We start from the raw sequence: 57407 nt of genomic DNA, 5'->3' as shown, positions 1-57407 counted from the left end.
TCCGCGCGATCATCTGCCGGAACGCGACGGCCTCCTCGATCGACTCGTGCGTGAGCGCCGCGCCGCCGGGGCCGTCCATCATCGCGGCCGCGACGTCGTTCGACGCGATGATCGCGTAGTTCGGCGACGTCGACGCATGCATCATGAATGTTTCGTTAAACTGACCATGCGGAATCGGGTTGCGGCCGTCGCGCACGTGGATGTACGACGCCTGCGACAGCGCGGTCAGCAGCTTGTGCGTCGACTGCGTCGCGAACACCGTGGGGCGGTCCGCACGATGGTCGCGCGGGTCGCCGTGCATCGCATGGCGATCGCGGTAGATCGGGTTGAAACGCGCGTAGCCATACCACGCTTCGTCGAAATGCAGCCGGTCGACGCTCGCGCCGAGCAGTTCCTCGACGCGCGCGACGTTGTAGCACAGGCCGTCGTACGTCGAGTTCGTGACGATCGCGTGCTTCGGCTGGCGGTCGGCCAACCCGGCCGTCAGCGGATTCGACGTGATCGCCTCGCGGATCGCCGCCTGCGTGAGGCGCTCCGACGCGATCGGCCCGATGATTCCGTAGCGGTTGCGCGTCGGCACGAGGTAGGTCGGGATCGCACCCGACATCGTCATCGCGTGCTCGGCCGACTTGTGGCAGTTGCGGTCGCACAGCGCGATCTGGTCGCGGCTCACGCTCGCCATCAGGATGATGCGGTTCGACGTCGACGAGCCGTTCGTCACGTGATACGTGCGATGCGCGCCGAACACGCGGGCCGCGTAGCGCTCGCTTTCGCCGATCGGGCCCGAGTGGTCAAGCAGCGAGCCGAGTTCGCCGACCGAAATCGACAGGTCGGAACGGAACAGCGCTTCGCCGAAGTATTCGAAGAACGCGCGGCCGACCGGCGATTTCAGGAAACCCGTGCCGCCCGTGTGGCCGGGCGTATGCCATGAGTATTCATAGACGCGCGAGAATTTCGCGAGCGCGCCGAACATCGGCGGCAACACGGTGGCGCGATAGCGTTCGATCGCCGCGTGGATGCGCCCGCCGATGAAGTCGGCCGTGTCCTCGAGCAGCCACACGAAATCGTCGACCTGCCCCATCACCCTGGACGGCACCGACGATGCGACACTGCGGTCGGCCAGCAGGAAGATCGGCACGTTGGCGTTGCGATGCCGGATCGCGTCGACCACGGCCTCGGACGGCCCGTGGCCGTCCACGCCGAGATCCCAGTCGAGCAGCACGCACTGGATCGACGGATCGGAACGGATCAGCATGATCGCGTCGTCGGCCGAGGTGGCCGTGAGCACGTCGATGTCGCGCTGCACGAGCTCCGCGCTCAGCGTGCGGACCGCACGCCCGGTCGCGGTTTCCTGCGTGATCTCGTCGTCGACCAATAACGCGCGCAGGCCGAGACGACGAATGCCACCGACGGACGTATTCATGTTTTTGCCCTCGTTGTTCCGATGCTTCGTTGGGTTTAATTCGTCTCACGAGCACGCGGACAGCAGGCCACGGGCGGCGGCATGAGACGCTCGCAAATCCGGTTTGATTCGCCATCCAATTCGGAGCCGACTATGCCATAGATGCCTTTTGATGAAAAGCAGACGAATCGGCGAAACGGTCGAACGTTTTTCAAATCGCCTTTCACAATCGGTTCATTTTGATGTGCATTGCAGCACGCCGATTTCCGATTATTGGATTGGTTTCGCCCACCAATCGGATTGGCGATTCCGGTCGATTGAATTCGCCGGGTTTTGTTGCTACGATCGGCTGCGCCGTGCGTTGACCGATGGCGGCTGCGCCGCGCCGCGCAAGGTGTTTTCGTGCGGCGCGCCGTTCGGCATTCAGCATTCGCGGGAGCGTTTCAATCGGCTGCAGCGCGTGTCGGATGACGCGGATTGCGCGCCCGTGCGAATGCGGCTCTCGTTTTCCGCACATTTACGGGAGAGTTCGCGTGAGCCTGTTGAAAATCGCAGTCGAGCCGGCGCTGATTGGCGCCTTCCTCACCACGCACGAACAGGTCGACGTATTCCAGACCGATTTCACGAATATCGCGGCAATCGTCGTCGGAATCGATTCGGCGCAACAGGTGCTTGAAACCGTCGAAAGAACCGGATTCGCGATTCCGTTTTTCGTCGCGGTCGAGCCCGACCAGGAAGTACCGCCGTCGATCCTGCCGAGCGCGAGCGGCGTGATCCAGCTCCGCCACGGCGGACGCCACTACTACGGCCGGCAGATCTCCGCCGCCGCCGACATCTACAGCGAGCACCTGCTGCCGCCGTTCTTCAAGGTGATGCGTGAATACGTGCAGCGCGGCTATGTCGAATTCGACTGCCCCGGCCACCAGGGCGGCCAGTTCTTCTCGAACCACCCGCTCGGCCGGATGTTCTTCGACTTCTTCAGCGAGACGATCTTTCGCGCCGACCTCTGCAACGCCGATGTCCGGCTCGGCGACCTGCTGATCCACGAAGGCCCCGCACTGGAAGCGCAGCGCAATGCCGCGCGGATCTACAACGCGGACAAGACGTACTTCGTGCTGAACGGCACGTCGACGTCGAACAAGGTCGTCACCAGTGCACTGCTCGCGCCCGACGATCTCGTGCTGTTCGACCGCAACAATCACAAGTCGGTGCACCTCGGCGCGCTCGTGCTGTCGGGCGCGCGACCGGTCTACCTCGAGACCGCGCGCAACGCGTGGGGCCTCATCGGCGGCGTCGACAGCGCGGCGCTCGACGAAACCCGCATTCGCGACGCGATCCGCGACGTCGCGCCGGAGCGCGCCGGCCTGCCGCGCCCGTTCCGGCTCGCGGTGATCCAGCTCGGCACCTACGACGGCACGATCTACAACGCGCGCGAGATCGTCGACCGGATCGGGCATCTGTGCGACTACATCCTGTTCGATTCGGCGTGGGTCGGCTACGAGCAGTTCATCCCGATGATGCAGGACTGCTCGCCGCTGATGCTCACGCTCGGCCCCGACGATCCCGGCATCTTCGTCACGCAGTCGGTGCACAAGCAGCAGGCCGGTTTCTCGCAGACGTCGCAGATCCACAAGAAGGACAGCCACATCGAAGGCCAGAAGCGCTTCTGCGATCACCGGCGCTTCAACAACGCGTACATGATCCATGCGTCGACGAGCCCGTTCTACCCGATGTTCGCCGCGCTCGACGTCAACGCGCAGATGCATGCGGGCCCGGCCGGCAAGCGCCTGTGGCGCGACTGCGTCGCGCATGGCGTCGATGCGCGCAAGCTGCTGCTGAAGACCTGCCGCCAGATCCGACCGTTCGTTCCCCAGACTATCGATGGCCGCCCGTGGGCTGACTACCCGACCGAGCAGATCGTCGATGACCTGCGCTTCTTCCGCTTTCATCCGGCCGACACGTGGCACGGCTTCGAAGGCTATGCGGACGACCAGTATTTCGTCGACCCGTGCAAGCTGCTGCTGACGACGCCCGGCATCGATCGCGACACGCACGAATACGCGGCGTTCGGCGCGCCGGCGCCAATCCTGGCACGCTACCTGCGCGAGCACGGCGTCGTGCCCGAGAAGGCCGACCTGTACACGATCCTGTTCCTGCTCACGCCTTCCGAAAGTTTCGGCAAGCTGCAGCATCTGGTCGCGCATCTCGCGCAGTTCGAACGCCATCTCGACCAGGACACGCCGCTGCGCGAAGCGATTCCATCGCTGTGCGAAGCGTATCCGGCGCTGTACGGCGACATGCGCCTGCGGCAGCTGTGCCAGCGGATGCACGACTTCTATCGCAGCCACGACATGAAGCATCTGCAGAAGCTGATGTTCCGGCGTGCGCAGTTCCCGAAGCAGGCGATGCTGCCGCAGGCCGCGAACGCCGAGCTGATCCGCAACAACGTCGAACTCGTCACGCTCGATCGCATCGAAGGCCGGATCGCGACGGAAGGCGCGCTGCCCTATCCGCCCGGCATCTTCTGCGTGGTGCCCGGCGAAAGGTGGGGCGGCCCGGCGCTCGACTACTTCCGTGCGCTCGAAGCCGGGATCAACGCGCTGCCGGGTTTCGAGCCGGAAATCCAGGGCGTCTATCTGCAAACGCGGCCGGACGGCACGAAGCAGGCTTCGGCGTACGTGGTGGCGGCCGGTGCCGACGCGTCTACCGCGTAACGGCGGCCTGGCGGGTATTCCCGGCGTTTTTACCAGGCTGCAGCACGGCACCGGCGCGGGCGCAAGCATCCGCACTTGCGCACCGCCTGACCGTGCGGTACCGTCCTGCTTTCCGGGATAACCGAAGCCTCGCCTCGAAACCCATCCGTCGATTCGTTCCGATGCGGCCCGCCCCCTGCCCGGCGCTGCCGCATCGCGCGTACAGGAGGGGTTCCGTTGGACGTTCGCATCTATCTGCTGGCCGCCGCCGTGTTCCTGGCCGGCGTCGCCGAAAACATCTGCGTCGGCATCCTGCCGGCCATCGCCGCCGGCCTGCACGTGTCGATCGCCGCCGCCGGCCAGCTCACCACGATCTTCTCCGCCGTCTTCGCGCTGGCCGCGCTCGTCGCGGCGACCTGCGTCGCGCGTATCGAGCGGCGCACCGCACTGCTCGCGTCGCTCGGCGCGTTCGCGGCCGCGAACCTGTGCGCCGCGGCCAGCCCCGGCTATGCGAGCCTGTTTGCCGCACGCGTGCTGATGGCCGCGAGCTGCGCGACGCTGATCCTCGTCGCGACGCGATTCGCGGCCGAGCTCGCGCCGGCGTCGCAACGCGGCCGCGCGATCGGCATCGTGTTCATGGGCATCAGCGCATCGCTCGTGCTCGGCGTGCCGATCGGGATGCGGATCGCCGACTGGGCCGGCTGGCGCGCGGTGTTCGTGTCGATCGCCGTGCCTGCGCTGCCGCTCGCGATCTGGCTTGGCCGGCGATTGCCGCGCATGGCGCCGTCCGCTGTCATCGCTGCCGCGGATGCAGCAGGCACGCCGTCATATCGCGCGGTGCTCGCGCGCCCGCGGCTGATGGCCGCGCAACTCGTCTCCATCGCGATGATCGGCGGTCACTTCACGCTGTTCGCGTATCTCACGCCGTATCTGCAGGCCGTGCTGTCACCCGGCGCGGCCGCGCTCGAAGGGTTGTACGTCGCGTTTGGAATCGCCGGCGTGACCGGCGCATGGCTCGGCGGACTCTTCTCGGACCGCCTCGGTGCGTCGCGCGCGCTGTGGGCATGCCCGGCCGTGTTTCTCGTCGCGATGGCCGTGCTGCCGGCGGCCGGCGTATCGCCGCTCGCGTTCGTGCCCGCGATGATGCTGTGGGGCGGCATCAGCTGGTCGATCTCGCCGATCGTGCAGAACTACCTGATCCACACCGCGCCGTCACTGGCCGATGCGAGCGTCGGCATCAACGTGTCGGCCATGCATGCGGGTGTCGCACTCGGCTCGGCGCTTGGCGGCGTGCTCGTCGAACGCGACGCGCTGCGCGTCACGCCGTGGGCCGGATGCGGGCTCGTGGCCGTGGCGCTCGCATGCGCATGCATCGCGGCACGGCCCGCGCGGCAGGCCGCGAGCGTATCGTGAATGCATGACGGGCGGCACGCCCGCCCGCCGCATCACCACGCCTGCCGGTAGATCTCCAGCGCGTCAGCCTCCGTCACCTCGCGCGGATTGTTCACGAGCAGGCGCGTCTGCAGCATCGCATCCGACGCCATCCTCGGCAGGTCGCCTTCCCCGATGCCGACCTCGCGTAGCGTGCGCGGAATGCCCGTCGCGACGATCAGCCGGTCGATCTCGGCGATCAGCGCGTGCGTGCGCGCTTCGTCGCTGCCCGTCGCCGACGGCGCGACGATCGCCGCGAGTTCCGCATACAGCGGCGCGGCGGCCGGCGCGTTGAAACGCAGCACGTGCGGCAGCACGAGCGCATTCGACAGCCCGTGCGGCACATGGAAGATCCCGCCGACCGGATAGGCCAGCGCGTGCACGGCCGCGACCGGTGCATTCGCGAACGCCTGCCCCGCGAACATCGCGCCGACCAGCATCGCCTCGCGCGCGTGACGGTTCCGGCCGTCGTCGCACGCCGTGAGCAGGTTGCGCGACAGCAGCGTCAGCGCGTGCACGGCCAGCATGTCGGATATGGGGTTCTTCAGCCGCGCGGACGTGTAGGCCTCGATCGCATGCACCATCGCGTCGATGCCCGTCGCGGCCGTGGCCGCACGCGGCAGGCCGAGCGTCAGTTCGGCGTCGAGGATCGCGACGTCCGCGAACAGGTGCGGCGACACGACGCCCATCTTGCGCGCCTCGCCGACCGTGACGATAGACACGGCCGTGACTTCCGAACCGGTGCCGGCCGTCGTCGGCATCTGCACGAGCGGCAGCCGCGCGCTCGTGACCTTGTCGACGCCGTACATGTCGGCCAGCGCCTGCTGCCCCGGCGCGAGCACCGCGATCAGCTTCGCGACGTCCATCGACGATCCGCCGCCCAGGCCGAGCACGATCTCGGCATCGGCCGCGACGGCCCGTTCGGTCGCTTCCAGCACCACGTGCTCCGGCGGATCGGCGATCACGTCGTCGATCACGGTGACCTGCCAGCCGTGCGCGGCGAGGCTCTCCAGCGCGGGCGCGAGCACGCCGCTGCGATGCAGGAACGCGTCGGTGACGACACATAGCCGCACGAGCGCCGGAAAGCGTTCGCGCAACAATGCACCGAGCCGGCGCGCGGCGCCGAATTCGACGACCTGCGTCGGAACGGTACGGAATTGAAACGGGTTCATCGGGCGCCTCCCGGTGGCGTCGCCGTGCCGGTGCCCGGCTGCACCATGTAGCTGGACACTTCGCGGCGATCGAGCAACGGAATGATCGCGCCGAACCCGATCCGCTGGAAATGCGGCGTTTCCCGATGCACGTCGAGGCCGTCCGCGTCGCGGTAGCGTTCGAGGATCACGATGTGGTCGGGGTCCTCCGGCGACCGGAAATACGCGTAGTCGAGATTCTTCGGCTCGGCGCGCGTCAAGGGCGCGAGCTCCGCGAGCAATGCAACCACGCGGTCGCCGTTGCCGGGCTTGGCGTGGAAATGCGCGATGACCTGCAGGTAAGGTTCGTTCATGTTGCGCTCCGGGTTCGAGGGGGGGCCGTCACGAAGGGACTCACGCAATGCGCGGCGAACCGGAAGGATTCGAACGCGACGTGTCACTGGCGGGTCGTCGCATTGTATTGAATCGGCGCTGCCTTCGCAGCGACGCCACCGCGCCACGAACAACAGGGCCGATCGCCATTGGCCTCTACTCGTGCGACGCGCCGACTACCACGGCACCGTCCGCCCCAGATAGTCGAGATACTCGAGCCCCGGGCGCCCACGCTTTGCGATCAGCACGTCGACGAGACTCGGCACGCTTTCCTCGATCGTCAGGCGCGCATCTGGCCCACCCAGTTCCGTGCGGACCCAGCCGGGCGCCATCAGCACCATCGCACGCCGCGTATCGGCCTGGCGCACCGCGAAGCTGCGCATGAACTGGTTCAGCGCGGCCTTGCTGCCGCGATAGACCTCGCGCATCCCGCTGACGTTGTTCGCGACGCTGCCCTGCCCCGACGACATCGCACCGATCAGGCCATCGTCGGTCACGAGATCCTGCAGCGTCTCGACCACGCGCATCGGCGCCAGCGCATTCGTGATCATCACGCGCACGAACTCGTCGGTCGTTACTTCGCCGATCGTTTCGGTGGGCTCGTTCGTCGTGCCCGCGTTCACGAACAGCATGTCGAAGCGCCGGCCCGCCAGCCGCTCGCGCAGCGCGGCCAGTTGCACCGGTTCGCAGATGTCGAGCGTCTCGATGTCGAGCCGGCCGTCGAACCGGTCGGCGAGGTCGTGCAGCTTCGTGCGTCCCGATCCTGCGCGCACGGTGCCCGTTACGTGCCAGCCTTTGTCCAGGAACGACTCCGCCATCGCGAGCCCGAGGCCGCGCGAGGCCGCGACGAGCAGGAGCGCAGGGACGTTTCGGTTCGCTTCAGTGGATTGCATGGTTTCCGCCTTTGCCGGGTTTCGTCATGCAGCCACTATAGGTGCGCATCACGACAGGCGACAGACGCACCAGATTCAACTTATAGTTGCATCACACGCCATGTCTAATCGCCCGGAAGCGTATCCTGTCGCCATGGAAGACATCGACCTGAATCTCGTCACCGCGCTCGACGTGCTGCTGTCGGAAGGCAGCGTGACCGGCGCCGCACGCCGGCTTGGCCTGAGCACGTCCGCGATGAGCCGCACGCTCACACGGTTGCGGATGTCCACCGGCGATCCGTTGCTCGTGCGCGCCGGGCGCAAGCTCGTGCCGACACCGCACGCCGCCGCGTTGCGCGACCGCGTGCATGCGATCGCCAGCGATGCGCGCGCGGTGCTGCGGCCGGCGACGGCCGACGTGGACATGGCGACGCACACTTCCACGTTCACCGTCCGCGCGGCCGCCTCGTTCATGGAAATGCTGTCCGGCCCGGTGGTCGCCGCACTCGGCGAAATCGCGCCGCAGGTGCGCATCCGCTTCGTCCCGAAGCCCGACCGCGATCCGCAAGCGTTGCGCGACGGCACCGTCGACCTGGAAATCGGCAAACGCGGCGACGATGCCCCCGAGTTGCACACCCGCATGCTGTTTCACGACTGGCACGTCGCCGTGGCGCGCGCCGGGCACCCGCTGTTCGCATCGGGCAGGATCACGCCCGCGCGCTATGCGGCCTGCCGTCACGTGATCGCGTCGCAGCTGGGCGATTTCGGCGGTCCGGCTGACGACTCGACCGCCAAGGCCGGCCCGAGCCACGCCGTGCACGTCGTCGTACCGGGCTACCCCGATGCGATGCGGGTCGCGGCCAGTACCGACCTGATCGCGCTCGTGCCGCGCTCGAGCCTCGGCAACGCGTTCTCGCCGGGGCTCACGGAGGCCCTCGGGCTGCGCAGCTTCGAGATCCCGGTGCGCCTGCCCGAGATACTCGTGTCCGCGCTGTGGCATCCGCGCATGCACGGCGACCCCGTGCACCGTCGCCTGCGCGATGCGGTCATCGCCGTCTGCCAGCGCGCGTATCCGGACGGCCGCGCGCCGCGCCCGCCGGCACGTCGCACCCGCACACGCGCGGCAGGCTGAGGCACGGCTCAGACCAGCCGCCCGCCGCCGTCGATGTGCAGGATCTCGCCATTCATGAAGCCGTTGCCCAGCAGGAACGCGATCGCTTCCCCCACTTCATCGGCGCGCCCGACGCGGCCGCCCGGCAATGCCGCCGCCGCGCCCGCGAGGATCGCATCGCGCGCTTCCGGGCCGAACGCGTCGTAAAGCGGCGTCTCGACGAAGCCGGGCGCGACGACGTTCACACGAATCGGCTTCAGCTCCAGCGCGAGCGACTGCGCCAGCGCCTCGACCCCGCGCACGGCGGCGGCAATGACCGACGTGCCCTGCGCGGCCGGACGATCCGACAGTTGCCCGCCGGTCAGCACGATCGAGCCGGTCGCGGGCATCAGCGGCAACGCAGCGCGGATCGCGTAGACCGGCCCGGCGATACGCTCCTGCCACGCGGCGAGCAGGAGATCGGGATCGGTCTCGTGCAGCTTGCCGGCAATGAACCGGCCGGCCGTGACGACCAGGTGATCGACGCGCGTGATCGTGTCGAATACGGCCTGCACGGCATGGCGGTCCGCGATGTCGGCCACCGCGACGCGCGCGCCGCCGATCGCCTGTGCGGCGGATTCGAGTTTCGCGCGGGTCCGGCCGACCAGCGTGACACTGGCGCCTTTTGCCTTCGCGGCGGCCGCGGCCTCGAGGCCGATTCCGGAACTCCCGCCGAATAACACGACGTGCGCACCGTCCAGTGCCGAAGATTGCGTTGCCTTGTTCATGTCGACTCCTCATCAGGGATTGAAGGTTCGCGAACGTTAGGTCATTCTCCATTGCGCAGGAATATGGGAGACTTGAATAAGGTTCATGCCCTAAAGGAATAAGATGGATTCACTGCGATCCATGCGCGTGTTCGTCCGCGCGATCGAGCTCGGCAATTTCTCGGCGGTCGCGCGGGAGGAAGGCACCGGCCAGCCGACGATCAGCAAGATCGTCGCCGCATTCGAGAAGGAACTGGGCGTTCGCCTGCTCGAACGCTCGACCACGAGCCTCGCGCCTACCGACGAAGGCCGCCGGTTCTACGATCGCTGCAAGCGCGTGATCGACGAATACGCGAGCGCGGTGGCCGAGGTGCGCGGGCAAACGGTGCGGCCGGTCGGCAAGCTGGTCGTCAATGCGCCGCTGGGGCTGGGCGAACTGAGACTGAACGCGCTCGTGCTCGAATTCCTCGCCGCGTGGCCGGAGATCGAAGTCGAACTCCAGTTGACCGACCGCGTGATCGACCTCGTCGAAGAAGGCGTCGATGTCGCCATTCGCCTCGGCCAGCTGCTGCCGCCGGATGCCGTGGCGCGCCACATCGCGTCGTCGCCGCGCCTGCTGGTCGCCACGCCGGCGTACGTGGCGCAGGCGCCGAAGCTCCGCCGGCCGGACGACCTCGCGAAGCACGAGTATGTCGGCTACGCGCGCGCGGACATCGGCAACGAACTGGCCTTCGCGCGCGGCAACGAGCAAGTCGTCGTTCCGGTGCGCGGCCGGTATCGCGTGAACAGCTCGATGGCGCTGCGGGAATGTTTTCTTGCCGGAAACGCGGTGGGCAGCGGGCCCGCGTGGCTCGTTCAGGACCTGATCGACAGCGGTCGCCTCGTCCGGTTGCTGCCGAAGTGGGACATGGTGCCGCCGCATGCGCTGCACCTCGTCTATGCGTCGCGCCGGTATCTGCCGCTGCGAACCCGCACGTTCCTGCAGTTCATGGAGCAGCGGATTCCCGAGCTGCCCGGGTTCCATGCGACCACCGCCCCGACCCGTACCCCGACCGCGCCCGCACCGCGGCGGGCCCGCTAATCGACGCTCGCCGCGGCCACGGCCGGCCCGGGCGTCGATCCGCCACCGTTTTCCCGATCCGCCGAATCCCCGCTATTGCAGCGGCGCCGGCGGGCCGTTCGGCTAAAATGCCGCACTTTCCACCTTGTCCGGCCCGCTCGCCATGCAACCCGCCTCCCCCGCCCAACCCGCCGCCCATGGCGCCGACGCCGCAGATTCGGCCCGCGACCTCGTCTACGGCCCGAACGACCGGCCGGCGCCGATGGTCGCCTTCGTCGCCGCGCTGCAGCACCTGCTGGCGATCATCGTGCCGATCGTCACGCCCGGCCTGCTGATCTGCCAGGCGCTCGGCGTGTCCAGCCGCGATACGACCCTGATCGTGTCGATGTCGCTGGTGATTTCCGGCATCGCCACCTTCGTCCAGTGCAAGCGTTTCGGCCCGCTCGGCGCCGGCCTGCTGATCGTCCAGGGCACGAGCTTCAACTTCGTCGGCCCGCTGATCGCCGGCGGCAGCCTGATGGTCAAGCAAGGCACGCCGGTCGAGACCGTGATGGCCGCGATCTTCGGCGTCGTGATGGCCGGGTCGTTCGTCGAGATGGGCGTATCGCGCATCCTGCCGTTCGTGAAGCGCCTGATCACGCCGCTCGTCACCGGCATCGTCGTGCTGCTGATCGGCCTCACGCTGATCAAGGTCGGCCTGATCAGCATGGGCGGCGGCTTTGGCGCGATGGCCAAGGGCACCTTCGCGAGCGCGGAGAACCTGACGCTGTCCGGCCTCGTGCTCGGCACGATCATCCTGCTGAACCGCGTGCCGATCGTGTGGGTGCGCAGCACCGCGCTCGTCATCGCGCTCGTGATCGGCTATCTCGCGGCCGCGTTCCTCGGCCGCCTCGATTTCACCGGCATGCACCAGGCCGCGCTGTTCCAGGTCCCGACGCCGTTGCACTTCGGCATCGGCTTCTCGTGGGCGCTGTTCGTGCCGATGCTGATCATCTACCTCGTCACGTCGCTCGAGGCGATCGGCGACGTCACGGCCACCAGCAAGATCTCGAACGAGCCGGTCGAAGGCCCGGTGTGGATGCAACGGATCAAGGGCGGCGTGCTCGTGAACGGCGCGAACTCGCTGCTGGCCGGCGTGTTCAACACGTTCCCGAGCTCGGTGTTCGCGCAGAACAACGGCGTGATCCAGATCACCGGCGTCGCCAGCCGCTACGTCGGCATCTGGATCGCGGGGATGCTCGTGGTGCTCGGCCTGTTCCCGGTCGTCGCCGGCGTGCTGCAGGCCGTGCCGGAGCCCGTGCTCGGCGGCGCGGCGATGGTGATGTTCGGCGCGGTGGCCGCATCGGGCATCAACATCCTCGCCGGCGTCCATCTCGATCGTCGCGCACTGCTGATCATCGCGGTGTCGCTCGCGCTCGGCCTCGGCGTGTCGCAAGTGCCGGACATCCTCAACAGCCTGCCGCACGCGCTGAAGAACGTGCTGGAATCGGGCGTGGCAACGGGCGGCATCTGCGCGCTCGTGATGAACTGGTTCCTGCCGGAAAAGAAGTAACGGCGCGACGCCTGACCGGCGCCCCCGCAAGCCGCGCTCCCGGTGCATCGGGATGCGCGGCTTTTTTCATGGCGGACGAGTATGTCCCGCATCGAGGGATAACGTCGCCCGATTCGAAGCGAAGGGCGAGCCCATCGCGCACTTCATGCCATCGTCCCGCCCCCTGGGCGCGGACGCCGGGCGCCAGCCGGGCACGGATTCGAATCTGCGAAACGCAGCGGCGGCCTGACCGGAGACGCGACGGTGACGATCGATCGTCAAACCAAGTCAGACCCGCTTTGCCGATCGATCCGCGATGGTTAGAATTGCTTCATGCCTCAAACCCCCGCCCCCACCAACGCCCCAGAAGCGAGCACCGTCCCGGTCAAGGAACGTGCGACCGTCGTCTGCTACCGCGGCGAGCAAGTCTTGCTCGTTGCCCGTGCGGCGTCGCGCTGGGCCCTTCCCGGCGGCACGATCAAGCGCGGGGAAGCGCCGCTCGAAGCCGCACATCGCGAGTTATCCGAAGAAACCGGCATGACCGGCCAGCATCTCGTCTACTCGATGCAGTTCACCGGCCTCGCGAAGATCCATCACGTGTTCTTCGCGGAAGTCGGCCCGGACCAGACGCCGCAAGCGAACAACGAGATCGAGAAATGCAAGTGGTTTCCGATCGACAGCGTCGACGGGTTGCGCGCCAGCATTCCGACGAAGCGCATCGTCGAACTCGTTTATCAACACGAAATCAGCAAGACATAGCCCGCGACGGACGTGCGTATTCGCGAGCCGGCAAACCGGCCCGGATCATCCTGTGTGGATCAGCAGCGCGTGAGCGCTCAGTGCGGACGCCTTCTTCGCAACTCGTGTGTCGCATAGACGACCAGGAAGATGCCGAGCATCGCAATACCGGACGCCATGAAGTCGTTCGCGCTTCCCGAGCTTTGCAGGGACGTCGGGAAAATGCCGAGACTCAATCCTGCGGCAGCAAGAAGCAATCCTGCAGCCACGCCCCAGATCGGTCCGGCGGTCTTGTCGATTTTATTTTTCATACAGCACCCGTCTACAGTCATTACCTGAACGGTATCGGCAAGGGACGCCGCGTCTACCTTCAGTGATTCGACTATAGCCCGGAAAAAAATCGCAAACTTTTAGTGCTTTTCCCGATCAAGTTTTGGCGAATGCAATCGCCGGTGCTGTCGTGCAACTACACGTTGATTGAAGCGCGTCGGGTCGACAAGATGAAACGGGGTGGCGGAAGGCAGCAGGAGTCGAACCTACCCGGGAGTGTCTGACACCCCCAACTGGATTTGAAGTCCAGCCGTACCACCGGATACGAATGCCTTCCGTGGGGAAAAGAACCCAAAGAACAACGAGCGCCTACGCCTGAATACCCGCCCAACCGCTGTCAGGCCGCAGGAGGTGAAGATCGCGGTGGAAGCGAGTATACCCAACCCGGTCGAAGAACTCGAGAATCTGGATCGCGCGCTTGCGGCCGAGCCCCGTCGCATCGCGGAACGTCGCCGCATCGAGCCCGCCCTCGCGCGACGGCGCGAGATGCGCGACCAGTTCCGCCAGCTCGCGCACCACACCCGCGTGATAGAACAGGTCGCGCACGACCTGGTGTACGTCACCGCGCCGCGCGAGCTTGCGCAGCAACGCGCGCACCGCGTCCTCGGCCGCGCCCGTATCACGGGCCAGGTCGCGCACCCACGGCGGATCGAAGCGCCCCGCATGAATCAGCGGCAGCAGTTGCTGCGCCAGCGCCTCCTCGCGCGGCTCGAGGCTCACCGAATGCGACGGCAGATGCAGCCACGGCCCGCTTCGCGCGACTTCGCCGCCGGCCACCAGCGCATCGACGAGCGCGCGCCACAGCGCATCGCCGGCGAGCGGCGCGGCCATCCGCCGCAACCGCGCGGCGTCGAGCCCCTGCTCGTCGGGCATGCGCTCGTGATACGCGCGCAGCGTATCGATTGCCCGCGTCTGCAGCGCGCGCCAGTGCGCCTGGGCAATCACCGCGCCGTCGTTCGACGCGGCGTCGCGCTGCCCGATCGCCAGCGCGTCTTCCGGCAATGCCAGCGCATTCGGCGCGAAACCCGTCAGGTGCGTGAGCATCGCGCGCGGGATGCCGAGCGGCGCCTGCGCGAGCAGCGCATCGAGGCGGCCTGCATCGAGCCATTCGGCCAGCGCGTCGAGCCATGCGCGGCGCGCAGGCGTACGACGCTTGCGCGCCGGCCCGAACGGATCGAGCACGCGGCCGCCGCCGACCGTGCGCGTCGCCTGCGGATTGCGGACGATGAACCGGTCGCCCGGCAGCGCAAACACCGGCTCGTCGAATACGAGTTGCACGCGCATCCGCTGGCCGGCCGCGAGCGTATCGCCGTCTAACAGCGCGACATGCGCGACGCGATGCAACGTGCCGAGATGCACGTGCAGCGGCGCCCAGTGCGTCAGCGTGAGCCCCGCATCCGCGAGCAGCGTCAGCTCGACGTCGAGACGCGGCGACGTCGCGACGAGCCGCGCATCGGCGACGGTGTCGCCTCGCTCGACGTCGGCCTTGTCGACTCCGGCCAGATTCAGCGCGCAACGCTCGCCCGCCCGGCCGGCCTCGACCGGCCGGTTCTGCGCATGGATGCTGCGCACGCGCGCCGCGCCGCCCGTGCGCACGATCGCGAGCGTGTCGCCGGTCGCGACGCGACCCGCGAACGCGGTGCCCGTCACGACGGTACCCTGCCCCGCGAGCGTGAACACGCGATCGACCGCGAGCCGGAACAGCCCGTCGTCGCGGCGGGCGCGCCACGCGATCGCCGCGTCCGCCAGGTAACGCTTCAACGCGGCGACGCCCGGATCGTCCACCGCCGTCGCCCGCGTTTCGAAAATCGGCACGCCGGCCAGCGTCGAGTCGTTCAGCCACGTGGCGATCTCGTCACGCACTTCGGCCACGCGTGCGGCATCGACGCGATCGCACTTCGTCAGCGCGACGGCGCCATGCGTGACGCCGAGCAGCTGCAGGATCGCGAGATGCTCGCGCGTCTGCGGCATCACGCCGTCGTCGGCGGCAATCACGAGCAGCGCGAAGTCGATCCCGCATGCGCCGGCCGCCATCGTATGAATCAGCTTCTCGTGGCCCGGCACGTCGATCAGGCCGAGCACGTCGCCGTTGTCGAGCGGCGTATACGCGTAACCGAGTTCGATCGAGATGCCGCGCGCCTTCTCTTCCTTCAGGCGATCGGTATCGACGCCCGTCAGCGCGCGCACCAGCGTCGTCTTGCCGTGGTCGATGTGCCCCGCGGTACCGACGATCATGCAGCGGGCCCCGCGAGCGGCACGCATTGCGCGACGAACACAGCCTCGTCGGCGGCTTCGAGGCAGCGCAGGTCGAGCCGCAGTGCATTGTCGGCGACGCGGCCGATCACCGGGCGCGGCCATTCGCGCAGCCGTTTCTCGAGCTGCGCCAGTGCACGGCCGCCGCGCTTGCCGTCCGCCGTGCGCACGACGAGCCCGGCGCTCGGCAACTGGTCGACCGGCAGCGCGCCGCTGCCGATCTGGCTGAACATCGGCTCGACCGTCACGTCGAAACCGCTGCCGAGCGCGGCCTGCAGCGCTGGACGCACGCGCTCGGCGGCCTCGGCGATCTCGCGCTGCGGGCGCGTCAGCAGCCGCAGCGTGGTGAGCCGGTCACGCAGGAATTCGGGCGACTGGTAGAGGCGCAGCACCGGCTCGAGCGCCGCGAGCGTCAGCTTGCCGACGCGCAGCGCGCGCTTGAGCGGATGTTTCTTGATCTTCGTGATCAGCGCGCGATCGCCGACGATCAGGCCGGCCTGCGGCCCGCCGAGCAGCTTGTCGCCGCTGAACGTGACAACGTTTGCGCCGGCGGCGACGGTTTCCTGCACGGTCGTCTCGTGCGGCAGGCCCCATTGCGACAGGTCGGCGAGCGTGCCGCTGCCGAGATCGACGGCCACCGGCAGCCCGTGCTCGCGCGCGAGCGGCGCGAGTTCGGCGAGCGTCGCCTCCTTCGTGAAGCCGCTGATCGCGTAGTTGCTGCAATGCACCTTCATCAGCAGCGCGGTGCGCGGGCCGATGGCTTCCGCGTAGTCGCGCAGATGGGTGCGGTTGGTGGTGCCGACCTCGCGCAGCCTGGCGCCCGCGCGGCTCATGATGTCGGGAATGCGGAATGCGCCGCCGATCTCGACCAGCTCGCCGCGCGACACGACGACTTCCCGCTTCGTCGCCAGCGCCGACAGCGCCAGCAGCACGGCCGCCGCGTTGTTGTTGACGACGGTCGCGGCTTCCGCGCCCGTCAGTTCGCACAGCAGATCGTCGATCAGGTCGTCGCGATCGCCGCGGCGGCCCGTGGCGAGATCGAATTCGAGGTTGACCGGCCGCGTCAGCACGTCGACCACCGCGCGCACCGCGTCGTCGGGCAACAGCGCGCGCCCGAGGTTCGTGTGCAGCACGGTGCCGGTCAGGTTGAACACGGCGCGCACCGCGCCCGCGCTCTGCGCGGCCAGCGCGCGCGCGACGGCCGCGGCGATGCGCGGCTCGTCGAGCGGCTCGGCCGCCGCCGGATCATGTTGCGCGGCGGTACGCCAGCGTTCGAGCTCGGCACGCACGGCGTTCAGCACGCGCGTGCGGCCGTAGTCCGCGATGAGCGGTTGCAGCGGCGCCGACGACAGCACGCGCTCGACGGACGGCACGCGCGCCAGTACCGCATTCAGTTCATTCACACCGGGTTCGGTCACGTCGTTGTGGCTCCAGTCTCATGCTTCGCAGCGGGCCGGCGCCGGTGCGCGCGCACCGTCCCCCCGGCCCGTGCCGTCAATTCGCGTCCCGCGAGACATCCGGCCACAGCAGCGGGTTCGGTGAACTGCGCTGGTAGCCGGCTTCGTTCATCAGCAGGTCGAGCGTGAGACTCGCGAGATCGTCCGCCAGCGGCTCGAACTCGTAGTCCTTGTCCTGATAGCCGATCTTGCGATAGGTCTTGCACTCGTCGCACGATTCGGCCTTGACGGCTTCGCTGCCGCCCTCGATCCCGTGATAGGCGATGCCTTTCGTCGAATCGCAGTGCGAGCACTTCGTGCGCACCATGTGCCACTCGGTCGTGCACAGCCCGCATTGCAGGAAACGGTAGCCCTGGTACTGGCCGCCGACCCGCACGACGCTCGCGACCGGATGCGTGCCGCACACGGGGCACAGCCCCGGCTGGTCGAGATACGGGACGTCGGCCGGCGGAACGCGGCTGGCGAGATCCGTCCAGACGACCTGCAGCGCGGCCATCAGGAACGGCGCGGTAGCCGGGTCGACTTCGGCGAAACGCAGCGCGAGGATCGCGTCGGCTTGCGCGTCGAGTTCGGCGGGCGCCATCAGGCGCAGCCGGTCGAGCAGCTTCGCGAGCTGCGGGTTGACGAGCCCGGCGCCTTCGACGCGGTCGAGCAGTTCGTACAGCACCGCGCGCCAGCGCGGATCGCGCTCGCCGTCGAGGGCCGGCACGAGCGGCATCGAATGCTCCTGCGCACGCGCGATCGCTTCCTTCGACGGCAGCGGCAGTTCGAGCGTTTGCAGCGTCGCGTGCTGCGCATCGGCGACGGTGGCCATCAGCCGCAGGTAGCCGCTGATCGGGTTCAGGTCGGCCAGCTTGCGCAGCCGCGCGGCGCGCGCCGAGAACGCGGTGGCGCGCTCCGGCAGGCGAAAGCGCGGGATGGCCGAATGATCGAGGGTCGAGATCTCGGTCGGTTCGAGGATGCGTTGTGTCACAAATATATCTTCCAAATAAACAAGCGCCGACAGGTCGGCGCTTCAGGCGATTCCGACGGCTGACGGAGCAGCCCGCCGCGATCGGCGAGCCGCCCCGCTCCGGTGCGTTATTTCACGCTTTCACGGAACCACTTCGGGTGATGCTTGCGAGCCCAGCCCAGCGTGACGGTGCCGCGCACCATCGCGCCGATCGAGCCCTTCACCCACAACGCCGCGTAAATGTGCACGATGATGCTCGCGATCAGCACGAAGGCCGCCACGGCATGCACGACAGCGGCCGCGCGGATCACCCCGATCGGGAAGTAGAACGAGAAGTAGCGCCGCCAGATCACGACTCCCGACAGCAGGAGCAGCAGCAGGCACGCGACCAACGTAAAGAATAGCAGCTTCTGCCCGGCGTTATAGCGCCCGACCGGCGGCAGCTTGTCTTCCTGGTTGGTCAGCACGTCGCCGATCTGCTTGAGCCACTGGCGATCGTCCGCGTCGAGCGCGTTGTGGTGCCAGAAGCGCACCACCAGGATCGCGAACGACACGAACATCACGAGGCCGACGAACGGATGCAGGATCCGCGTCCACTGGCCGCCGCCGAACAGCGCGGTCAGCCAGAACATCGACGGATGAAACAGCGCGAGCCCGGACAGCGCGAGCAGCACGAACGTGATCGCGGTGATCCAGTGGTTCGTGCGCTCGTTCGCCGAGTAGCGGACGATCAGGTTGGGGTCGTCGTGGTTCATTTCGCGTCCTCCTTGATGCGTCGCGCCTCGTCGCGCGCGGCCTGTTCCTCTTCGTCGCTCACCTCGTTCGGACCGACCCGGACATAGTGGAAGAACCCGGCAAGCGCGGTCAGCGCGATGCCGGCCACCGCGAGCGGTTTCGCGATGCCCTTCCACAGCTTCACCATCGGGCTGATCGACGGATTGTCGGGCAGCCCGTGGTACAGCGACGGCTTGTCCGCGTGGTGCAGCACGTACATCACGTGCGTGCCGCCGACGCCCTGCGGGTCGTACAGCCCCGCATGCTCGAAGCCGCGCTCCTTCAGGTCCTCGATCCGCTCGGCCGCGTGCTGCTTCATGTCCTCCTTGGTGCCGAACACGATCGCGCCCGTCGGGCAGGTCTTCACGCAGGCCGGTTCCTGGCCGACCGCGACGCGGTCGGAACAGAGCGTGCACTTGTATGCGCGATGATCCTTCTTCGAGATCCGAGGAACGTTGAACGGGCAGCCGGTCACGCAATAGCCGCAACCGATGCAGTTCTCCTCGTGGAAATCGACGATCCCGTTGTTGTACTGCACGATCGCGCCCGGCGACGGACACGCCTTCAGGCAGCCCGGATCCTCGCAGTGCATGCAGCCGTCCTTGCGGATCAGCCACTCGAGGTCACCGGCCGGGTTCTCGTATTCGGAGAACCGCATCACCGTCCACGAGTGCTCGGTCAGGTCGGCCGGGTTGTCGTACACGCCGACGTTGGTGCCGACCTCGTCACGCAGGTCGTTCCACTCCATGCATGCCGTCTGGCATGCCTTGCAGCCGATGCACTTCGATACGTCGATCAGCTTCGCGACACTCCCGGTCACCGGTTCGCGCACCGTGGGCGGTGGCGTCGTGGTGGCCGAGACGCGCTTGATATCCAGCGATTGCAATGCCATCTCTTTCCCCTTACGCCTTTTCGACCTTCACCAGGAACGACTTGAATTCCGGTGTATAGGAGTTGCCGTCACCCACGGACGGAGTCAGGGTATTGGCGAGATAGCCGGGCTTCGTCAGACCCTTGAAGCCCCAGTGCAACGGGACGCCGACCGTCTGGACCTTCTTGCCGTCGACCGTCAGCGGCTTGATCCGCTTCGTGACGAGCGCGACCGCGATGATGTAGCCGCGCTTGGACGACACCTTCACGCGCTCGCCATGCGCGACGCCGACTTCCTTCGCGAGGTCTTCGCCGATCTCGACGAATTGCTCGGGCTGGATGATCGAGTTCAGCCGTGCATGCTTGGTCCAGTAGTGGAAGTGCTCGGTGAGCCGGTACGTCGTCGCCACGTGCGGGAACTCCGCCACCTTGCCGAACGACGCGCGGTCGTCCGGGAACACGCGGGCAGCCGGGTTGTTCAGCGCCTGCGGGTTGTTCGGGTGCAGCGGGTTCGCGTCGAGCGGCGTCTCGAACGGCTCGTAGTGCTCGGGGAACGGACCTTCGTTCATCCCCGCCCGGGCGAAGAAGCGTGCGACACCTTCCGGGTTCATGATGAACGGCCCCATCCCGTTTTCGGGCGATTCGTCCGCCTTGAAGTCGGGAATGTCGGCCCCCTTCCACGCGCTGCCGTTCCAGCCGATCAGCTTGCGGGTCGGGTCGAACGGCTTGCCGGCAACGTCGCACGACGCGCGGTTGTACAGGATCCGCCGGTTCGCCGGCCAGGCCCACGCCCAGTTCAGCGTCTGGCCGATGCCGGTCGGGTCAGAGTTGTCGCGCCGCCCCATCTGGTTGCCGGCCTGCGTCCACGCACCGCAGAAGATCCAGCAGCCGCTCGCGGTCGTGCCGTCGTCCTTCAACTGCGCGAACGCGGCCAGCTGCTCGCCCTTCTTCACGAGCGTCTTGGCCGGATCCTTCGGATCGGGCAGATCGGCGAGCGCCTTGCCGTTGAACTCCATCGCGAGCTCTTCGGGCGTCGGGCTTTCCGGGTTCGCGTACGGCCAGGTCAGGTTGACGATCGGATCCGGATACTTGCCGCCGTCCGTCTGGTACATCTTGCGCATGCGCAGGAACAGCCCCGACATGATCTCGAGATCGCTGCGCGCCTCGCCCGGCGGCTCCGCGCCCTTCCAGTGCCATTGCAGCACGCGGCTCGAACTCACGAGCGAACCGTTTTCCTCCGCGAAGCACGTGGTCGGCAGACGGAACACCTCGGTCTGGATCTTCGACGAATCGACGTCGTTGTAGTCGCCGTGATGCTTCCAGAACTCGGAGGTTTCGGTGGCGAGCGGGTCCATGATCACGAGCCACTTCAGCTTCGCGAGCCCGGCCGCCGTCTTCACCTTCGACGGCGACGCCGCAAGCGGGTTGAAGCCCTGGCAGATGTAGCCGTTCATCTTGCCGGCATTCATCAGCTCGATCACCTGCAGCAGGTCGTACTGCTTGTCCAGCTTCGGCAGGTAGTCATAACCCCAGTTGTTCTCGGCGGTCGCCGCATCGCCCCACCAGGACTTCATGAAGCTCACGTGGAAGGCCTTGTAGTTCTTCCAGTAGCTCAACTGGTTCGGCCGCAGCGGCAGCTGCACGCGCTTCTTGATGTAGCCGTCGAAATCCTGCTCGGCCTGCATCGGCAGCGTCATGTAGCCCGGCAGCAGGTTCGACATCAGCCCGAGGTCGGTCAACCCCTGGATGTTCGAGTGGCCGCGCAGCGCGTTCATCCCGCCGCCGGCGATGCCGATGTTGCCGAGCAGCAGCTGCACCATCGCACCGGTGCGGATGATCTGCGCGCCGATCGAGTGGTGCGTCCAGCCGAGCGCGTACAGCACCGTGCCGGCGCGGCCGGGAACGGCCGTGGTCGCGAGCATCTCGCACACCTTCAGGAATTTCTCCTTCGGCGTGCCGCACGTCTGCTGGACCATGTCCGGCGTATAGCGCGCGTAGTGCTGCTTCAGCAGGTTGTACACGCAACGCGGATGCTGCAGCGTCGGGTCGACCTTCACGAAGCCGTCGTCGCCGCGCTCGTAGTCCCAGCTCGATTTGTCCGGGTACGCGTGCTTCTCCGCGTCGTAGCCGGAATAGATGCCGTCGTTGAACGCGAAATCCTCGCGCACGATGAACGAGAAGTCCGTGTAGTTCTTCACGTACTCATGCTGGATCTTGTCGTTCGTCAGCAGATAGTTGATGACGCCGCCCAGGAAGACGATGTCGGTGCCGGTGCGGATCGGCGCGTAGTAGTCGGCCACCGAGGCCGTACGCGTGAAGCGCGGGTCGACGACGATCAGCCGCGCCTTGCGGTGCGCCTTCGCCTCCGTTACCCACTTGAAACCGCACGGATGGGCCTCGGCTGCATTGCCGCCCATCACGAGAATCACGTCCGCGTTCTTGATGTCGACCCAATGGTTCGTCATCGCTCCACGGCCAAACGTCGGGGCAAGACCTGCCACCGTCGGGCCATGTCAGACACGCGCCTGATTGTCGAATGCGAGCATCCCGAGACTGCGGATGGTCTTGTGCGTCAGGTAGCCGACCTCGTTGCTGCCCGCCGACGCGGCCAGCATGCCGGTGGTCAGCCATCGGTTGACCTTCGCACCGTCTTCCGCCGTCTCGACGAAGTTCGCGTCGCGGTCGGCCTTCATCAGCTTCGCGATGCGGTCGAGCGCGTCATTCCACGAAATCGGTTCCCACTTGTCCGAGCCGGGCGCACGATACTCGGGGTGCGTCAGGCGGTTCGGGCTGTGGATGAAGTCGATCAGGCTCGCGCCCTTCGGGCACAGCGTGCCGCGATTGACGGGATGGTCGGGATCGCCTTCGATGTGGATGATGCTCGGCTGGGCGTTTTTCGCGCCGTCTCCGAGGCTGTACATCAGGATGCCGCAACCCACTGAACAGTAAGGACAGGTGTTGCGCGTTTCGACGGTGCGCGCCAGCTTGTACTGTCGGACTTCGGCAAGCGCTTCGGACGGAGAGAAGCCCATCAGGGCTAGACTCGATCCGGCAAGCGACGTAGCCGTCACCTTCAGGAACTGGCGCCGGGACATTTGTAGCATGGCTGGTCTCGGCGTTATTGTGGGGGTGAGGAAACTGAAAGGAATTATAGACAGTTCGCGCAACTATGTTCGAATCCTCGGATCAATACTGAATTGTCTGATTACCAACGATGATCCGCGTTCCCCGCGCCACCGAACCGTCATGAAACGACAGATCACCTCCGAAGCCACCCGTCTCGCGCAAGAACAGGCCAACTGGGCCCTCACCGCGTTCAAGCGCTTCTCGTCCGACCGCTGCTCCGCGATGGCCGCGGGCATCGCCTTTTTCTCCGCGTTCTCGCTCGCGCCGATGCTCGTGATGGTGATCGCCGTGGCCGGCTGGTTCTACGGCGACGATGCCGCGCGCGGCCAGGTGTTCGAACAGGCGCACCAGCTGATCGGCGACGACGCGGCGGCGAGCATCCAGACGATCGTGCAGAACGCGCACCGCGCGGGCGAGCGCGGCGGCCTGGCCACCCTGATCTCGTTCGCCGCGCTCGCGATCGGCGCGTCGGCCACCTTCGCGTCGCTCAGCGCCGCGCTCAGCGTGATCTGGCCGGCCACCGAGAACCGCTGGTCGAGCATGCTCGGGCTCGTGCGCGTGCGGCTGATCTCGTTCGGGCTCGTGCTCGGCGTCGCGTTCCTGCTGATCGTGTCGCTCGTGCTCGACACGGCGATCACGTTCGTCGGCACCTGGCTGCTCGGCAATTCGCCGTACGTGATCGTCACGAACCTCGTGCAGTTCTTCGTCGGGATCGCGGTGCTCGCGGGCGCGTTCGCGTCGCTGATGAAGTTCCTGCCCGATGCGCGCGTCGCCTGGCGTGACGCCGCGATCGGCGGCATCGTGTCCGCGATCCTGTTCTCCGGCGGCAAGAAGCTGTTCGCGCTGTACCTTGCGCGTGCGGGCACCGCAAGTGCATTCGGCGCAGCCGGATCGTTCGCGGTCCTGCTGATGTGGCTGTACTTCTCCGCGATCGTGCTGCTGCTGGGTGCGGAATTCGCGGCCGCCCGCGGCAACGCGCATCGGCTCCCGGGTACCGCCGCGCCGAGCGCTTCCGCGCAATCCGATCGCCCCACCGGTCGCGCGCACGACGACTGAGGCGCCGCTTCCGCAACATCGCGGCACGCCCCCGCACACGCGTCTGCCCTTTGCAACCACGCTGCCCGCGCGCATTCGCGCGGCGTTGACACGTTCCTTGCATGCGTGCGCATTCGTTGTCGCCACCGCAAACGTTTGCACGCTTCCGTTTCGGTGTGCGGACGGGCCGAAACAGGCTTCCTGCCGCGATGCGCATCAACTAGTGAAACAATCGCATCGCAGCAATTGTCAACTTTTTCAAAAACAGAAACAGTCGTTGATGTACTTGATATATATGGACTTTTTCTCGCTGTTACCTTTTCGAGACACTTTATTTTTTAAGCTTTCTTGCGTCGATGGCACTGAGCTATTCTCCAATCCGCAACAAAAAACGATGAATCACTTGCGTGGAGATACTCAACGATGAAGAAACTCGCTCTCTCGACCCTCTCGCTCGCCCTGCTGGGCGCCGCTGGCGCTGCTCACGCTCAATCGAGCGTGACGCTGTACGGCGTGATCGATACGTCGATCACCTATGTTCACGGTAACGACGGTCAAGGTAACAATTCGTGGTCGATGGGTAGCGGCAACCTGCAAGGTAGCCGCTTCGGCCTGAAGGGTTCGGAAGACCTCGGTGGCGGCCTGAAGGCGATCTTCCAGTTGGAAAACGGCTTCAACTCGGCATCGGGTGCACTGGGCCAGGGTGGCCGCATGTTCGGTCGCCAGGCTTTCGTCGGCCTGCAAAGCGACCAGTACGGTACGCTGACGCTGGGCCGCCAGTACGACCCGCTGGTCGACCTGGTCCAGGCAGTCACGGCTGACAACTACTTCGGCAGCGTGTTCGCCACGCCGGGCGACGTCGACAACAACGACAACAGCCTGCGCGTCAGCAACGCGATCAAGTACACGTCGCCGGTCTGGGGCGGCCTCCAGTTCGAAGGCATGTACGCACTCGGCGGCGTCGCCGGCGCAACGGGCAAGGGCCAGACGTGGGCCGCAGCTGCAGCCTACAACAACGGCCCCCTCGGCCTGGCTGCCGGTTACTTCCACGCCAACAACTCGGCTCCGCTGAGCACCGCAGGCGTGCGCACCGGCTGGGCCGGCACGTCGGACGCGATCTTCGACGGTTCGGGCGCGTTCATCAACAACGCCTACACGTCGTCGTCGTCGATCGGTATCGCTCAAGTGGCTGGCCAGTATGCATTCGGCCCGGTGACGTTCGGCCTCGGCTACAGCAACGCGCAGTACAAGGCGGACGCGAACTCGGCATTCGGCACGAACCAGAAGTACAACACGGGTCGCGCATTCGTCACGTACCAGGCATCGGCACCGCTGCTGCTCGGCCTCGGCTACATCTACACGAAGGGTAGCGGCCAGACCGACGCCAAGTACCATCAGGTTTCGCTCGGCGCCGACTACTCGCTGTCGAAGCGTACCGACGTCTACCTGGTTGGCGCATATCAGCACGCAAGCGGCAAGAACGCCGACGGCAGCGATGCTCAGGCATCGGTGGGCTCGTACGGCATCGCCGGCAAGAGCTCGCAGGAAATCGTCGCGCTCGGCCTGCGTCACAAGTTCTAAGAAGTACGTTTCCGGCGTGCATGGCGTCTCCGACGCCTTGCCGCCGACCTGGAAAGCCAGCCCCGGTTTCGGCCGCGGCTGGCTTTTTTTCGTCCGTCTCCTACGTGCCGGCAGCGCCCGCACGGGCCGGCGACCGGAACCCGGGCCCGACCCATGCCCGCCGGCCAGCAGCGGCGCCTGGCGGCTGCAAAGCGCCGGGAACACCGTTTGCGAAGCGTCTCGCCGGTCGCCATCCGTCCGCCGGGCGACTACCATCCGCACTGCCGGCACCGCTCGTCCGGTGCGATCGCAATGTGCCGACGCGTGTCGATTTCGGCAATCGTCATCCGTCGTCTCGATGGCGGCACGCGGTTCGCGCATCGCCCCATTCATACAGGAGATACGCCATGACGATTCAGAAGATCACGCCTTTCCTCTGGTACGCGGCGGAAGCGGAAGAAGCCGCCGCCTTCTATGCGGGCATCTTTCCGGATTCGCGCGTCGTGCGCGTCACGACGGTGCCCGGCACCGACGGCACGCGGATGGTCGAGTTCGAGCTGTTCGGGCAACCGTTCTTCGCGATGAGCCACCCGCGCACCGATACGTTCAACCACGCGATCTCGCTGCTGGTCAGCTGCGCCGACCAGGCGGAACTCGACCGCTACTGGCATGCCCTGCTCGACAGCGGCGGCACGGCCGACGCCTGCGGCTGGCTGAGAGACCGCTACGGCGTGTCGTGGCAAATCGTTCCGGAAACGCTGATCCCGATGGTGTCCGACCGGGACACGGTCAAGGCCACGCGCGTGGCCGCCGCGATGATGCAGATGATCAAGCTCGACGACGCCGCATTGAAGGCCGCCTACGCGGGTACAGCGGGCTGACGAGACAGCACGTCGCACGGCGCATGCGCGATGACGCGCCGGGTCGCCGACAGGCATCCGGCTCGACCGCATGCGCGTGCGACTGCCGCGCCATTGCAGAGGATCTTCATCGGCGTCGCCCCCCCAAGCCGGCCACGCGCGCGGCATCCGCCGCTACGTCGACAGCATCGACTCGACCGTTCGCCGCGCGTAGCCGATGAATGCGGCAAGGGGTTCGCCCGACAGGATCGCCGCGTCTTCCTCGCCGCCGAGATAGGCGGCACGCGCCGCCGCGACGACTGGCCGGCAGGCTTGCGGCAAGCGTTCCAGAACCCATGTCGCCGCGACGTCCTTAGGCGCGATCCTGCCGGTCGCGGCGCTGTACCAGATGCGCGCGAGCGCGAGCACCACGTTGCACGCGTCGCCGCGCCAGTCCGGTTCGGCATTCCACTGCGCGACCGTCGCCAGTAGCGCGGCGACAAAATCCCGTGCGGGTACTTGCTCGAAAAGCACCGCCGCCGGCGCGCCAACCAGCACGACACTGTGCTGCCGCACCTTCGTCAACAGGATCGCCAGATCGTGATCGACACGCGCCGGTTCGACGATGCCGGCCTCGAGCTCGTGACGCAGCCACTCGCCGAACTGCAGTTCGCGACGCGCCGGATGACGCCACGGCACGACCGCATCGTGTGCGACGACGGTCACTTCCAGTGCGCGCATGCCGCCGGCGCGACCAGGCGGCGCCGACACGGCCAGCAAGTCGAGCATCAGTGCGTGCCGCGTCGATTCGTCCGGTCGGGCCGACACCGTCACCAGCAGGTCGACGTCACTGCGCGGCTTCAGTCCGCCGTCGAGCGCCGATCCGAACAGATGGATTGCCGTGAGCGTCGCGCCGAGATGCCGCTCGATCGTGCCGCACGCGGCGGTGACCTGGGCTGCGATTTCGTCGGGAATGCATTCAGTCACGATGCACGTGCCTCGCGATGCGCACGCAACCGGCACAGCGCGCGCGACGGGCAGCGGCGGATCTGCTGCAAGCGCGCGGCGGATTGCCGTTCGTCATCGCGCGTGCGCGGCGCGTCTTCGATCGTGCGTCACGCGTCGAACCGGGCCTTCCGCCATTTCGCTGCTTCGCTGCCGCATGATTTGCGCAGCGCAATAAAAATCCCCGCACGCTTTCGCGTGCGGGGATCGTCGGACATCGCAGCGGCTGCCGACATGCATTCGGCAGCCGCTGCGCAGCATTACGCTGCCGCGTCCTTCAGCTTCTTCAGCGCACGTGCCTTCACGCGCACGCTGGCCGGCTTCGCCGGGAACCAACGCTCTTCGCCCGTGAACGGATCCTTGCCGAAGCGCTTCTTCTTCGCCGGCACGACTTGCGCCGTGATCTTCAGCAGACCCGGCAGCGTGAACTCGCCCGCGCCCTTCTTGTGGACCGAGCCCAGCACGACGTTCTCGAGTGCGACGAGCACTGCCTTGACAGCCTTCACTTCGACAGCTGCGCGCTCAGCGATGTGCGTTGCGAGCGATGCCTTCGTGAACTTGTCCTTCAGCGGCGTCGGAGCGGCCGGTGCCGCCTTCGCGACAACCTTCTTGGCCACTACTTTCTTCGCGGGCGCAGCCTTTTTGGCAGCCACTTTCTTGGTGGCCGGTGCGGCAGCCTTCTTGGCCACCTTTTTTGCGGAAGTCGCCATGTTTCTCCTACCAGGTGTGGTCGTTGGATACACGAAGCGTGCAACGCGCGCGCTTCAACGCCGGATTCTACAAGCGCCTTGACGCTTCGTGCAGTACTTTTATGCGTTTTCGCGGGGTTTCCCGCAGGTTTTTTTGCATGCGACCGATTTCATCGACGCTCCAGCATCAAAAAACGCCTTCACGTAGGCACCCGAATGCGAATTACGTTCGATATTTGCGCACCTATACTGGGCTCGCTCAATGCCCGGATGCCTCCATGCGCGAAGCCAGATACGTCAAAGGACTCGACGGCCTGCGAGCCCTCGCCGTCATCCTCGTTTTCCTGTCCCACAAGGGCCACGTCCTTGCCGTCGACGTCGGCAAGCTTGGCGTGTGGACGTTTTTCCTCATCAGCGGATTCCTGATCGTCGGCGAGCTGCATCGCAACCGCCAGGCGGTCGAGCGCGACACCATGACGCGCCGCCACGCGCTCGCGCTGTTCCTCGCGAAACGCGCGCTGCGGATCTTTCCCGTCTATTACCTGCTGCTCGCCGCGCTCGCGATCGCGCACGCGCTGTTCTACCAGCGCGGCGTCAATCTCGGGCTCGCGTGGCACGCGGCGTTCCTGTCGAATTACTGGATCGGCGCCGTCAAGGACGGCTGGCCAGGCTCCACGTCGCACTTCTGGAGCCTCGCGGTTGAACAGCAGTTCTATCTGATCGCACCGCTCGCGCTGCTCGCGGTGCCCGCCGCGCGACATGTCGCGCTCGGCATCGGGGCCATCGCACTGTGCGCGCTCGCGCATCTCGCGCTCTACCTGTGCGACGCGTCGCCGGTGCTGATCTATGCGTTTTCCCCGTGGAATTTCGCGCTGATCGCGCTCGGCGGCGTCGGCGCGATGGCGCTCGCCGATCGCGGCGCGGCCGCCGTGCGCCGCGTTCCGCCCGGCTGGCTCGGCGCGGCCGGCGTCGTGTTCTTCCTCGTGCTGCCTGCCTGCATGCCCCTGCCCGACGCGCTCGCGGGGCTCGCGGATCTCGGCCTGTCCGCATCGCTCGGCGCGCTGCTGCTGTGGATCGTCAGCGAACCCGAGCATCCGGTCGTGGCGCTGCTCGACTGGGCGCCGCTCGCCTATCTCGGCACGATCAGCTACGGCTTCTACCTGTTCCACAACCTGATTCCGGCGCGTTTCGGCGTGCTGCCGGCCCACGTCGGGCACGTGGCCATCCCTGAAATCGTCCGCGACACGCTACCCGAGATGCTGCAGTTCGCGCTCGCCGTGCTGCTCGCGCACCTGTCGTGGCGCTATCTGGAAAAGCGGCTGCTCGATTTCAAGAAGCCGGTCGCCGCGATGCTGGCCCGGTATTTCGTCGCACGGCCGAGCACGTCGGCGCGTTGAACACGGCACGGACGCGGCAACGGTCGAGCGGGGAAGCGGTGCTTCACGCCACACCCCGGCGCTGACGCTCAACACTCGAGCCGTCGCGTCATCGACCAGCGCCGGCAAAACCGATGCGGTCACGAACGTCGATGCGCATCGCGCAATCGAACCGCCGATCCTGTCATCCGGGCGCCCGTCGCGGCACCGGTTTCAGCCGTGACGTCCGCGCTCGTCGGCGCGCCCCGCTCCGCACGCAGCCCCGATCCTGAAGCCGATCCGCCACGACACGCACCCCGGCGGCACGCACGGCGATCGTGCACTGGCGCACCCGCACACGCAAAAAAGCCCCGGCGCGCGAGCGGCCGGGGCCAACGGAACAACCACCACCTGAAACAACGGAGCGCGCGGCTGCTTAGGCGACAGCAGCCAGCGCGGGCAAGCAGGTACGCAGGTAGGCCTCGAATTCGCGGCTCACTTCCGGATGCTGGAGCGCGAGCTCGACGGTGGCCTTGAGATAGCCGATCTTGCTGCCGCAGTCGAAGCGCGTGCCGTAGTAGCGATACGCGAGCACCTGCTCGTTCGCGAGCAGCGACTGGACCGCATCGGTCAGCTGCAGCTCGCCGCCGGCGCCCGGCTTGAGCTTGCGCAGGTGATCGAAGATCGTCGGCATGAACACGTAGCGGCCGACCACGCCGAGATTCGACGGCGCATCTTCCGGCGCCGGCTTCTCGATGATGCCCGACAGCTTGATGATGTCCTCTTCCCATTCGCGGCCTTCGACGACGCCGTACGAGCGGCTGTCCTCGCGCGGGATCGTCTCGACCCCGATCACCGAGCTGTGATAGTGGTCGAACACGTCGACGAGCTGCTTGAGCACCGGCTGTTCGCCGTGCAGCAGGTCGTCGGCGAGAATCACCGCGAACGGCTCGCCGTGCACCAGCTTCTCCGCGCACAGCACCGCGTGGCCGAGGCCGAGCGCTTCCGGCTGGCGCACGTAGAAGCAGTTCACGTGGCTCGGCTTGATGCCGCGCACCAGTTCGAGCAGCTTTTCCTTGCCGCGCGCCTCGAGCTCGGCCTCGATCTCGTAGGACTTGTCGAAGTGATCCTCGATCGCGCGCTTGCTGCGCCCGGTGACGAAGATCATCTCGGTGATACCTGCGTTGATCGCTTCCTCGACCGCGTACTGGATCAGCGGCTTGTCGACGACGGGCAACATTTCCTTCGGGCTCGCCTTCGTTGCCGGGAGGAACCGCGTGCCGAGACCGGCGACGGGGAACACGGCCTTGGTGACTTTCAACATGTTCGCATCCTGATTGCGTTGACTGCGCCGCGTCGACCAGCGACCCGGCGCGATTGTGTTCCGAACGGCATATCGAGAATCGACGGTACTGCCAATTCGACTCCGCTCATTTTCGATATGGACTGATTGCCCAATGATTCCGGAAAAAATATAATCCTTTCAACCCGGTCGATATTGCCGAACCGAGTACCGAGGCAGAAACAAATTACCGATTTTCCAGATACAAATTCTTACGATTCAAATTCCTCGATATAGGGCACGCCGCCCCGTTCGAGACCCGGGCGAATCGGTTCGTTCTTCAGCGCCTCACGGTACGCCGACAGCACGGCCATGACCAGCAGTACTGCAGCGCTCGCGATCCAATGCATGTCCATCTTGCCGCTCCTTGCATCAATCAACTGGAGCTTCAAACTATCAGAAAAAAATCGGTAAATAATTGACCCGCCTCGCGGAACCGCTTTCTGATCGCGATAAAACCATGATGTGGAATTGCGATATTTCCCGGCGAGATTTTTTTATTCATTGATCGAATTCTTGCGCATTACGATTGGATGAAACTTCCCGTCCATCCGTCGCAAGGAATCGAATCGCATGCAAGCTTTCAGCGGATCGTCTCTGACCGCGCCGCCCGTCGCCGATCACAAGGAACACGTGATCGACGCGATGCGCGGCTTCGCGGCGCTGCTCGTCGCCTATTTCCACTGCCGCCAGGTCGTCTGGGTCGGCATGCAAAGCTTCCATCACGCTTACGGCCACGCGCTCACCCCGGGCGCGATCGCCGGCTACCTGACCTTCCCGTTCGCGTGGGGCTCCGCCGGCGTGCCGATCTTCTTCGTGATCAGCGGCTACTGCATCCATCGCAACGCGGCGCTCAAGCTCGCGGCCGATCCCGCCTACCGGCTCGACGCGCCGAACTTCTGGGTGCGCCGGTTCGCCCGCATCTACCCGGTGCTGCTCGCCGCGCTGCTGTTTACGCTCGCCCTCGACTCGGTCAGCCTGCAGATCGAGCCCGTCAGCCACAAGATCCGCGACGCCGGCCTCGTCGCGTTCCTCGTGAACCTGTTCTCGCTGCAGGGCGTCGCCGGCTACACGTACGGGTCGAACGGCGCGCTGTGGACGCTGTCGCTCGAAGTGCAGTTCTACGCGATCTACCCGCTGCTGTTCGCGATCCGCCGGCGCATCGGCATGCCGGCGGTCGTGGCCGCGGTCGCGCTCGTCAACGTCGCGTCGGCGTGGCTGCTCGAACGGCACGACCTGCAGTTCTTCACGTCGTACTGGCTGTCCTGGACGATCGGCGCGTGGATCGCCGACGTGCGCGCGCAGCCGGCCCGCGGCGCGGCCGCCGCGCCGTCGCGCGCGTGGTACGGCGCGGCCGCCGTGCTGCTGGCCGCCGGCTGCGGCGCGTTCCATTTCGGCCAGTACGGCGCGTTCCAGCTGTGGTCGGCCGGCTTCGCGTGCTTCCTGTACCGCGCGCTCGCCCGTCCTCCGCGCCCGACGCCGCCGCTGCGCGTGCTGAGCTGGTTCGGCGACTTCAGCTACTCGCTGTACCTGATCCACCTGCCGCTGTTCGTCTGCCTCGGCTCGGTGCTGTTCCATTCCGAGCTGCAGCTGTCGATCTGGCCGTCGTTCGCGTTCATGGCCGCCGCGATCCCGGTCGCGTATGTGTTCTACCGGATGTTCGAACGGCCCGCGATGACGTGGTCGGCCAGCTTCAAGCCGGCTCGCCCCGCTCGGGTCGTGACGACGGCACCCGAACGGGCTGTTTGATCCGGCCGGAACGCTTTCCCGAGCCCTCGCGCGGCGGTGCGCTGCGCGGGGGCTTTTTCATGGCCTGAGCGCGCCGGCATGCCGGGTTGGCGGGGGGTGGGTAGCCTTCGGGCGTCGGGCCGCGCTACGGCCCGCATGCGCCGCCCTCGACCGCCTTTCACCATCGGGACTGCCTGAGCGCGGCCTTCTGGCGTCACCTTCTGGCGTCACCTTCTGGCGTCACCTTCTGGCGTCGCCTTCTCGCGTCGCCAACCGCGCCGTCCCAATCAACGACCGGCCAAGCACGCGCCCCACGCGGCGCACAACAACCTGCCCACCACCCGCCCGACAAATGCCCCGGCGCTGAAAAACAAAGCCCTCACGCAGCACACCGCCGCATGAGGGCCCGTTTCCCGCCGGCTCGCGCCGCTTACCGCTTCTTCGCCTTCGCGGCCTTCGCCGTATCCGCGAGGATCTTCTCGACCCGCTCCACGTAGGTTTCGGTGCCGAACCGGCGCACCGCCGTCGCCCGCCCGCTCGCGACGAGCCGCTCGCGCAGCGCGCCGTCACGCTTCAGCGTAGCCAGCGCATCGCCCAGCGCGGCCGCATCGCCCGGCGCGCAGAGCAGCCCGTTGTCGCCGTCCTCGATGATCTCGACGACGCCGCCCGCGCGGGCCGCGACGACCGGCCGGCGCGCGAGCATCCCCTCGACGATCACGCGCCCGAACGGCTCGGGCGTGATCGACGTGTGCGCGACGACGTCGACCGCCGTCATGCAGGCGGCCACGTCGCGCTGGAATCCGAGGAAATGCACGCGCTCGTCCATCCCGTGCCGCGCGACGTATTCGTGCAGCTGCGCCGCGTATTCGTCCTCGCCGAACAGCGGCGCGCCGACCAGCACCACGTGCATGTCGGGATGCCGCGCGGCGGCTTCCAGCAGCACGTGCTGCCCCTTCCAGTGCGCGAGGCGGCTGAACGAACCGACGAGCCACGCGTTTTCGGGCAACCCGAGGCGCATGCGCAGCGCGGCCTGGCTGATGCCTTCCAGCGCGTCGAACGGCTCGGCCGAAATGCCGTTGAATACGACGTCGACGTGCTGCGGCGTGAAGCCCGTCAGCGTCCGGAACGCCTGTGCGGACGCATCGGAGTTCGCGATCACGCGTGTGATGCCGAGCCGCGCGCAGTACTTGATCGCCATCAACTGCTTGCTGCCGAAATGGTCGGTGCTGACGATGTCGCGCAGGTGCCACACCACCGGCTTGCGCGCGAGCCGCCCGGCCAGCGCGGCGACCACCATCGCGCGCTGCGTGTTCGCGTAGATCACCTCGGCACGGCGCGCGCGCCGCGCGACGTCGCGCACCAGCCGCACGAGCTGTTTCACCGCCCCGACCGACACGCCGCCCTGCTTGCGCACGCCCGCGAGCGCGCCCTGGTCGACCACGTCGACGCGCGCGCCGATCTCGTCGAGCGCCGCACGGAACGGGCCGTCGTCGAACAGCAGGACGTCGGCGTTCGCGCGCATGTGCTTCATGATCTCGAGCAGCGACAGCTCGGCGCCGCCGAGCACGCCGCTCTGGTCGAGCACGAGTGTCGCCGGGCCGCGCGCGGCCGGCATCGGCGCGATGGCCGTACCGCGCTGCGCGGTCGAGCCGGGCAGCGCCGCCTCCACATAGTCGAGGAAACGCCGCCGGAACGTATCGGCGGAAAACCGCTCCGCGTTCGTGCGGCAGGCGGTCGGCGTGAAGCGCTGCGGCGCACGCTCGAAATCGTCGACGGCCGCGACGATCGCGTGCGGCGTCTGTTCGTCGAAAAAGAGCCCGGTCGGGTTCAGGTCCGATTGCGGGTCGAGCACGGTTTCGAGCGCGCCGCCCTTGCCGTACGCGATCACCGGCGTGCCGCACGCCTGCGCCTCGACCACCGAGATCCCGAAATCCTCCTCGGCCGCGAATACGAACGCCTTCGCGCGCCGCATCCGGTCGTGCAGCACCGCGAACGGCTGGTAGCCCATGATCTCGACGTTCGGGCCGGCCTTCGCGCGGATCTTCTGCATCTCGGGGCCGTCGCCGATCACGACGAGCTTGCGCTCCGGCGTGCGCGAAAAGGCTTCGACGATCAGGTCGATCTTCTTGTACGGCACCATCCGCGACGCGGTCAGGTAGAAATCCTCCTTCTCCGCGTTCAGCGAAAACGCGTCGACGTCGACCGGCGGGAAGATCACCGCCGCGTCGCGGTGGTAGACCTTCTTGATGCGCCGCGCGATGAACGCGGAGTTCGCGACGAAACCGTCCACCGCGTTCGCGGTGCGCGTGTCCCAGTTGCGGATGTAATGCAGGATCATCCGCGCGAGCAGCGACTTCGGCCCGCGCGTGAGGTTCGACTGTTCCAGATACTGGTGCTGCAGATCCCACGCATAGCGGATCGGCGAATGCACGTAGCTGATGTGCACCTGGTCCGGACCCGTCAGCACGCCTTTCGCGACTGCATGGCTGCTCGAGATCACCAGGTCGTACTCCGACACGTCGAGCTGCTCGATCGCGAGCGGCATCAGCGGCAGGTAGCTGCGGTACTTGGTGCGCGCGAACAGCAGCTTCTGGATGAACGACGTCGTCACCGGCTTGCCGCGCACGAACGCGCGATCGTCGAGGAAGTCGACGAGGCTGAACAGGTCCGCGTCGGGAAAGCACGCGACGATCTGCTCGAGCACGCGTTCGGCACCCGCATAGGTGACGAGCCAGTCGTGGACGATCGCCACGCGCAGCGCGCGCGTCGGATGGCGCGCGCTGGCCCGTTCGGCCGGCAGCGCCCGGCGCAGCGCGGCGGCGTCGCCCGCTTCGGCCACGGCCGCATCGGCGGTGGCGAGATTCAATACGGCGTGTTCCGCCAGATCGCGATTCATACGGTTTTCCTCGCATTGAGACGGACAAACAGGTCGCGCACCAACGCACGCAGCCCCGGCGTCATCGTGAGCGACCACGCGACGTTCAACAGCAGCACGACCGCGCACATGCCGATCGACTCGACGAGCCCCGGCCACGCCTGCGCCAGGAACAGGCTCGCGAGCAGGAAGGCCAGGTGCGCGAGCATGTCGAGCACGATCGCGCGCATCCGGATCGCCGACAGGTACAGCAGCACGCCGTAGTCGACGAGCGCGCGCGCCGCGACGACCACCGCCGCGCCGATCAGCCCGAAGTGATGAATGCCGAACCACAGGCCGCCGACGAAGAACGGCATCTCGACGAGCCCGGCGAACGCCGCGCGGGCCGGGTTGACCTGCGACTGGATCAGGATCCGCGTGACGCTCGCCTGGCCGACGAGCCACACGCTGATCACCAGCACGCGGCCGACCGGCGCCGAATGCGCGGCGAGATCCGCGCCCACCCACAGCGTGAGGAACGGCGCGAGCGCGAAGATCGCGACGATGCCGACCGGCGTGAACACGCCGTTCAGGAATTCGAGCGACTGGCGCGCGAGCGTGTCCGCATGGTCGCGGCCCACCGCCGACAGGCGCGGGAACAGCGTGCGCACCAGCGCATTCGGCAGCATGTTCAGGCGCGTGACGAGGTTCTGCGGCACCGTGTAGTAGGTGACGAACTTCGCGCCCATGCCGGCGCCGAGCATCACGCGGTCGAGCGTGTCGGCGATCATGCTCGTCGTGCTCGCGATCAGCATCCAGCCGCCGAAGTTGAACAGCCCTTTCGCGGTGCCCCACTGCGGCGGATCGATGCGCCGGATCCCGAGCACCTTGATGCTGGCCTGGCCGAGCATCACCGCCGCGATCAGGCGCGCGACGACCGCTGCCGCGAGCACCGTCTGCAGGTTCGGCGCGATCCACCACGCGGCGCCGAGCGGCAGCAGCTGGAACAGGAACGTGCCGATCGTCTGGTTCGTGTTGAACACGCCGAAGCGTTCGGCGCCGTTGATCGCGCCGGCGAACACCCATGACACGTTCGCCAGCGGAATCGCGAGCGCGAGCCACGGCAGCGCGAGATACACCTCGTGCTGCATCGCCGCCGACACCTTCGTGAAGTACGCGGTGTAGACGAACGCGCCGAAATAGATCAGCAGCCCGCCCACGATGCCGGTGCCGAGGTTCAGCCAGAACGCGCTCCAGAACACGCGCGCGCTTTCGTCGGCGTTGCCGCTCGCGAGCGCCTTCGAGATGTGGTTCTGCGCGGCCATGCTCATCCCGAGATCGAGGATCCCGAAATAGCCGATCAGCGTCCACACGAGGCTGACGACGCCGTAGCGTTCGACGCCGAGCGCGTGGATATAGGCGGGCACCGTCACCAGCGACACGAAGGTCGGCAGGATCAGCCCGATGAAGTTGATCGAAACGTTCTTGAGTATGCCTTTGTCCATGCTTCTGCCTTGTGTGACGTCGCCCGTCACGGTTTCCAGCGATACATCAGCACCTTGCCGCGTGCGTCTTCCTCGACGAACACGAGGTACTCGCCGTTCTCGCGCCGGAACGCGCTGATGCCGAACGGCACGTCGACCCAGCCGGAGGCCTTGCCGACCTCGGCGCCCGGGCTCATCACGCCCACTTCCTTGCCGGTTTCCTTGTCGTACACGTGGATCTTGCCGACCGGCTCCACCCCGAACAGGTAGCGGCCCTCGGCCGTGAGCCCGATCAGGTCGAAGATCGGCTTCGCGTCGAGCTGCCACGGCAGCGCGACCTGGTAACGCACGACCGGCGAACCCGTCGACCACTTGTCGAAGCGGATCAGCACGCGCCCCACTTCCTTGTTGATGCCCGGCTGCGGCGGCGCGTCGGCCGTGTAGCCGGTCACGTACAGCGTGTCGGTCTGCGGCTCGTAGATCGCGCGGCGCAACTGTGTGAACGGCTGCGGCATCGGATAGGTCGTGACCTTGTCGTACGAGTAGATCGGGTTGCCGGCCTTGTCGACGCCGCCGTACTGGAAGCGGTGGATGCCGCGCACGTCGCTGGTGCGCCAGATGTCGCCCTTCGTGTCGACCCACCAGCCCCAGCCGCCCGCCTTCGCCTTGCCCGTCGTGTTGATCTCGGCCTCGTCGGCATCGATCCGGCCGTTGCCGTTCGCGTCGCGCCACAGCCAGTCGCCGCCCGGCGGCTTGTTCGGCACCTTGTCGACCGGTCGCGCACGCCCCGCGATCAGGCCCGACGGAATCGCGACCTCACCGTCGCGCTTCGCGTCGAAGCGGTAGATCTTCAGGTGATCGGCGTACATGTCGGTCAGGTACAGGAACGTGCGGCCATCGAGACGCCGTGCGAACGGCATGCCGGGATACTGGTCCGTGTGGAACACGGGATCGTCCGGATACTTGAAGCGGTTCGACAGGAAGCCGACGTATTTCCAGTCCTGGCCCGGCGGTTTCGACAGGTCGAGCTCGAAGCGCTTGTTGCCCGTGTACACGCTGTTCGGCCGCGCCGGGTCGAGCCACGCGCCGTCGACGAACAGCAGCCCCTGCACCTGCCAGCGCTGCTTGCCGTCCGGCGTGTAGCTTTCGAGCACCGCGCCGAGCCCTGCACCGATGGTGTCGTGGCGCGGCCCGATGCCGTTCATCGACACGTAGATGTTGCCCGCGCGGTCGACCCCGACACCCGTCAGCCCGTTGAACCGCTGCGGCCCCGGCCGGCCCGGCACCGGGCCCGCGAAGATGCCGCCGCGCTCGCCGAGCGTGCCCGACTGCGCATAGCCCTTGCCGCCTTTCGAGAAGATCAGGATCTGCTGGCGCGGCCCGTTGTCCGCGACGAGCACACGCCCTTTCGCGTCGACGGCCACGTCCACCGCGTCGGTGCCTTCCGGCAGCGCGGGCGCGTCGTCGAGCTTGCGGCCGTCCGCGCGCACGTGCACGAGGTGCGCGGGCCCGTTGATCGTGTCCGTGAGCAACCACAGCGTGCCGTCGCCCGCGAGCGCGAGGCGGCCCGGCTCGTGCGCGCTCCACGTGCCCTTCTGCTGCATCGTCTCCGCGTCGTATACGTCCACCGCGTCGCGCGACGGATTCGTCGCGAACAGCGTCTTGTCGTCGGCCGCGAGGCCGCCGACTTCCGCCTTCTGCTCGCCCACTTCCGAACGCGCAGGCGCCGCCACCTCGTTCATCATCATGAAGCTCGCGGCCATCCGCGCGCGACCGGTGTCCGCGCGGCCGCCCGGCGCGACCTGCGGCGCCGCGCGGAACGGCGCGGGCTGCTTCAGGTCGCCGATCGTGCGACGCGAGATGCCGAACCACTGCTTGCCCTTGTCCGGCCAGATGCCGGGCGACTGCAGGTGGCCGCGCTCGTTGCCGACACCGATCGCGACATACGCGTACTTGCTGTTCACCGCGATCGCGCTGCCGCCGAGATTGCCCCAGCCGTGCGTGCCGCCGGCGAAGCCGAGCATCTTCCCGTCCTGGTAGACGCTCGCCTCGGCCCCGCTCTCGTCCCACGGCGCATTCGTATACACCTTGCCTTCAGGCGTCACCGCAATCGCGCGGATGTCGATCTGCGTCCAGCTGCCGTCGCCATAGCCGAACGTATTGCCGATCCACGACGTCGTCGCGGGCAACACCGTTTCGGCCGGTGCGGCGCCCGTCAGCAGCGTCGCGCACACCGTCATGCCTACCAGAATCAGACGTCGCAATGCGCTTCTCCAGACTTGATGCAACAACGACCGGGCCGCCGGAAGAACTGCCGCCGGCGCACCCTGTCGCTAAATGGGTTTCAAACGTCGCGATGCAGGTTACAAGCAAAAATAATCACAAGAAATTTGGAAATATTTGGGGATGTTTCCGCGTGAAATATCGAACCGGAACAGCGCCGAAAAGGCGCCCGAAAGCGGCAATAACGACCGCCTTTCGATTTCCGTCCCGTAGAAAATTCCGCCTTCCACCGCCTGACGGGGCCGTCCGGGCGCCTACCTTTCACCCGGCGACAGAAATAATCGGCATTTGAATATTTGCCGTCAGATAAATGACGCGCGTTTTTTTGCCGATTTCTTTTCCCTAGAATCGATTTCGATTCGATATTTCATTTAATGGCATGCATTACGTTCACGTTTACGCATCGGATGTGCGACACGCCCCGGCTCACGCCGCGCGTCGCGAAGGAGCGGCGCGATGACGGGCATCTCGCGACCCGCGGACCTCACCCCGCCGCAACACGGCCGCATCGTTCAGCTCGACGGGCTGCGCGCGATCGCGGTGGGCGCCGTGTTCCTGCAGCACGCGCTGAAGGCGCCGCTCTGGATGGGCGTCGACCTGTTCTTCGTGCTGAGCGGGCTGCTGATCACCGGCATCCTGCTCGATCGCAAGGCGCGCGGGCAGTCGTACTTCAGCCACTTCTACGCACGCCGCGTGCGTCGCATCCTGCCGCCGTACGTGCTGCTGCTGGTGGTGTCGACGCTCCTGTTCGGCGCGGGCTGGCTGCCGCACTGGCCGTGGTTCGCGTTCTTCTCGACCAACATCGGGCTGTCGCTCGGCAGCATCGGCCATGACAGCCTGAACGTGCTGTGGTCGCTCGCGGTCGAGGAGCAGTTCTATATCTTCTGGCCGTTCGTGGTGCTGTGGTGCTCGGAGCGCGCGCTGCTGTGGGTCGCCGCCGCGCTGATCGTCGCGGCCCCCGTGCTGCGCGCGATCGCGACGCCGTGGTTCGACTCGTTCTGGCCGATCTACTACCTGACGCCGTTCCGCATGGACCTGCTCGCCGCGGGCGCGCTGCTCGCGATCGTGCTGCGCCGCGACCGGCGCGCGCTCGAGCCGTTCTATCCGCTCGCGATCGTCGGCGCGCTCGTGTCGCTCGCGATCCTCGGCTGGCTGCACCTGTCGTTCCCGCGCTTTCGCGCCGCGAACACGCCGCTGTCGAATGCCGCGCTCTACAGCATCTCGCTGCTGCTGTGCACGTCGATCGTCGTGATCGCGCTGCGCGGCCGCGGCCTCGTGCAGCGCGTGCTGACGAACCCGATGCTCGTCTACGTCGGCACCGTCAGCTACACCGTGTACCTGATCCACCTCAGCGTGCTGTACGCGCTGTGGCCGCTGCACCTGAACCGCTTCGTCACGGCCGCGCTGGCGCTCGCGATCACGCTCGCGTACGCGACCGTGAGCTGGTACGGCTTCGAACGGCGCCTGACGCGCGGCCCCGCACGTCGCGCGCTGCCGGCCGCCGCCGGCACGACCGCCTGAATTTCATCATCCATCGTTTCTACCAGGACAACGTCATGAGCCAAACTCGCAAGAAGGCCATCATCACCGGGATCTCGGGGCAAGACGGCGCCTATCTGACCAAGCTGCTGCTCGACAAGGGCTACGAGGTCACCGGCACCTACCGCCGCACCAGCTCGGTGAATTTCTGGCGCATCGCCGAGCTCGGCGTCGACACGCACCCGAATCTCACGCTCGTCGAGCACGACCTGACCGACGCCGGCTCGAGCCTGCGCCTGCTCGAACGCACGCAGCCCGACGAGCTGTACAACCTCGCCGCGCAGAGCTTCGTCGGCGTGTCGTTCGACCAGCCGGCGACGACCGCCGAAGTGACGGGCCTGGGTCCGTTGAACCTGCTCGAGGCGATCCGCGTCGTGAGCCCGAAGACGCGCTTCTACCAGGCGTCGACCTCCGAGATGTTCGGCAAGGTGCAATCGATTCCGCAGACGGAAGCGACCTCGTTCTATCCGCGCAGCCCGTACGGCGTCGCGAAGCTGTACGCGCACTGGATGACGGTGAACTACCGCGAGTCGTACGGCCTGTTCGGCAGCAGCGGCATCCTGTTCAACCACGAGTCGCCGCTGCGTGGCCGCGAGTTCGTCACGCGCAAGATCACCGACACCATCGCGAAGATCAAGCTCGGCAAGGCGACCCGCCTCGAGCTCGGCAACCTCGACGCGAAGCGCGACTGGGGCTTCGCACTCGAGTACGTCGAAGGCATGTGGCGCATGCTGCAGGCCGACGAACCCGATACCTATGTGCTGGCAACCAACCGCACCGAGACCGTACGCGACTTCGTGCGGATGGCGTTCGCGGCGGCTGGCTATCAGATCGAGTGGACCGGCAAGGGCGAGCAGGAGCGCGGCCTCGACGCGGCGACCGGCAATGTGCTCGTGGAAGTGAATCCGAAGTTCTACCGCCCTGCCGAGGTCGACCTGCTGATCGGCTGCGCGGACAAGGCTAAAGCCAAACTCGGCTGGGAACCGAAGACGACGCTCGAACAACTTTGCCAGATGATGGTCGAAGCGGATTTGACGCGGAATCAACACCATGACACGTTCTGAAGCCGGACGCCCGTCGCGCCGTGCATTCGTCACCGGCCTGACGGGCTTCACCGGCCGCTACATGGCCGAACGCCTGCAGGCGGCCGGCTATGAGGTCTGGGGCACGGTCGCGCCCGGCACGGCACGGCCCGACGATCCGGCTTTCGCGCACTGCACGCTGCTGCCCGTCGACCTGCTCGATGCGGATGCGATGCGCGCGGCGGCCGCCGACGCGCGGCCCGATGCGGTCGTGCATCTCGCCGCCCGCGCGCACGTCGCGCAGGACGAGCCGTCGCAAACTTACGCGGTCAACATCGTCGGCACGCGCAACCTGCTGGCCGCGCTCGCGGGCCTCGACCGCCGCCCGTCGGCCGTGCTGCTCGCCAGCAGCGCGAACATCTACGGCAACTCGACGGCCGGCGTGCTCGACGAAACCGTCGCCCCGGCCCCGGCGAACGACTACGCGGTCAGCAAGCTCGCGATGGAATACGCGGCAAAGCTATGGTCCGACCGGCTGCCGATCGTGATCGCGCGGCCGTTCAACTACACGGGCGTCGGCCAGAGCGATGCCTACCTGCTGCCGAAGCTCGTCGCGCACTACGCGCGCAACGCACCGCGCATCTCGCTCGGCAATCTCGACGTGAGCCGCGATTTCTCCGACGTGCGCGACGTGACGGCCGCGTACCTGAAGCTGGTCGAGGCCGCACCGGCCGGCGAGACGTTCAACGTCTGCTCGGAGCGCGCGTATTCGCTGAAGGAAGTGCTGGCGATGCTGTCGCGCATCGCCGGTTACGTGATCGACGTGACGATCGATCCGCGTTTCGTGCGGCACAACGAGGTGAAGCGCCTGAGCGGGTCGCGCGACAAGCTGCGGCGCGCGGTGGGCGAGCTGCCCGTCACGCCGCTCGACGAAACGCTGCGATGGATGGTGGAGGCGATGCGCAACGACGCGCATGCGGACGGGCATCCCGCCGGGTAAGCCGGGCGATTTGCATCGACACCAAAACGAAGGGCCGGTCACGCAAGCGACCGGCCCTTCGTCCATGTGTCACGTCAAATCACGTCACGACATGCGTGACGTGCCGCGCTCAGCCTTCCAGCCCGCGCGCGAGATCCTTGCGCAGGTCGCCCGCGTCTTCGAGGCCGACCGACAACCGGATCAGCCCTTCGCTGATCCCTGCCGCCGCGCGCGCTTCCGGCGTGATGCGGCCGTGCGTGGTCGTCGCCGGATGCGTAATGGTCGTGCGCGTATCGCCGAGGTTGCCGGTGATCGAGATCAGCTTCGTGTTGTCGATCACGCGCCACGCATTCGCGCGCTGCTGCTCGGGCGTGTCGCCCTTCAGCTCGAACGACAGGATCGACCCTCCCGCCTTCTGCTGACGCTTCGCGAGTTCGTGCTGCGGATGCGACTCGAGGCCCGGGTGAAACACGCGCGCAACCGACGGATGCGTATCGAGCCAGCGTGCGATTTCCAGCGCATTCGCCGATTGCTTCTCGACGCGCAGCGACAGCGTCTCCATCCCCTTCAGCAGCACCCACGCGTTGAACGCCGACAGCGTCGGGCCCGCGCTGCGCACGAACGGGAACACCTTGCCCATGATGAATTCCTTCGAGCCGACCAGCGCGCCGCCGAGCACGCGGCCCTGCCCGTCGAGGAATTTCGTCGCCGAGTGCATCACGACGTCCGCGCCGAGCTTCAGCGGCTGCTGCAGCACCGGGCTGCAGAAACAGTTGTCGACGACGAACAGCGCATTCGATGCCTTCGCGATCTTGCCGATCGCCTCGATGTCCGCGAGTTCGGTCAGCGGGTTCGACGGCGTCTCGAGGAAAAACATCTTCGTTTCCGGACGCACGGCTTCCTTCCATGCGTTCAGGTCGGTCGGGTCGACGAAGGTCGTCGTGATCCCGAACTTGCTGAAGATCTGCGAGAACATCCCGAGCGTCGAGCCGAACAGGCTGCGCGAGCTGACGAGGTGGTCGCCGGCCTGCAGCGCGGCCATCACGACCGACATGATCGCGGCCATCCCCGACGCCGTCGCGATGCACGCCTCGCCGCCCTCGAGCGCCGCGAGACGCTCCTGGAACATCGTGACGGTCGGGTTCGTGAAGCGCGAATAGGTGAAGTAGTCTTCCGAATTCGCGAAGCGCTCGGCCGCGTCGGCCGCGCTCTGGAAGCAGAAGCTCGACGTGAGGAACAGCGCTTCCGAGTGCTCGTTGAAGTCGCTGCGCAGCGTGCCCGCGCGCACGGCAAGCGTGTCGAAGTTGAGGGAGTCGTCCATGTTCCGTTTTCCGTATTCGATGGTCGCGCGAATGGCGCGAACCCAGTCAAAACCAGGCCAAAACAAAAAGCCCGCTATGCGTCGGCATCAGCGGGCTTCGGTGCGGTACGACAGCGATCGACTCGGGCCGGTTGCCACCGGCCTTCGCTTTAGCTGTTTTGGGAAGTCGCCCCGCGTCCGCAAGCTGATATCAAATCGACGCAAGGCCACATCCTATCACGCTTCGTCAAAAGCGTGCGCCGGTGTCACTCGACCGACAACTGCAGGTTCATCTGCGAGCGTTCGGTGTCGCCGGCCGTGTCGCGATCGGCCTGCGATGCCGGCGTGAGGCGCGCGCGCTCGATCGCATCGAGATACTCGGGCGTCACGTCGCCGGTGATGTAGTTGCCGTCGAAGCACGACGCCTCGAAGCGTTCGAGCTTCGGGTTGATGTCGCGCACCGCGCGGCGCAGATCGTCGACGTCCTGATAGATCAGGTGGTCGGCGCCGATGATCTTCGCGACTTCTTCGTCGGTGCGGCCATGGGCGACCAGTTCGCCGCGCGTCGGCATGTCGATGCCGTACACGTTCGGGAACTTCACGGGCGGCGCGGCCGACGCGAAGATCACCGACTTCGCGCCCGCATCGCGCGCCATCTGCACGATTTCATGCGAGGTCGTGCCGCGCACGATCGAATCGTCGACGATCAGCACGTTCTTGTCCTTGAACTCGATGCTCATCGCATTGAGCTTCTGGCGCACCGACTTCTTGCGCACGGCCTGGCCCGGCATGATGAAGGTACGGCCGACGTAGCGGTTCTTGAAGAAACCTTCGCGATACTCGACGCCGAGCTTCGCGGCGACCTGCATCGCAGCCGGGCGCGACGAATCGGGAATCGGCATCACGACGTCGATCGGCACGTTCGGCAGCTCGCGCTTGATCTTCTCGGCGAGATAGTCGCCCATGCGCAGGCGCACGTTGTAGACCGGCACGCCATCGAGACACGAATCCGGACGCGCGAGGTACACGTATTCGAACATGCACGGATTCAGCGTCGGCTGCTCCGCGCACTGCTGGCTGTGGAAGTTGCCGGCCGGATCGATGAAGATCGCTTCGCCCGGCTGCACGTCGCGGACGAATTCGAAACCGATGCCTTCGACGGCCACCGACTCCGATGCGACCATCCATTCGGTGCCGTTTTCGGTCTCGAGCTTGCCGATGCACAGCGGGCGGATGCCGAACGGATCGCGGAACGCGAGCAGGCCGTAGCCGGCGATCAGCGACACGATCGCATACGAGCCCTGCAGGCGGCGATGCACGCCCGAGACGGCCTTGAACACCGAGGCCGGATCGAGCTCGAGGCCCGTGGTCGACAGTTGCAGCTCGTGTGCGAACACGTTGAGCAGCACTTCGCTGTCGGAATTGGTGTTGATGTGCCGGCGGTCGATCCGGAACATCTCGTCCTTCAGTTGCTGCCAGTTCGTCAGGTTGCCGTTGTGCGCGAGGATGATCCCGAACGGCGCGTTCACGTAGAACGGTTGCGCCTCGGCTTCGCTCGACGCCGAGCCGGCGGTCGGGTAGCGCACCTGGCCGATGCCGTAGGTGCCGGGCAGGCTGCGCATGTTGCGCGTGCGGAACACGTCGCGCACCATGCCGTTCGCCTTGTACATGTGGAAATTGCTGCCGTCCGCCGTCGCGATGCCCGCCGCGTCCTGACCGCGATGCTGCAGGAGCAGCAGGCTGTCATAGATCAGCTGGTTGACCGGGGATTGGGAGATAACGCCTACGATGCCGCACATGGCATGTCCTTCAGAATGACAAAATCGGTTCCGTCCTGCCCGGCCGCGTCGTCACACGCGTACGTACTGGGCCATGCCGTCGGGCAGGAGCTGCTTCAGCTCGTGCACGCCCTGTTCGGCGAAAGGACGCAATAGCGCATTGCGCCAGAATTCCTGTTTGGGCAGCTCGGTCAGCCCCGCCGCCGCGACCAGCAGCACCACCAGCACGCAGCCGCGGACGAGCCCGAACATCATGCCCAGCGAGCGGTCGACGCCGCCCAGGCCACTCGCCTGCGCGATCCGCGACAGCAGCGCGTTCGCCACGCCGGCGACCAGCACCACGCCGATCACGACCAACGCGAAGGCGATCACCCACTGCGTCAGCGCACCACCCGGCCAGTTCGCCGGGATATACGGCACGACCAGTCCGACGTAGCGGCCCGCGATCACGATCGCCGCGATCCAGCCGATCAGCCCGAAAATCTCGGACACGAGACCACGCCACGCGCCACGCAGCGCAGACAACGCGATCACCGCCAATACAGCGTAGTCGAAAGCCGTCAGCATCGTGCGTTACTGCGTCAGACCGGCTTCGCGCACCTTCGCGATCGCGGCGGAAGCCGCCGCACGATCCGCGAACGGGCCCGCACGCAACAGTGTAGCCGTGCTGCCGTCTGCCTGCTTGCGATGCTCGACATATGCGGGCACACCCGCCGATTTCAATTTGGTGGCCCACGAACGGGCCGTCGCGTCGTCCTTGAACGAACCGAGCTGCACCGCGAAACGCGCACCGGCCGGCGACGACGGCGACGAAGCGTCGCTGCTGTCCGGGCTGGCGGCGTCGGCATGCGCGACGGCCGCGGGCGCGGGCGCAGGCTTCGGCGCGGCCGGCTTCGCCACGGGGGCGGCCGGTTTCGGCGCGGGCTTCGGCGGCGTCACGCTCGCCGTGGTCGTGGTATCGGGTTTCGCGGCCGGCTTGTCGGCATCCTTCGGCGCGGGCGCCGGTGCAGCCGCAACGGCGACATCGGATGCCGGCGGTTCGTCGTGCGCGACGCCTGCCTGCACGTCGGACGCGTCATCGTCGCGCGGTGCGACCGCCTGGTGCGCGGGCCGGTTCGGAATGTCGATGGCGATGTCGTCCGTGACCGGCTTCGGGTGCGAGTCGAGCACCATCGGCAACACGATCACGGCGGCGACGACGAGCGCGATCGCGCCGACGAGGCGACGGCGCGCGCGTTGCTTTTCTGGAAGGGTCGGATCGAGGAGCAGTGCGTCCGATTCCGGACGCTCGGTGCGGCGCGAGCGTCGCTCGACGCGTTCAGTAATGCGCTCCGTGCGCACGTTCCGGGAGGTCCCGGTGCGACCGCCGCGCCGCGGGGGCGCGTCGTCGTCTTTCTTGCCGAACGAGAAAATTCCCATGAATGGCTGAGTCCGAAACTGCCCGTCAGTCAGTGTTGCTGCGATTTACGGTAGGCCAGCACGCCGGCAACCGTATGGAAACTGCCGAAAACCACGATTCTATCATTCTCGGATGCTCTTTTTAGTGCATCGCGAAACGCTTCGGCAGGCGACGTGTAACGCGTGACGCTCGAATCGGGCCCCTCCTCCACGCCGGCCTTGCGCAGCGCGGCTTCGAGCTGCTCCGCGGAGGCCGCGCGCGGCAGCGGCAGGTCGGTCACGCACCAGTGGTCGATCTCGCCCTTCAGGTGCTGCAGCACGCCGTCGATGTCCTTGTCGTGCATCGCGCCGAACACCGCGTACGTGTACGGGAAGAAGCCCATGTTGCCGAGGTTCTGCTCGAGCACGGCCGACGCATGCGGGTTGTGCGCGACGTCGAGCACGATCGCCGGCTTGCCGGGCAGCACCTGGAAGCGCCCCGGCAGCTCGACGTTCGCGAGGCCGAGCCGGATGTCCTGCGCGGACACCGGCAGCAGCGGACGCAGCGCTTCGAGCGCGGCGAGCGCGGCCGACGCATTGATCAGCTGATTCGCCCCGCGCAGCGCCGGGTACGCAAGCGCCGGATAGCGCTTCTCGCGGCCGAGGTAGCTCCACTGCTGGCGCTCCGCGCCTGCCTGCGCCTCGTAGCGGAAATCGCGGCCGACCAGCCACAGATCGGCGCCGATCGCTTCGGCGTGGTCGATCAGCGTTTGCGGCGCGGCCGGATCGCCGCAGATCGCCGGCTTGCCGGCGCGGAAGATCCCGGCCTTCTCGAACGCGATCTTCTCGCGCGTGTCGCCGAGGTATTCGGTGTGGTCGATGTCGATGCTCGTGACGATCGCGCAATCGGTATCGATGATGTTGACCGCGTCGAGCCGGCCGCCGAGGCCGACTTCGAGGATCACCGCGTCGAGCCCGCGCGATGCGAACAGGTGCAGGATCGCGAGCGTCGTGAATTCGAAGTACGTGAGCGACACCGGCTCGGGCAGCGACGTGCGCGCGGCTTCGACGGCCTCGAAGTGCGGCAGCAGTTCGTCATCGGTGACGTTCTGCCCGTTCACGCGCGCGCGCTCGTTGAATTCGAGCAGGTGCGGCGACGTGTGGCAGCCGACCTTATAGCCGGCGCGCACGAGGATCGTCTCGAGGAACGCGCAGGTCGAGCCCTTGCCGTTCGTGCCGCCGACGGTGATGACGGGGCACGCGAATTCGAGCTGCAGCGCCGCCTTGACCTGCCCGATGCGGGTCAGGCCCATGTCGATGCCGACCGGGTGCGCGCGTTCGAGATGCGAAAGCCACGCGTCGAGAGTGGGAAAAGTGCTCATCGGTTCAAATCTGGATCGGTGCCGCCACTACGCCAAAAAACGAAGCGCGCCGCCTGACGCTGAAGCCAGGCGACGCGCAGTGTTCACGACCTCGCGCCGGTCAGGCCAGCGCGTCGGCCGGTTGCCGCTGCAGCAGGGCCAGCAGCTGGGCGATCTCATCGCGCATCTTGCGACGGTCGACGATCATGTCGATCGCGCCCGTCTTCAACAGGAATTCGGCGCGCTGGAAGCCTTCCGGCAGCTTCTCGCGAACCGTCTGCTCGATCACGCGCGGGCCGGCGAAGCCGATCAGCGCCTTCGGTTCGGCGATCACGACGTCGCCGAGGAACGCAAAGCTCGCCGACACGCCGCCCATCGTCGGGTCGGTCAGCACCGAAATGAACGGCAGCTTCGCTTCCGACAGCTTGGTCAGCATCGCGGTGGTTTTCGCCATCTGCATCAGCGACAGCAGGCTTTCCTGCATCCGCGCACCGCCCGAAGCGGTGAAGCAGATGAACGGCACTTGCTGTTCGAGCGCGTTCTGCGCGCCGCGCACGAAGCGCTCGCCGACCACCGACCCCATCGAGCCGCCCATGAACGAGAACTCGAAGCACGCCGCGACCACCGGCAGCGTGTGAATCGCACCGCCCATCACGACCATTGCGTCGGTCTCGCCCGTATCGTCCATCGCTTCCTTCAGACGATCGGGGTACTTGCGGCTGTCCTTGAACTTCAGCGTATCGACCGGCACGATTTCCTGGCCGATCTCGTAGCGGCCTTCCGGATCGAGCAGCCCGTCGAGGCGCTCACGCGCACCGATGCGCATGTGGTGATCGCACTTCGGGCACACGTGCAGGTTCGCGTCCACGTCGTTGCGGTACAGCACGGCCTCGCAGGACGGGCATTTGACCCACAGGCCTTCCGGAATGCCCTTGCGGCTTTTCGGGTCGGTCTGCTTGATCTTCGGCGGCAACAGTTTGTCGAGCCAGCTCATCGTATGGTTTCCTGTTCCGTGGCGGGGCGGGCCAACCGGCCCGTTCCCGCTTCCTGTGTTGTGTTTATCGCGCCGCCTTGCCCGCGCCGTCCAGGGCGGCACGCAGCTCGGCGATGAACGTCTTCAGCGCGGCGGCGGCACCCTCGGGCGCCGCGCTTTCGAGCAGCTGCACGAGGCGGCTGCCGATCACGACGGCGTCCGACACCTCGGCCACCGCGCGCGCCGTTTCGGCGTCGCGGATACCGAAGCCGACGCCGACCGGAACCGGCACGCGCGACTTGATGGCCGGGATTTTACCCGCAATGCTCGAAACATCCAGATTTCCTGCGCCGGTCACGCCCTTGAGCGACACGTAATACACGTAGCCGCTCGCGATCTTGCCGACGTCGGCGATGCGTTCGTCGGTCGACGTGGGCGCGAGCAGGAAGATCGGATCGATCTGCGCGGCGCGCATTTTCTCGGCGAACACGCCCGCCTCCTCCGGCGGATAGTCGACGACGAGCACGCCGTCGACCCCGGCCGCCTGTGCTTCGGCCGCGAACGTGTCGACGCCCATCCGCTCGATCGGGTTCGCATAGCCCATCAGCACGACGGGAGTTTTGGGGTCGGTTTCGCGAAAGCGCTTCACGTCGGCGAGCACGCTCGTGAGCGTGACGCCGCGCGCGAGCGCGCGTTCCGACGAGCGCTGGATCACGGGGCCGTCGGCCATCGGGTCCGAGAACGGCACGCCGAGTTCGATCACGTCCGCGCCGCCTTCGGCGAGCGCGTGCATGAATTCGACGGTTTTGGCCGGATCCGGGTCGCCGGCCGTGATGAACGGGATCAGGCCCTTACGGCCTTGTTCGGCGAGCGCGGCGAAGGTCTGCTGAATACGGGACATGGCAATTTTCCTTGATGCGATTGGCGACACGGGCGGCGCGATTCACGCGCACGCCGGCGCAGCGAGCGCGTTCACGCGCTCGTGCGCGATCGCGCAATAACTTTCGTTGATCTCGTAGCCGACGAAGTCGCGCCCCTGCCGTGCGCAGGCCACCGCGGTCGTGCCGCTGCCCATGAACGGATCGAGCACGCGGCCGCCCGGCGGGCAGCTTGCGAGCACCATCCGCTCGATGATTTCCAGCGGCTTCTGGGTCGGATGATCGACGCGCTCCGCGTGCTGCCGATGCAGGCGCGAGACCGACCAGACGTCCTTCGGGTTGTAGCCCATCTCCAGCCACTTGCTGCCTTCGAACAGCTTGCGCGAGCGGGCCTTCTTCGTGTCGGCGTCGTACGGGATGCGGACCGGATCGAGATCGAAGTAATACGCCCTGGAAACCGCGAAAAAGCCGATGTTGTCGTGCACCGACGTGAAACGGCGCGTCGTGCCGCCCATGCTCGGCACGCGCCGGTCCCAGATGATCTCGTTGACCATCGTGAGTTGCGTCTTCAGGAAGCTGAAGATTTCCGGCGCGTACTGCCACGTGCAGAAGATGTACATCGACCCGCTCGGCTTCAGCTTCGGAATCGCGAGCTCGAGCCACTCGCGCGTCCACGCGAGAAAGTCGTCGCCCGAACGCTTGTCCGAGTCGTTGCCGTAGTCCTTGCCGAGCCCGTACGGCGGATCGGCGACGATCAGGTCGATCGACGCGTCCGGCAGGTGCGCGGCATGGGTCAGGAAATCGCGGTTATGCAGTTCGATACCGGACGGCAGCGCGCGCGGCTCGGCAGCGGCGGGCTGAACCGCCCCCGCCTCGCTCGCGGCACCGCCGCCCGGTTCTTCGATCAGGTCACGCATCGGTCGGGGTCAGAGCTCGATGCCCGATCGCTCGGCGACCGTGTGCATGTCCTTGTCGCCGCGGCCCGACAGGTTGACGAGCAGGATCTTGTCCTTCGGCAACGTCGGCGCGAGCTTCACGCCATACGCGATCGCGTGGCTCGACTCGAGCGCGGGAATGATCCCCTCGATCCGGCAGCAGTCGTGGAATGCCTTCAGCGCTTCCTCGTCGGTGATGCCGACGTACTGCGCCCGGCCGCTGTCCTTCAGCCACGCGTGCTCGGGGCCGACGCCCGGATAGTCGAGGCCCGCCGACACCGAATGCGTCTCGATGATCTGGCCGTTGTCGTCCTGCAGCAGGTAGGTCCGGTTGCCGTGCAGCACGCCCGGGCTGCCGGCGATCAGCGACGCCGCGTGATGGCCCGTGTCGAGGCCGTCGCCGGCTGCTTCGACGCCGATCAGCTGCACCGAGGTGTCGTCGATGTACGGATAGAAGATGCCCATTGCATTCGAACCGCCGCCCACGCAGGCGATCACGGCGTCAGGCTGCCGGCCGGCGAGTTCGGGCATCTGCACCTTGCACTCGTCGCCGATCACGCGCTGGAAGTCGCGCACCATCATCGGGTACGGGTGCGGGCCCGCGACCGTGCCGATGATGTAGAACGTGTTCTCGATGTTCGTGACCCAGTCGCGCATCGCTTCGTTCAGCGCGTCCTTCAGCGTGCGCGAACCCGATTCGACCGGCACGACCGTCGCGCCGAGCAGCTTCATCCGGTAGACGTTCGCGGCCTGGCGACGCACGTCTTCCGAACCCATGTAGACGACGCACTCCATCCCGAAGCGCGCGCAGATCGTCGCGGTCGCGACGCCATGCTGGCCGGCGCCCGTCTCGGCGATCACGCGCTTCTTGCCCATGCGCTTCGCGAGCAGCGCCTGGCCGATCACGTTGTTGATCTTGTGCGCACCGGTGTGGTTCAGGTCTTCGCGCTTCAGGTAGATCTGCGCGCCGCCGAGCGTCTCGCTCCAGCGCTGCGCGTGATAGATCGGCGACGGGCGGCCGACGAAATGCTTCAGCTCGCGCTCGAATTCGGCGACGAAATCGGGATCGTTCTGGAATTTTTCATACGCCGCGCGCAGTTCGTCCAGCGCGTGAATCAGCGTCTCGGCGACGAACGTGCCGCCATACGGGCCGAAATGGCCGCGATCATCAGGAAGGTTGTACATGGTGTCTCTCTCGATCGGTCGGCGCGCCCCGCTTGTCGGGCCGCACCGGCTTGCATCACCCGGCGTCCGCTTCGCGCACCGCGCGTACGAACGCCGCCATCCGGGCGTGATCCTTCACGCCCTTCGCGCCCTCCACTTCGATGCCACTCGAGACATCGACAGCAAACGGGCGCAACTGGCGAATCGCATCACCGACGTTTTGCGCGCTCAAGCCACCACTCAAAACGGCCCGATGCGCGAGCTCTGCGGGAATAAGAGACCAATCGAAGACCTTGCCGCTACCACCGTAATCCGGCACCAGGGTGTCGAACAGGAGGCCGCGCGCTTTCGAATAATGAAGCCCCGATTCTACCAAATCGGCCGATTGCGTCGAGGGGCCCACGCGCACCGCGCGCAGCCACGGCAGGCGTGCCGCGCGGCCAAGTGCGTCGCACTGCTCGGGCGTCTCGTCGCCATGGAACTGCAGCAGCGTGAGCGGCACGTCGCGCACGACGGCCTCGATCTCGGCCTCGGTCGCGTTCACGAACAGCCCGACCACCGACACGAACGGCGGCGCGAGGCGCGCCAGCTCCGCCGCCTGCGCGATCGACACCGCGCGCGGGCTCTTCGGGTAGAACACGAGGCCGATCGCATCGGCGCCGAGCGCGGCCGCGTACAGCACGTCGTCGGGCTTCGACAGCCCGCACAGCTTGATGCGCGTGCGCGGCGGCAGGCCGGCCGCGGCGGGAATCGAGGAAGACACGGCGTGATCCGTCATGATTGCGGGTCCAGATCGGCCCAGACGCTGCTCCACGGCACACTGCCGAGCTGCGCGGGCGGGACGGCGAATTCCGCCGGGTAGCCGACGTGGGCGAGATACAGCCCGTCGGCCATGAACGTGGGCGCCGCAAGCTTGCGATCGCGCCCGGCCAGCACGTCGGCGAGCCAGTCGGCCGGATAGCGGCCGCGACCGACCGCGACGAGGCAGCCCATCAGGTTGCGCACCATGTGGTGCAGGAACGCGTTGGCGCGGAACCGGAAATGGATGAAATGGCCCACGCGCCGCACGTCGATCTGATACAGGTGTTTGACCGGCGTCTTCGACTGGCATTCCGACGACCGGAACGACGAGAAGTCATGCTCGCCGATCAGATGCGCGGCGGCGGCGCGCATCGCGTCGTCGTCGAGCGGCGTATGGATCCAGCCCGCGCGCCCCGCCAGCATCGGCGAGCGCACGGGATGCACGTACAGCGTGTAGTAATAGGTGCGCTCGAACGCCGAGAAACGCGCGTGGAACGTGTCCGGCATCGGCTTCGCCCATTGCACCGCCACGGTCGGCGGCAGGAACGCGTTGGTGCCGCGCACCCACGAGAAAACCTCACGATCGAGGTCGGTATCGAAGTGCACGACCTGCCCGAGCCCATGCACGCCCGTATCGGTCCGCCCGGCCACCGTCGTATGCAGCGGCACGCGCGCGAACTCGGCCAGTGCGTGCTCGAGCCGATCCTGCACGGTCTTGCCGTGCGGCTGCGCCTGCCAGCCGCAGAACGCCGCGCCGTCGTACTGGATGCCGAGCGCGATCCGCATCACGCCTCGTCCGCCAGTTTCGCGAGCAGCGCGCGCGCATCGTCGCGCGTCGCGGCGTCGTTCGCGTCGACCACTTCCTGCAGCAGCGTCCGCGCGCCGGACAGGTCGCCCAGCTCGACATACTCGGACGCGAGGTCGAGCTTGTTGCGCGCGATGCGGGCGAGTTCGTCCGGCGTCAGCGCCGGCAACGCAGCGCCCGGCGCGGACGGCAGGTCGAGATCGAAATCGAGCTTCAGCGCGCCGAACTGCGCGCCGCCGAGCGGCGGCAGCGACGACGTCGCGAACGGGCTGCCCGCCTGGCTTGCCGGCGTCGCTGCGTCCGGATCCCAATCGAACTCGTCGTCCTGGTCGGCCGGATGTTCCGGGGCCGGATCGGTCGAGCCAATCGGGAGACGCTGGAGGGCTTGACCGTTAGTTGCGATTTTATCGATGTCGGACTGCCCTGCTTGCGCAGCCGGCTCATCCGCCGCCAGCGACGGCTCGTCCGGCGTGCGCGGCGGCAGCGGCATGTCGAGGCTGCTGAGCGCGCTGATTGCGTTCTGCATCAGCGCCGCGTGCTGCGCATCGGTGGCCGCGGGTGCGGTCGGCGTTTCCACCTGCGTCGCTACCCGTGTCTCCACCGACGTCTCGATCGGCGTTTCGGCCGCGTCCTTTTCGATCGGCTCGGCATCGTGCGAAACCGGAGCCGGCTCGCTCGCGGGCGGCACTGCCGCGTGTGCGGTCGGCAATTCAGGCTGCTCGACATGCGGCTTCGCCACATCCGACGACGGCGACAGATCCGTATCCGGTGTCTCGACCGGCTCCGCCGCTGCGGCAGTCGCCGCGGCAAGGTTCAGGTCGGAAGCGGCATCACGCGCGACCGGCATCTCGGGCCGGATCGGCAGTTCCGGTTCGACGGACGGCGCGGCTTCGGCTTGTGCAGCGGCTGCCGCGACACCGCCCGCTGTCGTAGCGGTCGCCACCGTGTCCGTCCCCGCATCGTCCGTGCGTCGGCTCTTCCTGCGCTTGCGCCACGCGAAACCTGCCGCGAGGACGATCACGGCCGCACCGGCCACCGCGGCCGGACGCCAGTCCATCTGCTCGTGACTGCGCGCAGGCGCCACCACCGGCGCGGCCGGCTGCGCGGGTGCCGACACCGATGCCGGCTGCGCCGCGCTGGCAGCAACGCCGGATGCCGCTTCGCCGGTCGCTGACGCAGCCGCAGCCGCGGACGTGCCCGCATCGCTCGCGGCCGGACGCGGCGCGACAGGTGCCGGTGCCGGCGCCGGCTTGAGCTCGTTCGTCGTGGCCGGCTTGCCGATACCGTGCTTCTGCAATTCCATCAGCACGCGGTTCTTCAGCGCCAGCAGTTGCTGCAGGCTCGACGGCCGCGGCTGCGACGCGCCCGTGACCGGTGCCGCACCAGCCGGTTCGTTCATGCCCGGAACCTGGCTGCCCGACACAGGCGGGGGCACGGCCCCGCTCGCGGACGACGGCACTGACTGGATCGTCCCGCTCCACACATGCGGACCGCTTGCACCGGCCACGGGTGCCGCCGGCTGCATGCTTTCGACAGCCGATGCGCCGTGGGCAGCCGAAGCACCGACCGATGCCGACGCGCCGGCGGCCGTCGCGACGCTCGCACCGCTGACAGGCGCCGCATGCACGGCCGGCGCCACCGGCGCGGATTGCACGGTCGACCCCGGATGCGGTGCGGACGCACCATGCTGCGCGACTGCAGTGCCGCCCGATGCGGCGGCGGGTGCGGACGCTGCCGCCGCACCGGACGCCGCGGATGCAGCGGATGCAGCGGATGCAGCGGATGCAGCGGCCGGCACGACTGCCGCGCCTGTCGCATCGAGCGCCGGCACGGTCAGCGTCGCGCCGACTTTCAGGCGGCTCGCGTCGTGCTTCATGAACGCCTGCGGATTGGCGTCGAACAGCGCGCGGCCGGCGCGCGCGAGCACCCCGGGATCGCGCGACTGCGTGGCCGCCTTCGCGATGTCGTTCAGCGACTGGCCCGGCTGGACCGTCACGGTAAGCGGCGCTGCGCCGTCGGCAGCGGACGCCGGCAGTTCGCCGGTGCCGGCCGCCCAGGCCGATGCGGTTGCGCCGAGCGCCAGGATCGCCAGCGCGCCACGCACGGCGCGCGACAGACGGGACTGACGCGGAAACAAGGAAATTCGGGACATCGTTGGCTCTATCGCCGCGCGCGGGCGCGGCTCGGATTCGCGGTTGAAAGCGTCAATAAGGTTGCCGCAGAAATGCAAAAGCGTCGCGTGGAACGCGACGCTTTCGGCGGGTCTGTGCGTCGTAACCGCGTAGTTTACTTCACGTGATCAGGTTCGGGCCGAATTCATCGCCGACAGGCGCAACCGACTGCGTGCGCGCGTCGGGGCATCCCGCGATCGGGCCGCGTGGATGTCCGGTTGCGCACGCTGCGACCCGCGCCCCGATCGACCGGAAGTGCGCCGCTCTTGGATGCAAAGCCGGCCGGCCGCATCGCCCGCCGAACGCGTGCCACATGCCCTTGCTCGCTCAACGATGCAATCAGCACAACCCGAGATCCGACACAGAACCACGACCAGAGAATCAGGCACGTTTGCTCAATAATTCGCGCTACTTGCCGTTAATGGATTAACAAGCGCCAATCAAAATAAATCCAGTCGGCCACCACCCCATTCAAATGAATTTCAATTGATCGATAAGAGGCCAATTCCCCTCTCTGATCGTCGAATTGAACACCCCTGCCGCCAAATCCCCGTCCCACAAGGCTTTCCAGCCTCGCCGCAGCTTCATTTCTCATACGAAATCAATCATTTCGACATCAATTCAATTTCATTACACAAAATTACACAGATCAAATAATTGCCGTCGCTAGGATCGTCTTCAAACAAGAATCGGCGCAGCTCGACCATCGCGCCCGCACCCGCCGGAACAGCGGGAACGCGGTCGGCCTGGCTGACGCCGTGAGGTGCCAGGGGGGCATCGCGCAGTCGCACGACTGCATTTACTCACCAGCTCGTTACGGGGATCGAACATGGGCTATCAACAGGGCTTGAGCGGGTTGGCCGGCGCGGCGAACCATCTCGACGTGATCGGCAACAACATCGCGAACGCAAACACGGTTGGCTACAAGCAGGGGCGCGCGAACTTCGCCGACATGTACGCGAACTCGGTCGCGACGTCGACCAACACGCAGATCGGCATCGGCACGCGGCTCGCGTCGGTGCAGCAACAATTCGGCCAGGGGACGATCAACACGACGAAGTCGTCGCTCGACATCGCGATCAACGGCAACGGCTTCTTCCAGATGTCGAACAACGGCGTGACGACGTACTCGCGTGACGGCGTATTCCACCGCGACAAGAGCGGCGCCATCGTCGACGCGCAGAACCGCAACCTGATGGGCTATGCGGCTGGCCCGGGCGGCGCGATCAACACCGCGGCGACCGTGCCGCTGCAAGCGCCGACCACCAACATCGCGCCGCA

At 66.8% G+C, this 57407-nt stretch carries 48 protein-coding genes and 1 tRNA gene (2 of these 49 cut by a window edge); 15 read left to right on the top strand and 34 right to left on the bottom strand.

The window, feature by feature from the left end:
* Positions 1-1423: the 5' portion of an Orn/Lys/Arg decarboxylase N-terminal domain-containing protein gene (locus tag CFB39_RS22700; protein ID WP_089474512.1), read on the bottom strand. The gene continues 878 nt to the left of window position 1, outside the view; 1423 of the gene's 2301 nt are visible here — the first part of the coding sequence; its start codon is at positions 1421-1423; its stop codon lies off the left edge, out of view.
* A gap of 202 nt (positions 1424-1625) precedes the next feature.
* Positions 1626-1832: a hypothetical protein gene (locus CFB39_RS22695; RefSeq protein ID WP_241025721.1), complete on the bottom strand. Its 207-nt coding sequence runs from the start codon at positions 1830-1832 to the stop codon at positions 1626-1628.
* A 103-nt stretch (positions 1833-1935) separates the two neighbouring features.
* Between CFB39_RS22695 and CFB39_RS22690 the strand changes: the two genes are divergently transcribed.
* Both CFB39_RS22690 and CFB39_RS22685 read left to right on the top strand, forming a co-directional pair.
* Positions 1936-4116, top strand: coding sequence for an ornithine decarboxylase (locus CFB39_RS22690; RefSeq protein WP_089474510.1), 2181 nt, complete (start codon positions 1936-1938; stop codon positions 4114-4116).
* Between the two features lie 216 nt (positions 4117-4332).
* Positions 4333-5508: an MFS transporter gene (locus tag CFB39_RS22685; protein ID WP_089474509.1), complete on the top strand. Its 1176-nt coding sequence runs from the start codon at positions 4333-4335 to the stop codon at positions 5506-5508.
* A 32-nt stretch (positions 5509-5540) separates the two neighbouring features.
* Here the strand turns inward: CFB39_RS22685 and CFB39_RS22680 are convergent, their stop codons facing one another.
* The 3 genes from CFB39_RS22680 to CFB39_RS22670 form a co-directional block, all read right to left on the bottom strand.
* Complete coding sequence (locus CFB39_RS22680) at positions 5541-6698, bottom strand: iron-containing alcohol dehydrogenase (protein ID WP_089474508.1); 1158 nt, start codon at positions 6696-6698, stop codon at positions 5541-5543.
* Complete coding sequence (locus tag CFB39_RS22675; protein ID WP_089427904.1) at positions 6695-7030, bottom strand: putative quinol monooxygenase; 336 nt, start codon at positions 7028-7030, stop codon at positions 6695-6697. The genes CFB39_RS22680 and CFB39_RS22675 overlap by 4 nt, the downstream gene beginning before the upstream one ends.
* A gap of 195 nt (positions 7031-7225) precedes the next feature.
* On the bottom strand, positions 7226-7942 hold the full coding sequence (locus tag CFB39_RS22670) for an SDR family oxidoreductase (RefSeq protein WP_089474507.1): 717 nt from the start codon (positions 7940-7942) through the stop codon (positions 7226-7228).
* Between the two features lie 133 nt (positions 7943-8075).
* Here CFB39_RS22670 and CFB39_RS22665 point away from each other — a divergent pair, with 133 nt between their 5' ends.
* A complete protein-coding gene (locus CFB39_RS22665; RefSeq protein WP_089474506.1) occupies positions 8076-9053 on the top strand; it encodes a LysR family transcriptional regulator in 978 nt (325 codons plus the stop codon).
* Positions 9054-9061: 8 nt separating this feature from the next.
* Here CFB39_RS22665 and CFB39_RS22660 read toward each other — a convergent pair whose 3' ends face one another.
* Positions 9062-9799 carry an SDR family oxidoreductase gene (locus CFB39_RS22660; RefSeq protein WP_089474505.1) on the bottom strand — a complete coding sequence of 246 codons (738 nt, stop codon included), beginning with the start codon at positions 9797-9799 and terminating at the stop codon, positions 9062-9064.
* A 103-nt stretch (positions 9800-9902) separates the two neighbouring features.
* Here CFB39_RS22660 and CFB39_RS22655 point away from each other — a divergent pair, with 103 nt between their 5' ends.
* The 3 genes from CFB39_RS22655 to CFB39_RS22645 all read left to right on the top strand — a co-directional run bounded on the left by CFB39_RS22655 (position 9903) and on the right by CFB39_RS22645 (position 13128).
* Positions 9903-10859, top strand: coding sequence for a LysR family transcriptional regulator (locus CFB39_RS22655; protein ID WP_089474504.1), 957 nt, complete (start codon positions 9903-9905; stop codon positions 10857-10859).
* 142 nt (positions 10860-11001) lie between these two features.
* Positions 11002-12390 carry a nucleobase:cation symporter-2 family protein gene (locus CFB39_RS22650; protein WP_089474503.1) on the top strand — a complete coding sequence of 463 codons (1389 nt, stop codon included), beginning with the start codon at positions 11002-11004 and terminating at the stop codon, positions 12388-12390.
* A gap of 312 nt (positions 12391-12702) precedes the next feature.
* Positions 12703-13128 (top strand): NUDIX hydrolase, encoded by a 426-nt coding sequence (locus tag CFB39_RS22645; protein WP_089474502.1) that lies wholly within the window; start codon positions 12703-12705, stop codon positions 13126-13128.
* Positions 13129-13205: 77 nt separating this feature from the next.
* On the opposite strand, the gene CFB39_RS22640 is transcribed toward CFB39_RS22645, so the two are convergent.
* From CFB39_RS22640 to fdnG, 8 genes are all read right to left on the bottom strand, one after another.
* The gene (locus tag CFB39_RS22640; protein WP_089474501.1) at positions 13206-13418 is read right to left on the bottom strand and encodes a hypothetical protein; all 213 of its coding nucleotides are present in this window, start codon (positions 13416-13418) and stop codon (positions 13206-13208) included.
* 200 nt (positions 13419-13618) lie between these two features.
* Positions 13619-13714: transfer RNA gene (locus CFB39_RS22635), tRNA-Sec, on the bottom strand.
* Positions 13715-13746: 32 nt separating this feature from the next.
* Positions 13747-15672: a selenocysteine-specific translation elongation factor gene (selB, locus tag CFB39_RS22630; RefSeq protein ID WP_089475633.1), complete on the bottom strand. Its 1926-nt coding sequence runs from the start codon at positions 15670-15672 to the stop codon at positions 13747-13749.
* On the bottom strand, positions 15669-17108 hold the full coding sequence (selA, locus tag CFB39_RS22625; protein ID WP_089474500.1) for an L-seryl-tRNA(Sec) selenium transferase: 1440 nt from the start codon (positions 17106-17108) through the stop codon (positions 15669-15671). Before selA ends, selB begins: the two co-directional genes overlap by 4 nt.
* Before the next feature lie 76 nt (positions 17109-17184).
* Positions 17185-18120, bottom strand: coding sequence for a formate dehydrogenase accessory protein FdhE (fdhE, locus tag CFB39_RS22620; protein WP_179250128.1), 936 nt, complete (start codon positions 18118-18120; stop codon positions 17185-17187).
* Positions 18121-18227: 107 nt separating this feature from the next.
* Entirely contained in the window at positions 18228-18854 is a 627-nt protein-coding gene (locus CFB39_RS22615; RefSeq protein ID WP_011355693.1) for a formate dehydrogenase subunit gamma, read from the bottom strand.
* Complete coding sequence (fdxH, locus tag CFB39_RS22610) at positions 18851-19765, bottom strand: formate dehydrogenase subunit beta (protein ID WP_011355694.1); 915 nt, start codon at positions 19763-19765, stop codon at positions 18851-18853. The genes CFB39_RS22615 and fdxH overlap by 4 nt, the downstream gene beginning before the upstream one ends.
* A gap of 10 nt (positions 19766-19775) precedes the next feature.
* On the bottom strand, positions 19776-22847 hold the full coding sequence (gene fdnG, locus CFB39_RS22605) for a formate dehydrogenase-N subunit alpha (RefSeq protein WP_144030301.1): 3072 nt from the start codon (positions 22845-22847) through the stop codon (positions 19776-19778).
* 142 nt (positions 22848-22989) lie between these two features.
* Here fdnG and CFB39_RS40900 point away from each other — a divergent pair, with 142 nt between their 5' ends.
* From CFB39_RS40900 to CFB39_RS22585, 3 genes are all read left to right on the top strand, one after another.
* The gene (locus CFB39_RS40900) at positions 22990-23925 is read left to right on the top strand and encodes a YihY/virulence factor BrkB family protein (RefSeq protein ID WP_089474498.1); all 936 of its coding nucleotides are present in this window, start codon (positions 22990-22992) and stop codon (positions 23923-23925) included.
* Between the two features lie 402 nt (positions 23926-24327).
* Complete coding sequence (locus CFB39_RS40895; protein WP_089427923.1) at positions 24328-25485, top strand: porin; 1158 nt, start codon at positions 24328-24330, stop codon at positions 25483-25485.
* Between the two features lie 386 nt (positions 25486-25871).
* Positions 25872-26345 carry a VOC family protein gene (locus tag CFB39_RS22585; RefSeq protein WP_089474497.1) on the top strand — a complete coding sequence of 158 codons (474 nt, stop codon included), beginning with the start codon at positions 25872-25874 and terminating at the stop codon, positions 26343-26345.
* Positions 26346-26498: 153 nt separating this feature from the next.
* Here CFB39_RS22585 and CFB39_RS22580 read toward each other — a convergent pair whose 3' ends face one another.
* Positions 26499-27290 (bottom strand): AadA family aminoglycoside 3''-O-nucleotidyltransferase, encoded by a 792-nt coding sequence (locus CFB39_RS22580; protein ID WP_089474496.1) that lies wholly within the window; start codon positions 27288-27290, stop codon positions 26499-26501.
* Between the two features lie 278 nt (positions 27291-27568).
* Entirely contained in the window at positions 27569-28018 is a 450-nt protein-coding gene (locus CFB39_RS22575; RefSeq protein ID WP_011355701.1) for an HU family DNA-binding protein, read from the bottom strand.
* A gap of 257 nt (positions 28019-28275) precedes the next feature.
* On the opposite strand from CFB39_RS22575, the gene CFB39_RS22565 reads away from it, so the two are divergent.
* On the top strand, positions 28276-29394 hold the full coding sequence (locus CFB39_RS22565) for an acyltransferase (protein ID WP_089474495.1): 1119 nt from the start codon (positions 28276-28278) through the stop codon (positions 29392-29394).
* 394 nt (positions 29395-29788) lie between these two features.
* Here CFB39_RS22565 and galU read toward each other — a convergent pair whose 3' ends face one another.
* Together galU and CFB39_RS40315 are read right to left on the bottom strand one after the other, a co-directional pair.
* A complete protein-coding gene (galU, locus tag CFB39_RS22560) occupies positions 29789-30676 on the bottom strand; it encodes a UTP--glucose-1-phosphate uridylyltransferase GalU (protein ID WP_011548079.1) in 888 nt (295 codons plus the stop codon).
* Positions 30677-30906: 230 nt separating this feature from the next.
* A complete protein-coding gene (locus CFB39_RS40315; protein WP_006479318.1) occupies positions 30907-31050 on the bottom strand; it encodes a hypothetical protein in 144 nt (47 codons plus the stop codon).
* A 217-nt stretch (positions 31051-31267) separates the two neighbouring features.
* On the opposite strand from CFB39_RS40315, the gene CFB39_RS22555 reads away from it, so the two are divergent.
* Complete coding sequence (locus tag CFB39_RS22555; protein ID WP_089474494.1) at positions 31268-32443, top strand: acyltransferase; 1176 nt, start codon at positions 31268-31270, stop codon at positions 32441-32443.
* 409 nt (positions 32444-32852) lie between these two features.
* Here CFB39_RS22555 and CFB39_RS22550 read toward each other — a convergent pair whose 3' ends face one another.
* The 3 genes from CFB39_RS22550 to CFB39_RS22540 are packed head-to-tail and all read right to left on the bottom strand — an operon-like array spanning position 32853 to position 39000.
* On the bottom strand, positions 32853-35318 hold the full coding sequence (locus CFB39_RS22550; protein WP_179257718.1) for a glycosyltransferase family 4 protein: 2466 nt from the start codon (positions 35316-35318) through the stop codon (positions 32853-32855).
* Positions 35315-36781: a flippase gene (locus CFB39_RS22545; RefSeq protein ID WP_089474492.1), complete on the bottom strand. Its 1467-nt coding sequence runs from the start codon at positions 36779-36781 to the stop codon at positions 35315-35317. The genes CFB39_RS22550 and CFB39_RS22545 overlap by 4 nt, the downstream gene beginning before the upstream one ends.
* A 26-nt stretch (positions 36782-36807) precedes the next feature.
* Entirely contained in the window at positions 36808-39000 is a 2193-nt protein-coding gene (locus CFB39_RS22540; RefSeq protein ID WP_179257749.1) for a hypothetical protein, read from the bottom strand.
* Between the two features lie 499 nt (positions 39001-39499).
* On the opposite strand from CFB39_RS22540, the gene CFB39_RS22535 reads away from it, so the two are divergent.
* Genes CFB39_RS22535 through CFB39_RS22525 form a run of 3 tightly spaced genes read left to right on the top strand, consistent with a single transcriptional unit; the run spans position 39500 to position 42604 of the window.
* Positions 39500-40564 carry an acyltransferase gene (locus CFB39_RS22535; RefSeq protein ID WP_089474490.1) on the top strand — a complete coding sequence of 355 codons (1065 nt, stop codon included), beginning with the start codon at positions 39500-39502 and terminating at the stop codon, positions 40562-40564.
* Positions 40565-40599: 35 nt separating this feature from the next.
* Complete coding sequence (gmd, locus tag CFB39_RS22530) at positions 40600-41646, top strand: GDP-mannose 4,6-dehydratase (RefSeq protein ID WP_089427932.1); 1047 nt, start codon at positions 40600-40602, stop codon at positions 41644-41646.
* Entirely contained in the window at positions 41633-42604 is a 972-nt protein-coding gene (locus tag CFB39_RS22525) for an NAD-dependent epimerase/dehydratase family protein (RefSeq protein WP_089474489.1), read from the top strand. Before gmd ends, CFB39_RS22525 begins: the two co-directional genes overlap by 14 nt.
* Positions 42605-42713: 109 nt before the next feature.
* Here the strand turns inward: CFB39_RS22525 and CFB39_RS22520 are convergent, their stop codons facing one another.
* The 13 genes from CFB39_RS22520 to CFB39_RS39580 all read right to left on the bottom strand — a co-directional run bounded on the left by CFB39_RS22520 (position 42714) and on the right by CFB39_RS39580 (position 56917).
* Complete coding sequence (locus CFB39_RS22520; RefSeq protein WP_089474488.1) at positions 42714-43904, bottom strand: O-succinylhomoserine sulfhydrylase; 1191 nt, start codon at positions 43902-43904, stop codon at positions 42714-42716.
* A 245-nt stretch (positions 43905-44149) separates the two neighbouring features.
* A complete protein-coding gene (gene purF / locus CFB39_RS22515) occupies positions 44150-45682 on the bottom strand; it encodes an amidophosphoribosyltransferase (RefSeq protein ID WP_089427935.1) in 1533 nt (510 codons plus the stop codon).
* 51 nt (positions 45683-45733) lie between these two features.
* Positions 45734-46228 carry a CvpA family protein gene (locus CFB39_RS22510; RefSeq protein WP_089474487.1) on the bottom strand — a complete coding sequence of 165 codons (495 nt, stop codon included), beginning with the start codon at positions 46226-46228 and terminating at the stop codon, positions 45734-45736.
* Positions 46229-46234: 6 nt separating this feature from the next.
* Positions 46235-47080 (bottom strand): SPOR domain-containing protein, encoded by an 846-nt coding sequence (locus tag CFB39_RS22505; RefSeq protein ID WP_089474486.1) that lies wholly within the window; start codon positions 47078-47080, stop codon positions 46235-46237.
* Positions 47081-47109: 29 nt separating this feature from the next.
* Positions 47110-48420, bottom strand: a complete 1311-nt coding sequence (gene folC, locus CFB39_RS22500) for a bifunctional tetrahydrofolate synthase/dihydrofolate synthase (RefSeq protein ID WP_089457851.1) — start codon at positions 48418-48420, stop codon at positions 47110-47112.
* A gap of 100 nt (positions 48421-48520) precedes the next feature.
* The gene (gene accD / locus CFB39_RS22495; RefSeq protein ID WP_089427938.1) at positions 48521-49393 is read right to left on the bottom strand and encodes an acetyl-CoA carboxylase, carboxyltransferase subunit beta; all 873 of its coding nucleotides are present in this window, start codon (positions 49391-49393) and stop codon (positions 48521-48523) included.
* Positions 49394-49457: 64 nt separating this feature from the next.
* Positions 49458-50273, bottom strand: coding sequence for a tryptophan synthase subunit alpha (trpA, locus tag CFB39_RS22490; RefSeq protein WP_089474485.1), 816 nt, complete (start codon positions 50271-50273; stop codon positions 49458-49460).
* A 42-nt stretch (positions 50274-50315) separates the two neighbouring features.
* A complete protein-coding gene (locus tag CFB39_RS22485; RefSeq protein ID WP_089474484.1) occupies positions 50316-51167 on the bottom strand; it encodes a site-specific DNA-methyltransferase in 852 nt (283 codons plus the stop codon).
* Between the two features lie 9 nt (positions 51168-51176).
* Positions 51177-52370, bottom strand: coding sequence for a tryptophan synthase subunit beta (gene trpB, locus CFB39_RS22480; RefSeq protein ID WP_089474483.1), 1194 nt, complete (start codon positions 52368-52370; stop codon positions 51177-51179).
* Between the two features lie 55 nt (positions 52371-52425).
* Positions 52426-53127, bottom strand: a complete 702-nt coding sequence (locus CFB39_RS22475) for a phosphoribosylanthranilate isomerase (protein ID WP_089474482.1) — start codon at positions 53125-53127, stop codon at positions 52426-52428.
* Positions 53124-53936, bottom strand: a complete 813-nt coding sequence (truA, locus tag CFB39_RS22470) for a tRNA pseudouridine(38-40) synthase TruA (protein WP_039358302.1) — start codon at positions 53934-53936, stop codon at positions 53124-53126. Before truA ends, CFB39_RS22475 begins: the two co-directional genes overlap by 4 nt.
* Entirely contained in the window at positions 53936-56107 is a 2172-nt protein-coding gene (locus CFB39_RS22465) for a FimV/HubP family polar landmark protein (RefSeq protein WP_089474481.1), read from the bottom strand. Before CFB39_RS22465 ends, truA begins: the two co-directional genes overlap by 1 nt.
* 624 nt (positions 56108-56731) lie before the next feature.
* A complete protein-coding gene (locus CFB39_RS39580; protein ID WP_144030300.1) occupies positions 56732-56917 on the bottom strand; it encodes a hypothetical protein in 186 nt (61 codons plus the stop codon).
* A gap of 38 nt (positions 56918-56955) precedes the next feature.
* Here CFB39_RS39580 and flgE point away from each other — a divergent pair, with 38 nt between their 5' ends.
* On the top strand, positions 56956-57407 hold the 5' end (the start) of the coding sequence (gene flgE, locus CFB39_RS22460; protein ID WP_089474480.1) for a flagellar hook protein FlgE. The gene runs 793 nt beyond the window's last position; only the first 452 of its 1245 coding nucleotides appear in the window; its start codon is at positions 56956-56958; the stop codon falls past the right edge of the window.

This window comes from Burkholderia sp. AU6039, from assembly GCF_002223365.1.
Taxonomy (GTDB): domain Bacteria; phylum Pseudomonadota; class Gammaproteobacteria; order Burkholderiales; family Burkholderiaceae; genus Burkholderia.
Note: the sequence above shows the minus strand (reverse complement) of the source record. Positions and strands in the feature narration are given on the sequence as shown.

What these genes read in the sequence shown, in the direction of transcription:
- CFB39_RS22510 (WP_089474487.1), bottom strand. Translation starts at nt 46,228, where the DNA reads ATGCTGACGGCTTTCGACTACGCTGTATTGGCGGTGATCGCGTTGTCT.
- CFB39_RS22695 (WP_241025721.1), bottom strand. Translation starts at nt 1,832, where the DNA reads ATGCTGAATGCCGAACGGCGCGCCGCACGAAAACACCTTGCGCGGCGC.
- CFB39_RS22535 (WP_089474490.1), top strand. Translation starts at nt 39,500, where the DNA reads ATGACGGGCATCTCGCGACCCGCGGACCTCACCCCGCCGCAACACGGC.
- fdxH (WP_011355694.1), bottom strand. Translation starts at nt 19,765, where the DNA reads ATGGCATTGCAATCGCTGGATATCAAGCGCGTCTCGGCCACCACGACG.
- CFB39_RS40895 (WP_089427923.1), top strand. Translation starts at nt 24,328, where the DNA reads ATGAAGAAACTCGCTCTCTCGACCCTCTCGCTCGCCCTGCTGGGCGCC.
- selB (WP_089475633.1), bottom strand. Translation starts at nt 15,672, where the DNA reads ATGATCGTCGGTACCGCGGGGCACATCGACCACGGCAAGACGACGCTG.
- CFB39_RS22615 (WP_011355693.1), bottom strand. Translation starts at nt 18,854, where the DNA reads ATGAACCACGACGACCCCAACCTGATCGTCCGCTACTCGGCGAACGAG.
- CFB39_RS22665 (WP_089474506.1), top strand. Translation starts at nt 8,076, where the DNA reads ATGGAAGACATCGACCTGAATCTCGTCACCGCGCTCGACGTGCTGCTG.
- CFB39_RS22520 (WP_089474488.1), bottom strand. Translation starts at nt 43,904, where the DNA reads ATGGACGACTCCCTCAACTTCGACACGCTTGCCGTGCGCGCGGGCACG.
- CFB39_RS22585 (WP_089474497.1), top strand. Translation starts at nt 25,872, where the DNA reads ATGACGATTCAGAAGATCACGCCTTTCCTCTGGTACGCGGCGGAAGCG.
- trpB (WP_089474483.1), bottom strand. Translation starts at nt 52,370, where the DNA reads ATGTACAACCTTCCTGATGATCGCGGCCATTTCGGCCCGTATGGCGGC.
- CFB39_RS40315 (WP_006479318.1), bottom strand. Translation starts at nt 31,050, where the DNA reads ATGGACATGCATTGGATCGCGAGCGCTGCAGTACTGCTGGTCATGGCC.
- CFB39_RS22475 (WP_089474482.1), bottom strand. Translation starts at nt 53,127, where the DNA reads ATGACGGATCACGCCGTGTCTTCCTCGATTCCCGCCGCGGCCGGCCTG.
- CFB39_RS22655 (WP_089474504.1), top strand. Translation starts at nt 9,903, where the DNA reads ATGGATTCACTGCGATCCATGCGCGTGTTCGTCCGCGCGATCGAGCTC.
- CFB39_RS22565 (WP_089474495.1), top strand. Translation starts at nt 28,276, where the DNA reads ATGCGCGAAGCCAGATACGTCAAAGGACTCGACGGCCTGCGAGCCCTC.
- CFB39_RS22575 (WP_011355701.1), bottom strand. Translation starts at nt 28,018, where the DNA reads ATGGCGACTTCCGCAAAAAAGGTGGCCAAGAAGGCTGCCGCACCGGCC.
- purF (WP_089427935.1), bottom strand. Translation starts at nt 45,682, where the DNA reads ATGTGCGGCATCGTAGGCGTTATCTCCCAATCCCCGGTCAACCAGCTG.
- trpA (WP_089474485.1), bottom strand. Translation starts at nt 50,273, where the DNA reads ATGTCCCGTATTCAGCAGACCTTCGCCGCGCTCGCCGAACAAGGCCGT.
- CFB39_RS22680 (WP_089474508.1), bottom strand. Translation starts at nt 6,698, where the DNA reads ATGAACCCGTTTCAATTCCGTACCGTTCCGACGCAGGTCGTCGAATTC.
- CFB39_RS22640 (WP_089474501.1), bottom strand. Translation starts at nt 13,418, where the DNA reads ATGAAAAATAAAATCGACAAGACCGCCGGACCGATCTGGGGCGTGGCT.
- CFB39_RS22545 (WP_089474492.1), bottom strand. Translation starts at nt 36,781, where the DNA reads ATGGACAAAGGCATACTCAAGAACGTTTCGATCAACTTCATCGGGCTG.
- CFB39_RS22675 (WP_089427904.1), bottom strand. Translation starts at nt 7,030, where the DNA reads ATGAACGAACCTTACCTGCAGGTCATCGCGCATTTCCACGCCAAGCCC.
- CFB39_RS22550 (WP_179257718.1), bottom strand. Translation starts at nt 35,318, where the DNA reads ATGAATCGCGATCTGGCGGAACACGCCGTATTGAATCTCGCCACCGCC.
- CFB39_RS22525 (WP_089474489.1), top strand. Translation starts at nt 41,633, where the DNA reads ATGACACGTTCTGAAGCCGGACGCCCGTCGCGCCGTGCATTCGTCACC.
- folC (WP_089457851.1), bottom strand. Translation starts at nt 48,420, where the DNA reads ATGAGCACTTTTCCCACTCTCGACGCGTGGCTTTCGCATCTCGAACGC.
- CFB39_RS22465 (WP_089474481.1), bottom strand. Translation starts at nt 56,107, where the DNA reads ATGTCCCGAATTTCCTTGTTTCCGCGTCAGTCCCGTCTGTCGCGCGCC.
- CFB39_RS22645 (WP_089474502.1), top strand. Translation starts at nt 12,703, where the DNA reads ATGCCTCAAACCCCCGCCCCCACCAACGCCCCAGAAGCGAGCACCGTC.
- accD (WP_089427938.1), bottom strand. Translation starts at nt 49,393, where the DNA reads ATGAGCTGGCTCGACAAACTGTTGCCGCCGAAGATCAAGCAGACCGAC.
- CFB39_RS22540 (WP_179257749.1), bottom strand. Translation starts at nt 39,000, where the DNA reads ATGACGGTGTGCGCGACGCTGCTGACGGGCGCCGCACCGGCCGAAACG.
- CFB39_RS22650 (WP_089474503.1), top strand. Translation starts at nt 11,002, where the DNA reads ATGCAACCCGCCTCCCCCGCCCAACCCGCCGCCCATGGCGCCGACGCC.
- CFB39_RS22670 (WP_089474507.1), bottom strand. Translation starts at nt 7,942, where the DNA reads ATGCAATCCACTGAAGCGAACCGAAACGTCCCTGCGCTCCTGCTCGTC.
- CFB39_RS40900 (WP_089474498.1), top strand. Translation starts at nt 22,990, where the DNA reads ATGAAACGACAGATCACCTCCGAAGCCACCCGTCTCGCGCAAGAACAG.
- CFB39_RS22555 (WP_089474494.1), top strand. Translation starts at nt 31,268, where the DNA reads ATGCAAGCTTTCAGCGGATCGTCTCTGACCGCGCCGCCCGTCGCCGAT.
- CFB39_RS22660 (WP_089474505.1), bottom strand. Translation starts at nt 9,799, where the DNA reads ATGAACAAGGCAACGCAATCTTCGGCACTGGACGGTGCGCACGTCGTG.
- galU (WP_011548079.1), bottom strand. Translation starts at nt 30,676, where the DNA reads ATGTTGAAAGTCACCAAGGCCGTGTTCCCCGTCGCCGGTCTCGGCACG.
- gmd (WP_089427932.1), top strand. Translation starts at nt 40,600, where the DNA reads ATGAGCCAAACTCGCAAGAAGGCCATCATCACCGGGATCTCGGGGCAA.
- truA (WP_039358302.1), bottom strand. Translation starts at nt 53,936, where the DNA reads ATGCGGATCGCGCTCGGCATCCAGTACGACGGCGCGGCGTTCTGCGGC.
- CFB39_RS22505 (WP_089474486.1), bottom strand. Translation starts at nt 47,080, where the DNA reads ATGGGAATTTTCTCGTTCGGCAAGAAAGACGACGACGCGCCCCCGCGG.
- CFB39_RS22485 (WP_089474484.1), bottom strand. Translation starts at nt 51,167, where the DNA reads ATGCGTGACCTGATCGAAGAACCGGGCGGCGGTGCCGCGAGCGAGGCG.